Source organism: Asticcacaulis sp. AC402 (assembly GCF_000495835.1).
GTDB lineage: Bacteria > Pseudomonadota > Alphaproteobacteria > Caulobacterales > Caulobacteraceae > Asticcacaulis.
In genome coordinates, this window is record NZ_AWGC01000015.1 from 115,151 (window position 1) to 172,045 (window position 56,895).

The 56,895-nt window shown below is 58.8% G+C and carries 55 protein-coding genes and 1 tRNA gene (1 of these 56 running past the window's edge); 46 read left to right on the forward strand and 10 right to left on the reverse strand.

Annotated features, from left to right (window positions below; all coding sequences use genetic code 11):
• The 9 genes from ABAC402_RS39235 to ABAC402_RS0120110 all read left to right on the forward strand — a co-directional run.
• Window positions 1-217: the 3' portion of a hypothetical protein gene (locus ABAC402_RS39235; protein WP_023449486.1), read on the forward strand. It extends 296 nt beyond the left edge of the window; 217 of the gene's 513 nt are visible here — the last part of the coding sequence; the start codon falls outside the window, past its left edge; the stop codon is at window positions 215-217.
• Window positions 218-577: 360 nt separating this feature from the next.
• Entirely contained in the window at window positions 578-1,000 is a 423-nt protein-coding gene (locus ABAC402_RS30170; protein WP_155847367.1) for a hypothetical protein, read from the forward strand.
• Window positions 1,001-1,420: 420 nt separating this feature from the next.
• Window positions 1,421-3,568, forward strand: a complete 2,148-nt coding sequence (locus ABAC402_RS30175; protein WP_031235560.1) for a sodium-translocating pyrophosphatase — start codon at window positions 1,421-1,423, stop codon at window positions 3,566-3,568.
• Between the two features lie 703 nt (window positions 3,569-4,271).
• Complete coding sequence (gene kaiC / locus ABAC402_RS30180; protein ID WP_023449490.1) at window positions 4,272-6,017, forward strand: circadian clock protein KaiC; 1,746 nt, start codon at window positions 4,272-4,274, stop codon at window positions 6,015-6,017.
• Window positions 6,014-6,451 carry a circadian clock KaiB family protein gene (locus ABAC402_RS0120100; protein WP_023449491.1) on the forward strand — a complete coding sequence of 146 codons (438 nt, stop codon included), beginning with the start codon at window positions 6,014-6,016 and terminating at the stop codon, window positions 6,449-6,451. Before kaiC ends, ABAC402_RS0120100 begins: the two co-directional genes overlap by 4 nt.
• Window positions 6,448-6,792: a circadian clock KaiB family protein gene (locus tag ABAC402_RS30185; RefSeq protein WP_023449492.1), complete on the forward strand. Its 345-nt coding sequence runs from the start codon at window positions 6,448-6,450 to the stop codon at window positions 6,790-6,792. The genes ABAC402_RS0120100 and ABAC402_RS30185 overlap by 4 nt, the downstream gene beginning before the upstream one ends.
• Entirely contained in the window at window positions 6,789-8,369 is a 1,581-nt protein-coding gene (locus ABAC402_RS39240; RefSeq protein ID WP_023449493.1) for a PAS domain S-box protein, read from the forward strand. The genes ABAC402_RS30185 and ABAC402_RS39240 overlap by 4 nt, the downstream gene beginning before the upstream one ends.
• Window positions 8,369-8,758: a response regulator gene (locus ABAC402_RS30195; RefSeq protein ID WP_023449494.1), complete on the forward strand. Its 390-nt coding sequence runs from the start codon at window positions 8,369-8,371 to the stop codon at window positions 8,756-8,758. Before ABAC402_RS39240 ends, ABAC402_RS30195 begins: the two co-directional genes overlap by 1 nt.
• Window positions 8,759-8,925: 167 nt before the next feature.
• Window positions 8,926-9,393: a nucleoside 2-deoxyribosyltransferase domain-containing protein gene (locus ABAC402_RS0120110; RefSeq protein ID WP_052025303.1), complete on the forward strand. Its 468-nt coding sequence runs from the start codon at window positions 8,926-8,928 to the stop codon at window positions 9,391-9,393.
• Window positions 9,394-9,450: 57 nt separating this feature from the next.
• Here ABAC402_RS0120110 and bamE read toward each other — a convergent pair whose 3' ends face one another.
• Window positions 9,451-9,945: an outer membrane protein assembly factor BamE gene (bamE, locus tag ABAC402_RS30200; RefSeq protein ID WP_023449496.1), complete on the reverse strand. Its 495-nt coding sequence runs from the start codon at window positions 9,943-9,945 to the stop codon at window positions 9,451-9,453.
• Window positions 9,946-10,109: 164 nt separating this feature from the next.
• On the opposite strand from bamE, the gene ABAC402_RS30205 reads away from it, so the two are divergent.
• The 11 genes from ABAC402_RS30205 to ABAC402_RS40205 all read left to right on the forward strand — a co-directional run bounded on the left by ABAC402_RS30205 (window position 10,110) and on the right by ABAC402_RS40205 (window position 18,859).
• Window positions 10,110-10,697 carry a ubiquinol-cytochrome C chaperone family protein gene (locus ABAC402_RS30205; protein WP_023449497.1) on the forward strand — a complete coding sequence of 196 codons (588 nt, stop codon included), beginning with the start codon at window positions 10,110-10,112 and terminating at the stop codon, window positions 10,695-10,697.
• Window positions 10,698-10,709: 12 nt separating this feature from the next.
• Window positions 10,710-11,249 carry a DUF177 domain-containing protein gene (locus tag ABAC402_RS30210; RefSeq protein WP_023449498.1) on the forward strand — a complete coding sequence of 180 codons (540 nt, stop codon included), beginning with the start codon at window positions 10,710-10,712 and terminating at the stop codon, window positions 11,247-11,249.
• 380 nt (window positions 11,250-11,629) lie between these two features.
• The gene (gene plsX, locus ABAC402_RS30215) at window positions 11,630-12,703 is read left to right on the forward strand and encodes a phosphate acyltransferase PlsX (protein WP_255346310.1); all 1,074 of its coding nucleotides are present in this window, start codon (window positions 11,630-11,632) and stop codon (window positions 12,701-12,703) included.
• 15 nt (window positions 12,704-12,718) lie between these two features.
• A complete protein-coding gene (locus tag ABAC402_RS30220) occupies window positions 12,719-13,699 on the forward strand; it encodes a beta-ketoacyl-ACP synthase III (protein ID WP_023449500.1) in 981 nt (326 codons plus the stop codon).
• A 188-nt stretch (window positions 13,700-13,887) separates the two neighbouring features.
• Window positions 13,888-14,190, forward strand: a complete 303-nt coding sequence (locus ABAC402_RS30225; protein ID WP_023449501.1) for an integration host factor subunit alpha — start codon at window positions 13,888-13,890, stop codon at window positions 14,188-14,190.
• A 36-nt stretch (window positions 14,191-14,226) separates the two neighbouring features.
• Window positions 14,227-14,754, forward strand: a complete 528-nt coding sequence (locus ABAC402_RS39245) for a MerR family transcriptional regulator (protein WP_023449502.1) — start codon at window positions 14,227-14,229, stop codon at window positions 14,752-14,754.
• Window positions 14,755-15,066: 312 nt separating this feature from the next.
• Window positions 15,067-15,143: transfer RNA gene (locus ABAC402_RS30235), tRNA-Pro, on the forward strand.
• 1,532 nt (window positions 15,144-16,675) lie between these two features.
• Window positions 16,676-17,287, forward strand: coding sequence for a hypothetical protein (locus ABAC402_RS30250; RefSeq protein WP_155847369.1), 612 nt, complete (start codon window positions 16,676-16,678; stop codon window positions 17,285-17,287).
• Between the two features lie 69 nt (window positions 17,288-17,356).
• Window positions 17,357-18,217, forward strand: a complete 861-nt coding sequence (locus ABAC402_RS30255; RefSeq protein WP_023449507.1) for a hypothetical protein — start codon at window positions 17,357-17,359, stop codon at window positions 18,215-18,217.
• A gap of 126 nt (window positions 18,218-18,343) precedes the next feature.
• Window positions 18,344-18,619, forward strand: coding sequence for a hypothetical protein (locus tag ABAC402_RS0120120; RefSeq protein ID WP_023449508.1), 276 nt, complete (start codon window positions 18,344-18,346; stop codon window positions 18,617-18,619).
• A 69-nt stretch (window positions 18,620-18,688) separates the two neighbouring features.
• Window positions 18,689-18,859 carry a hypothetical protein gene (locus ABAC402_RS40205; RefSeq protein ID WP_023449509.1) on the forward strand — a complete coding sequence of 57 codons (171 nt, stop codon included), beginning with the start codon at window positions 18,689-18,691 and terminating at the stop codon, window positions 18,857-18,859.
• A 22-nt stretch (window positions 18,860-18,881) separates the two neighbouring features.
• On the opposite strand, the gene ABAC402_RS30260 is transcribed toward ABAC402_RS40205, so the two are convergent.
• Both ABAC402_RS30260 and ABAC402_RS30265 read right to left on the reverse strand, forming a co-directional pair.
• A complete protein-coding gene (locus ABAC402_RS30260) occupies window positions 18,882-19,118 on the reverse strand; it encodes a DUF2842 domain-containing protein (protein ID WP_023449510.1) in 237 nt (78 codons plus the stop codon).
• Window positions 19,119-19,122: 4 nt separating this feature from the next.
• Window positions 19,123-19,380: a GlsB/YeaQ/YmgE family stress response membrane protein gene (locus ABAC402_RS30265; protein WP_023449511.1), complete on the reverse strand. Its 258-nt coding sequence runs from the start codon at window positions 19,378-19,380 to the stop codon at window positions 19,123-19,125.
• Window positions 19,381-19,533: 153 nt separating this feature from the next.
• Between ABAC402_RS30265 and ABAC402_RS30270 the strand changes: the two genes are divergently transcribed.
• Window positions 19,534-20,586 carry a COX15/CtaA family protein gene (locus tag ABAC402_RS30270; protein ID WP_031235566.1) on the forward strand — a complete coding sequence of 351 codons (1,053 nt, stop codon included), beginning with the start codon at window positions 19,534-19,536 and terminating at the stop codon, window positions 20,584-20,586.
• A gap of 252 nt (window positions 20,587-20,838) precedes the next feature.
• On the opposite strand, the gene ABAC402_RS30275 is transcribed toward ABAC402_RS30270, so the two are convergent.
• A complete protein-coding gene (locus ABAC402_RS30275) occupies window positions 20,839-22,266 on the reverse strand; it encodes an alkaline phosphatase PhoX (protein ID WP_023449513.1) in 1,428 nt (475 codons plus the stop codon).
• Window positions 22,267-22,517: 251 nt separating this feature from the next.
• Between ABAC402_RS30275 and rplM the strand changes: the two genes are divergently transcribed.
• The 7 genes from rplM (at window position 22,518) to ABAC402_RS30310 (ending at window position 28,490) form a co-directional block, all read left to right on the forward strand.
• Complete coding sequence (rplM, locus tag ABAC402_RS30280; protein ID WP_023449514.1) at window positions 22,518-22,991, forward strand: 50S ribosomal protein L13; 474 nt, start codon at window positions 22,518-22,520, stop codon at window positions 22,989-22,991.
• A gap of 2 nt (window positions 22,992-22,993) precedes the next feature.
• Window positions 22,994-23,470 (forward strand): 30S ribosomal protein S9, encoded by a 477-nt coding sequence (gene rpsI / locus ABAC402_RS30285; protein ID WP_031235567.1) that lies wholly within the window; start codon window positions 22,994-22,996, stop codon window positions 23,468-23,470.
• Window positions 23,471-23,614: 144 nt separating this feature from the next.
• Entirely contained in the window at window positions 23,615-24,553 is a 939-nt protein-coding gene (gene argC / locus ABAC402_RS30290; RefSeq protein WP_023449516.1) for an N-acetyl-gamma-glutamyl-phosphate reductase, read from the forward strand.
• A gap of 10 nt (window positions 24,554-24,563) precedes the next feature.
• Window positions 24,564-24,827: a DUF1467 family protein gene (locus ABAC402_RS30295; protein ID WP_023449517.1), complete on the forward strand. Its 264-nt coding sequence runs from the start codon at window positions 24,564-24,566 to the stop codon at window positions 24,825-24,827.
• A 324-nt stretch (window positions 24,828-25,151) separates the two neighbouring features.
• Complete coding sequence (gene proS / locus ABAC402_RS30300; protein ID WP_023449518.1) at window positions 25,152-26,471, forward strand: proline--tRNA ligase; 1,320 nt, start codon at window positions 25,152-25,154, stop codon at window positions 26,469-26,471.
• Complete coding sequence (locus tag ABAC402_RS30305) at window positions 26,468-27,751, forward strand: lipoprotein-releasing ABC transporter permease subunit (RefSeq protein WP_023449519.1); 1,284 nt, start codon at window positions 26,468-26,470, stop codon at window positions 27,749-27,751. The genes proS and ABAC402_RS30305 overlap by 4 nt, the downstream gene beginning before the upstream one ends.
• Window positions 27,744-28,490 carry an ABC transporter ATP-binding protein gene (locus tag ABAC402_RS30310; protein ID WP_023449520.1) on the forward strand — a complete coding sequence of 249 codons (747 nt, stop codon included), beginning with the start codon at window positions 27,744-27,746 and terminating at the stop codon, window positions 28,488-28,490. Before ABAC402_RS30305 ends, ABAC402_RS30310 begins: the two co-directional genes overlap by 8 nt.
• Window positions 28,491-28,644: 154 nt before the next feature.
• On the opposite strand, the gene ABAC402_RS30315 is transcribed toward ABAC402_RS30310, so the two are convergent.
• Window positions 28,645-29,097: a GNAT family N-acetyltransferase gene (locus ABAC402_RS30315; RefSeq protein ID WP_023449521.1), complete on the reverse strand. Its 453-nt coding sequence runs from the start codon at window positions 29,095-29,097 to the stop codon at window positions 28,645-28,647.
• 511 nt (window positions 29,098-29,608) lie between these two features.
• Between ABAC402_RS30315 and dnaE the strand changes: the two genes are divergently transcribed.
• The 16 genes from dnaE to lpxB all read left to right on the forward strand — a co-directional run bounded on the left by dnaE (window position 29,609) and on the right by lpxB (window position 49,021).
• Entirely contained in the window at window positions 29,609-33,031 is a 3,423-nt protein-coding gene (gene dnaE / locus ABAC402_RS30320) for a DNA polymerase III subunit alpha (protein WP_023449523.1), read from the forward strand.
• A gap of 575 nt (window positions 33,032-33,606) precedes the next feature.
• Window positions 33,607-34,413: a 30S ribosomal protein S2 gene (gene rpsB, locus ABAC402_RS30325; protein WP_040409913.1), complete on the forward strand. Its 807-nt coding sequence runs from the start codon at window positions 33,607-33,609 to the stop codon at window positions 34,411-34,413.
• Window positions 34,414-34,694: 281 nt separating this feature from the next.
• Complete coding sequence (gene tsf, locus ABAC402_RS30330; RefSeq protein WP_023449525.1) at window positions 34,695-35,600, forward strand: translation elongation factor Ts; 906 nt, start codon at window positions 34,695-34,697, stop codon at window positions 35,598-35,600.
• Between the two features lie 141 nt (window positions 35,601-35,741).
• Window positions 35,742-36,467: a UMP kinase gene (pyrH, locus tag ABAC402_RS30335; RefSeq protein ID WP_023449526.1), complete on the forward strand. Its 726-nt coding sequence runs from the start codon at window positions 35,742-35,744 to the stop codon at window positions 36,465-36,467.
• Window positions 36,468-36,483: 16 nt separating this feature from the next.
• Window positions 36,484-37,041: a ribosome recycling factor gene (gene frr, locus ABAC402_RS30340; RefSeq protein WP_023449527.1), complete on the forward strand. Its 558-nt coding sequence runs from the start codon at window positions 36,484-36,486 to the stop codon at window positions 37,039-37,041.
• Window positions 37,042-37,174: 133 nt separating this feature from the next.
• Complete coding sequence (gene uppS / locus ABAC402_RS30345) at window positions 37,175-37,948, forward strand: polyprenyl diphosphate synthase (protein WP_235079948.1); 774 nt, start codon at window positions 37,175-37,177, stop codon at window positions 37,946-37,948.
• Complete coding sequence (locus tag ABAC402_RS30350) at window positions 37,929-38,777, forward strand: CDP-archaeol synthase (RefSeq protein WP_023449529.1); 849 nt, start codon at window positions 37,929-37,931, stop codon at window positions 38,775-38,777. The genes uppS and ABAC402_RS30350 overlap by 20 nt, the downstream gene beginning before the upstream one ends.
• Window positions 38,777-39,979 carry a 1-deoxy-D-xylulose-5-phosphate reductoisomerase gene (dxr, locus tag ABAC402_RS30355; protein WP_023449530.1) on the forward strand — a complete coding sequence of 401 codons (1,203 nt, stop codon included), beginning with the start codon at window positions 38,777-38,779 and terminating at the stop codon, window positions 39,977-39,979. The genes ABAC402_RS30350 and dxr overlap by 1 nt, the downstream gene beginning before the upstream one ends.
• A gap of 81 nt (window positions 39,980-40,060) precedes the next feature.
• The gene (locus tag ABAC402_RS30360; RefSeq protein ID WP_235079949.1) at window positions 40,061-41,209 is read left to right on the forward strand and encodes an RIP metalloprotease; all 1,149 of its coding nucleotides are present in this window, start codon (window positions 40,061-40,063) and stop codon (window positions 41,207-41,209) included.
• Between the two features lie 59 nt (window positions 41,210-41,268).
• Complete coding sequence (gene bamA / locus ABAC402_RS30365; RefSeq protein ID WP_023449532.1) at window positions 41,269-43,647, forward strand: outer membrane protein assembly factor BamA; 2,379 nt, start codon at window positions 41,269-41,271, stop codon at window positions 43,645-43,647.
• A gap of 18 nt (window positions 43,648-43,665) precedes the next feature.
• Window positions 43,666-44,367 carry an OmpH family outer membrane protein gene (locus ABAC402_RS39250; RefSeq protein ID WP_023449533.1) on the forward strand — a complete coding sequence of 234 codons (702 nt, stop codon included), beginning with the start codon at window positions 43,666-43,668 and terminating at the stop codon, window positions 44,365-44,367.
• A gap of 17 nt (window positions 44,368-44,384) precedes the next feature.
• Entirely contained in the window at window positions 44,385-45,461 is a 1,077-nt protein-coding gene (gene lpxD, locus ABAC402_RS30370; protein WP_023449534.1) for a UDP-3-O-(3-hydroxymyristoyl)glucosamine N-acyltransferase, read from the forward strand.
• A gap of 8 nt (window positions 45,462-45,469) precedes the next feature.
• On the forward strand, window positions 45,470-45,976 hold the full coding sequence (gene fabZ / locus ABAC402_RS30375; RefSeq protein ID WP_155847370.1) for a 3-hydroxyacyl-ACP dehydratase FabZ: 507 nt from the start codon (window positions 45,470-45,472) through the stop codon (window positions 45,974-45,976).
• Window positions 45,973-46,764, forward strand: coding sequence for an acyl-ACP--UDP-N-acetylglucosamine O-acyltransferase (gene lpxA / locus ABAC402_RS30380; protein ID WP_031235574.1), 792 nt, complete (start codon window positions 45,973-45,975; stop codon window positions 46,762-46,764). Before fabZ ends, lpxA begins: the two co-directional genes overlap by 4 nt.
• 258 nt (window positions 46,765-47,022) lie before the next feature.
• Window positions 47,023-47,859: an LpxI family protein gene (locus tag ABAC402_RS30385; RefSeq protein ID WP_023449537.1), complete on the forward strand. Its 837-nt coding sequence runs from the start codon at window positions 47,023-47,025 to the stop codon at window positions 47,857-47,859.
• Window positions 47,852-49,021 (forward strand): lipid-A-disaccharide synthase, encoded by a 1,170-nt coding sequence (gene lpxB / locus ABAC402_RS30390; protein ID WP_031235575.1) that lies wholly within the window; start codon window positions 47,852-47,854, stop codon window positions 49,019-49,021. Before ABAC402_RS30385 ends, lpxB begins: the two co-directional genes overlap by 8 nt.
• Window positions 49,022-49,119: 98 nt before the next feature.
• Here lpxB and gltA read toward each other — a convergent pair whose 3' ends face one another.
• Window positions 49,120-50,409: a citrate synthase gene (gene gltA / locus ABAC402_RS30395; protein WP_023449539.1), complete on the reverse strand. Its 1,290-nt coding sequence runs from the start codon at window positions 50,407-50,409 to the stop codon at window positions 49,120-49,122.
• Between the two features lie 450 nt (window positions 50,410-50,859).
• Between gltA and ABAC402_RS30400 the strand changes: the two genes are divergently transcribed.
• Window positions 50,860-52,968 (forward strand): ComEC/Rec2 family competence protein, encoded by a 2,109-nt coding sequence (locus ABAC402_RS30400; protein WP_155847371.1) that lies wholly within the window; start codon window positions 50,860-50,862, stop codon window positions 52,966-52,968.
• Window positions 52,969-53,171: 203 nt separating this feature from the next.
• On the opposite strand, the gene lexA is transcribed toward ABAC402_RS30400, so the two are convergent.
• The 4 genes from lexA to ABAC402_RS30420 form a co-directional block, all read right to left on the reverse strand.
• The gene (gene lexA, locus ABAC402_RS30405; RefSeq protein WP_023449541.1) at window positions 53,172-53,873 is read right to left on the reverse strand and encodes a transcriptional repressor LexA; all 702 of its coding nucleotides are present in this window, start codon (window positions 53,871-53,873) and stop codon (window positions 53,172-53,174) included.
• Between the two features lie 87 nt (window positions 53,874-53,960).
• A complete protein-coding gene (trpC, locus tag ABAC402_RS30410) occupies window positions 53,961-54,755 on the reverse strand; it encodes an indole-3-glycerol phosphate synthase TrpC (RefSeq protein ID WP_023449542.1) in 795 nt (264 codons plus the stop codon).
• 75 nt (window positions 54,756-54,830) lie between these two features.
• Window positions 54,831-55,850, reverse strand: a complete 1,020-nt coding sequence (trpD, locus tag ABAC402_RS30415) for an anthranilate phosphoribosyltransferase (protein ID WP_023449543.1) — start codon at window positions 55,848-55,850, stop codon at window positions 54,831-54,833.
• Window positions 55,843-56,436 (reverse strand): aminodeoxychorismate/anthranilate synthase component II, encoded by a 594-nt coding sequence (locus tag ABAC402_RS30420; protein ID WP_023449544.1) that lies wholly within the window; start codon window positions 56,434-56,436, stop codon window positions 55,843-55,845. The genes trpD and ABAC402_RS30420 overlap by 8 nt, the downstream gene beginning before the upstream one ends.
• 134 nt (window positions 56,437-56,570) lie before the next feature.
• Here ABAC402_RS30420 and ABAC402_RS30425 point away from each other — a divergent pair, with 134 nt between their 5' ends.
• Window positions 56,571-56,813 carry a hypothetical protein gene (locus ABAC402_RS30425; protein ID WP_023449545.1) on the forward strand — a complete coding sequence of 81 codons (243 nt, stop codon included), beginning with the start codon at window positions 56,571-56,573 and terminating at the stop codon, window positions 56,811-56,813.
• Window positions 56,814-56,895: the final 82 nt, after the last annotated feature.

Here is a 56,895-nt window from a genome sequence, read left to right on the forward strand (position 1 = left end):
TGGCCCTTACACCGAAGGCACGGTTGACCGCGACGGTTATCGTCAGGGCTACACCGACCGCTCTGGTAATGATCACCGTCTGAATGGCTTGGATCGCGGTTATCACGTCGATAGCTACACCTATCGCCGATCGACCTACCGCGAAGGCAATTACGACCGCTACGGCGTCTGGCATGCCGATCGCGCCTCCAGGGGCCGCGGCTTTCGCCCGAACTAGAGCGGGCTTTTGATGGAACCCAAACCCCGCTCTTCGTTTTTGTTTTGTCGCGCAATTCTTCCGAAAACGGGGACGCCCGTGCAATGGCTTCGACTTTATCGGATCGCGTTCAAAAGTCGATACGACTCACTGAACGGGAACGCAGACTTCGATCGACGCGCATGCCGTAAAACTGACCTGAGCCGGCCCTGCCGCGGTTATTGCTGTCGTTTCCAGCGCCGTGAAACGTACTGCAACGGCTATGAAGACGGTTATCGCGAAGGCCGCTGCGTGGGCGACTGTTGAAAAACACGTCGAGAACATCGCATGTTAACGGAGGGCTTTTCTCGTTTCTTAAGCCTTTGTACCTATAATGGCGACATGACCCGCTTACCCGATCGCCGTCTGTTTCTCCTTGGTCTGCCGCTCGCCTGTGTCGCGACTGGCGCCCACGCCGGCGGCGGTGGGGCGAAGCAGGCTTCCGAACCCGCGGTGCGTCTGGCATCGATCGGCATTCCGGTTGTTCGCAACCGGCAGGTCGTCAACTATCTTTTTGTCAGCGTGCGCATAAACCTGACCATGACGGCGCCTGAGGCCAAGCTGCGCGAACTGGAGCCGGTCTTCCGAGATACGGTCGTTCGGGTCTCTCATCGAATCTCGTTTGGTAAGGCCGATCGCCACGACCAACTCGACGAAGCGCGCTTCAAGTCAGCGATGATGCCCGAATTTACCAGGATCGCGGGTCCAGGCAATATCAAGTCGATCGATATCGTGTCGCAGAGCCCCAAGAAGCATCTGGGGTAGTGCCAAGGCCCGAAAAGTGGTCGGGCATCATGGGGGAGGCCTTAGGTGTCAGAAAACGACTTGGACCTGTACTGCGCTTGCGTTTAGAGTTTTCTCTCTAAGTATTTGTATTTTCATAATATAGACTTTTGTTGCGTCGCAACAATATTTGCACCTGCCGCAGGGCCCTTAACTATAATGGCTGACAGCGCTTTCTTGCCTTGAAACTCAATTCGACTTTTGGCACTCTCCGCGCCAATCAAAAGGCAAGGGGCTGATTTTGTTTTCGTTTCCCATGAGTTCTGGTCCCATGAGTTCTGGTCCCAGTAAGTCTGGTCCCAGTAAGTCTGGGCGAAGCAATTCTGGCGCTTTTTGATCCCGATAAACCCGGGGGCTGGCCACGGCCGTGACCTCCCAATAAGGATACAGGGGTAAATTATTATGAATAATGCTTTGATGCTGGCCATTGGGGCCGGCATAGTCGGGTTGCTGTACGGTGTCGTACAGGCCATGACCCTGATGAAGGCCAGTGCCGGCAATGCGCGGATGCAGGAAATTGCCGCCGCCATCCAGGAAGGTGCGGCTGCCTATCTGAAGCGTCAGTACATCACCATCGGTATTGTCGGTGTGGTTATTTTTCTCCTCGCCTGGGTGGTCCTTGGGCAATGGTCGGCTATCGGCTTTGCCATCGGCGCCATCCTGTCGGGCGCGGCCGGTTATGCCGGCATGCTGATCTCAGTTCGTGCCAATGTGCGTACGGCGCAGGCGGCTTCGGAAAGCCTTGCCAAGGGCCTGAACATGGCCTTCTCGGCCGGTGCAGTAACCGGTATGTTCGTAGCCGGCGGCGCGCTGCTGGGCGTGGCGGGCTATTATGCGCTGCTGACCGTCGGCCTGGGACTGGCGCCTACGGATCGTGACGTCATCAACGCCCTGGTTGCCCTGGGCTTCGGCGCTTCCCTTATCTCAATCTTCGCCCGTCTCGGCGGCGGCATCTTCACCAAGGGCGCCGACGTCGGCGGCGATATGGTTGGCAAGGTCGAGGCCGGTATCCCGGAGGATGACCCGCGCAACCCGGCCACCATAGCTGACAACGTCGGTGACAATGTCGGCGACTGCGCCGGCATGGCGGCCGACCTGTTCGAAACCTATGCCGTTACCATCGTAGCGACTATGGTGTTGGCCACCATCTTCTTCGGTGACCAGCCCGCCCTGCTGAATGCTATGCTGATGCTGCCCCTGGTTATCGGCGGCGTCTGTATCTTCACCTCGATCATCGGCACCTTCTTTGTGTCGCTGGGTAAGGATAAGGATATCATGGGCGCCCTGTACAAGGGCCTGATTGCCACCGGCGTCCTGTCGGTCGCCGCCGTCGCCGGCGTTATTCACCTGTTTGTCGGCTTCGACACCCCCATCACCTATGACGGCGGCCCTGCCGGCGTAACCGGTATGACGCTGTTCTGGTGCGGCATGGTCGGCCTGGCGGTTACCGCCGCCTTTATTGTCGTGACAGAATACTACACCGGCACGGGCAAGCGGCCCGTTGTCTCGATTGCCCAGGCATCGGTCACCGGACACGGTACCAATGTCATCCAGGGTCTGGCCATATCGATGGAATCCACCGCCGTTCCGGCGCTGGTCATCTGCGCCGGTATCATCGCCTGCCACTTGCTGGCCGGCCTGTTCGGCATCGCCATCGCTACCACCACAATGCTGGCCCTCGCCGGGATGATCGTGGCGCTTGATGCCTTTGGCCCGGTCACTGATAACGCCGGGGGCATCGCTGAAATGGCGGGCCTGCCCAGCGATGTCCGTCACACCACTGACGCCCTGGACGCCGTCGGCAACACCACCAAGGCCGTCACCAAGGGCTATGCCATTGGTTCGGCCGGTCTCGGCGCCCTGGTGCTGTTCGCCGCCTACACCTCGGACCTGCAGCACTTTGCCGAAACCGCCACCAGCGGCATTTTCGTCGGCATGGAGAACCTGACCTTCTCGCTGTCGTCACCGTGGGTGGTCGTCGGCCTTCTGATCGGCGGCCTGCTGCCGTACCTGTTCGGCGGCATGGGCATGACCGCCGTCGGCACGGCGGCTCAGGCCGTGGTCGAGGAAGTCCGCCGTCAGTTCCGTGAAGATCCAGGCATCATGGCCGGCACCTCCAAGCCGAACTATGGCCGCGCGGTCGACATGCTGACCAAGGCCGCGATCCGGGAAATGATCATCCCGTCGCTGCTGCCGGTTCTGTCGCCAATCGTTCTGTTCGCTGCGGTGTTTTACCTTGGCGGTCCGGTTCCGGCATTCGAAGCGGTCGGCGCGATGCTGTTGGGCGTGATCGTCACGGGCATCTTCGTCGCCATCTCGATGACCTCGGGCGGCGGCGCCTGGGACAATGCCAAGAAGTCGTTCGAAGACGGTTTCGTCGACAAGGACGGCGTCAAGCACCTCAAAGGCTCTGATGCACACAAGGCTTCGGTGACAGGCGACACGGTCGGCGATCCGTACAAGGACACGGCTGGCCCGGCGGTCAATCCGATGATCAAGATCACCAACATCGTCGCTCTGCTGATGCTGGCGGTCCTGGCCGGACACTGAGTGCTTTGCCTTCGAGCTATGGGCCCCTGCCGGAAACGGCGGGGGCTCTTTCTTTGCTCGTGACGGTTTGGAGGGGCGGTTCCTTGGCAAGGTTCGAGTTTGAGTTTTCAACGTGCGAAAACGAAGCCTCCAGTAGTGCCAGGTGCTATCAAATCCCAAAGGCGGATCAGATCTCTTGTCGGCATCGGCCCGGGTTGGTGTTCGACTTATTGTAAATGCGCTGCTGACCGACTGAACCCGGGACCTGCTCCAGCATCGTCATCTAGAGAGGGGTTTGCTTTGATGGAATCAAAGCCCGGCGTTAACTTCTTGTTTTGTCGCGCAATTTTTCCGAAAACGGGGACGCCCGTGCGGTGGCTTCCACTTTATTGGAGTTCGCTCTATCAGCCGCGGATCAGGAATTTTTCGAGTCATATTGGCCTTTAGCAAGTCGAAAGAATGCATTTTCGTGCAATATTTTAAATGTATATGACCAACCATTGCGTGAGTAGGTTGAATATCTCAGGTGGAAATTAAATAAAGGTATGGGAAATTTACAATAATTATTGGAATGTACTAGGCTGGCAATGTTGAAAAACATTGGAATATTTTATCGTCTTTGGCGTGACCAATGACAACAATCTCAATCCAACTTTCATATCTTCGATCAGGACAAGTGGTCGCGACACATACGCCCAGCCTCAAAGTCCAAGAACGGCGATCCATGAAAAAGAAACTCAGTGAAGGCCTCTCGGCGCTCGTCAAGGCGCGCACAGGCATTGATGGCCTTGACGAGATAACCGGTGGTGGATTGCCGGCCGGCCGGCCAACCCTGGTGTGCGGCAGCGCCGGATGCGGCAAGACCATGCTGGCGATGGAATTCCTTGTGCGCGGCGCCACGCAGTTCGACGAGCCCGGCGTTTTCATGATGTTTGAGGAAAATGCCGCGGAACTCACCGCCAATGTCCGTTCTCTCGGCTTCGATCTCGAAAAGCTGATCGCCGAAAAGAAGATCGTGCTCGACTACGTCCATATCGAACGCAGCGAAATTGAGGAAACCGGCGAATACGATCTCGAAGGCCTGTTTATCCGGCTTGGCCATGCCATCGACACCATAGGCGCCAAGCGCGTCGTCCTCGACACGATCGAGGCCTTGTTCGCCGGCCTGCCCAATCAGGCTGTGCTGCGCGCCGAGCTGCGCCGGCTTTTCCGCTGGCTGAAGGATCGCGGAATGACGGCGGTCATTACCGGCGAGAAGGGCGACGGAAACGCCATCACACGCTACGGTCTGGAGGAATACGTCGCAGATTGCGTCATTATTCTCGACCAGCGCATCCGTGAACAGGTGTCCACCCGGCGCCTGCGTGTCCTGAAATACCGCGGTACGGCCCATGGTATGAATGAATACCCCTTCCTGATCAGCCCGCACGGGTTTTCGGTTTTGCCGATTACGTCTTTGTTGCTCGAGCACGCGGTGTCGACACAACGGGTGCCGACCGGCATCGACCGGCTGGACGAGATGCTGGGCGGTCAAGGTGTCTTTCAGGGCAGCAGCGTTCTGGTTTCCGGCTCTTCCGGAACCGGTAAAAGCAGTATTGCGGCAAAGTTTATCGAGACGGCGTGTGAGCGGGGCGAGCGCGCCCTGTTCTTTGCCTACGAAGAATCAGCCGCTCAGATCGTGCGCAATATGCGCTCGGTCGATATCGACCTTCAACCGTGGATCGATCGGGGTTTGCTGCAAATCCAGTCTTCGCGTCCAACCCTGCAAGGCCTGGAGCAGCACCTGGTCCTGATGCATGGCGCCGTGCAAACTTTCCGGCCTACGGTCGTCGTTGTCGATCCGATCAGCAACCTGACCCTCGCGGATGACGACTCTGAGGTGAAGCCGACCTTGATGCGGCTCATAGACTTCCTGAAGAAGGAACAGATCACAGCCGTTTTTACCAGCCTGATAACCGGCGGGGATTCGGTTTCGGCGCCCGAGGACACCCTGCTTGGCGTGTCGTCACTGATGGATACCTGGCTGCTTCTGCGCAATGTCGAATTTACCGGCGAACGCAACCGCACCATCTTCGTGCGCAAATCGCGCGGCATGGCGCATTCGAATCAGGTGCGTGAATTCATCCTCAGTGACCGTGGTATAGACCTGGTCGATGTTTATCTGGGCGGAGACCGCGTCCTGACGGGTAGCGCGCGCGTCGCTCAGGAAGCCCAGGAACGCGATGCAGCGACGCTGCGCGGTGAGGATCACGAGCGAAAGCTGCGTCAACTTGGCAGCAAGCGCAAGGCCATCGAAGCCCAGATCGCTGCCTTGCAGGCCGAAGCCGAGGCCGACAGCGAGGAAGTCCACTTTGCCATCGCTCAGGAGCTTTTGCAGCAGAAGGCGACCCATCGTAACGCAGATGCGATGAAGCACCAGCGCAGCGGTTCAACCGAGCAACTGGAAGACCTGGTGAAAGAAATCGTATGACCGCCCCTGCAGTACCTGTGTCTGACAATGACGATAATCCGCGGCTGACTTTCCAGTTACGACTGTACATTGCCGGGCAAACCGAGAAGTCGGTCGCGGCCATCTCCAACCTCGGGCGCATTTGCGAAACCTATCTTGCCGGGCGGTATTCCCTCGAGGTCATCGACCTGAGGGAAGCGCCGCACCTGGCCATTCGCGATCAGATTCTGGCCATACCGACGCTTGTGCGTCGGCTGCCGTCGCCGATCAAGAAGATCATCGGTGATCTTTCGAATGAAGAGCGTGTATTGGTCGGCCTCGACATCCAGTCGCGAGAGCGGGATGTGTTTTTGATGGACCCGAAAACCTGCTCTAAGTTTCTGTTTTGTCACGCAATTGTTCCGAAAAGTGCTGCAGGCTCCCTCGGATTGTACTTTACGAGCATGACGTCATGACAAATGCGCACCTCGAAGCCGTCGAGCCGGCGGGTGAAACAACCCACTACGTTCTGCATCTTTACGTCACCGGCAGCACGCCGCGCTCGATCCAGGCCATCGCTAATATCCGCAAGATCTGCGAAGCGCACCTGGTAGGCCGCTATGACCTGGACGTTGTCGACATATCTGAGGACCCGATGCGGGCCCAAAGCGAACAGATCATTGCGGCCCCGACACTGATCAAGACCTTGCCTCTGCCGCTGCGGCGCTTCATCGGCGACATGTCGCAGACCGATCGCATCATGGTTGGGCTGGATCTGCGCGCCGGGGGGGCGGCGATCCCGACTGAGCGATCATGACCCATAAAGTCGGCATCGATGCACCTGACCACCTGGCCACCTCGGCCTTGATCGCAGAAAATGCGCGGTTGCAGATACGCCTGGCAGAAGCTGAAGAGACGCTTCGTGCCATCCGTACAGATGAGGTCGATGCCCTGGTCGTGCAGAGCGCTGTCGGGCCAAAGCTCTATACGTTGCAAGGCCTGGACGCTGAAATCATGCGGTTTCGCGGTGACATGCTGGCACAGGTCAGCGACGCCGTCATTGCGATCGATAAGGATGAGCGTATTACCTACATCAATGCCGCCGCTGAAGATCTCTACGGCGTGTCGGCATCTCAGGCGCTTGGAAGCACCCTGCCGCGGGTTTACGACCTTAGATGGTTCCATCCTGCGGATGAAGTTGCTGCTCATACTGACCTGGATGACTTGGGTGAATGGCGCGGCGAAAACATCCATATCCGGTCCGACGGAAGAGAGCTGAACGTCGAATCTAGCGTCACGGTCTTGCGTAATATCGGTGGTGAAGCGACGGGCCGGCTGGCCGTCGTTCGCGATATCACCGAACGCAAACAGCACGAAAACAAGCTGCAGGTCTCGGAAGTGCGCTATCGGCGCCTGTTCGAAGCCGCGCATGACGGGATACTTGTCATCGACCCGGGGACATCAAAGATTATCGATGCCAATCCTTTCATGACGCAGTTGCTGGGTTACCCGTACAGCGATCTCATCGGGAAAGAGCTTTTTGAGATCGGTCTGTGGAAGGACGGGCGTGCCAGCCAGGATATGTTTGCCAAACTGAAACTCTCGGGGCAGGTCCGCTATGAAAACCTGCCGCTTGAGCGCGTGAGCGGCGAACATCAGGATGTCGAGGTCGTCGCCAATCTTTATGAGGAAAACGGCCGTTCCGTCATCCAGTGCAACATCCGCGATATCAGCGAGCGCCGACGTTCCGAAGCCCATGTCGAGATGCTGATGGCGGAAGTCAATCATCGCGCCAAAAACCTGCTGGCTGTGGTTCAGGCGGTTGCCTATCAAACTGCCAGGCAAGGCGATCCGGCGACTCTGATGACACGCCTGTCCGAGCGCATCAACGGCCTTGCCATCGGCCAGGACCTGTTGGTCAAAAATCAGTGGCACGGCGTTGATGTCGCAGACCTGGTCAGGGGACAACTGGCGCATTTCGCGGACCTGATCGGCACACGCGTGAGCCTTTCCGGTCCCACCCTGCGGTTGACGTCCGAAGCGGCGCAAGCGATCGGCATGGCTTTGCATGAACTGGCCACCAATGCGGTCAAATATGGCGCTCTGTCAAATCTGGAGGGTTGCGTGCACATTGCCTGGAAAACCCTGCCCGGAAACCAACCGACTTTTGACATGTCGTGGGTGGAAAGTGGTGGTCCCGCCGTCACGGTGCCCACCCATAAAGGATTTGGTCATACAATAATCGGGCGCCTGGTCGAAGCGTCGGTTCAGGGCGTCACGCAGATTGCATTTGAGCCTGGCGGACTCATGTGGCGTCTAACGGCGCCGATGGACAATGCCATCGCTCCCGCCAATCCTGCCAAATCTGCCAGTCCAGCCAGTGCGGTCCTCTGATGCTCAATCATGCCCTTCAGGCGGTATCCGTTTCAAGCGCGCGTATTCTTATCGTCGAAGACGAGGCCATGCTGGCCTATGTCCTTGAAGAACTTTTAATTCACGACGGTTTCACCATCGCCGGCGTTGCCGGACGGCTGGAGGCCGCACTCGATATCATCGCAACGGGTAACTGTGACGCCGCCATTCTTGACGCCAACCTGGCCGGCACCAGTTCGGCGCCTGCGGCAACAGCGCTTGCGGCGCGGGGCGTGCCGTTTATCGTCGTTTCAGGGTATTCGCCAGACCAACTGCAGGAAGTCGCCTTCGAAGGGGCGATTCATCTCCAAAAGCCCTGTGATATCAATGCGCTCACGCGGGCCCTGCGCGGACTGCTCAAACCGCGGTAACAAGCGCTTTTTATGCGCAAGCGTCGCGCAGCTTATGTCGCCAAACACAAGAGCTTGTGCAGCGCCTTTCATGACGCACCACATCATAATCTTGCGATTATCGAACTCTTGCAGAACCAAGGGGCAAGGCTTAGCTGAAGCCTTGCCCCAAAAAAAGGAGAGTAGGTGTGGTGCGACTCTTGTATGTCCATGAAGCGAACCCAGGAGAAGACAGGCGTTCCCTGTTCCTCGCGGGACCAAGCCCCCGCGGACAGGGTGAGCCTGACTGGAGGAAGCAGGCCTGCGCTCACCTCAATCAGATCGGCTTTGACGGGGCTGTCTATAACCCGCTGCCGCGAGACGGCCTGTACAATCCGAACTACGACCATGGCGCCCAAATTGACTGGGAGCTCGAACATCTTGCAAAAGCCGGCACCATCGTCTTCTGGATACCCCGGGATCTCGTGATGCTCCCGGGTTTCACGACCAATGTTGAATTTGGCCGCTTCAGCCGGCGAGGAAATGTGGTGCTCGGGTATCCCGACGCTGCTCCCAAGATGCGCTATCTGCATCACCTTGCCAATCTAGACGGCGTGCCGGTATTCCATTCGATGGAGCAGACGCTTGATGCAGCGGTCACTATGTTGCCGTCATAACAAAAAAGCCTCCGACGGATACCGGAGGCTCTCAAATCCAAATTCCTGACAGGACGACTATTCGCGGCGGCGGCGGCCGCCAGGATTGGTGTCCGAGCTATTGTCGATGCGCTGTTGGCCCACGGTGCCCAGGATCTGTTCCAGCGCCGTCAGCGAACGGCCGCGAGTTGGTGTCTTGTTCTGGTTCGGCGTCAGTTCACGGCCATCGGCCAGGCTCAGAGCCTTGACTTCGGTCACTGTTTGGCCTGTCGGGTCGAAATTGATGACGGTCACGTTGCGCGCCGTCACCTTGGCCTGCTTGTAGGTCATCTTCTGTGACGTCTGGTCGATATAGTACCATTCTGTCGGCTTGTAGATCGAGGTCTGTGACGGATCGCCCAGCTTGTCGAGTACGGTCGCCTTGGTGTCGCCGACCTTGATGTCCTTCGACGGCAGTGCGTCATAGGCGAGGTAGCCGCTGTGGCTCACGGTCGGCGCACAGGCCGAGGCCAGAACCGCTGCGCTGGCAAGAGCACCGAACAGGGCTACGGTCTTGAGAGAAGGCAGGCGCATGGATATCCTGTGACACAACTTGGCGAAACGTACCGGGCTAAAACGGTATTTGACCTATCGGAAAATACGGCTTACGGCAAGCATAAGGCCTAATAAGGGCGAAAGACCAGCAATTTTTTTACCACGAACCTTGCCGGCTGGCGAGGTTCGCGGAGGGTATTACGGTGAGCTTCCTCGACAGTCTCAGCAATTTTTTCAAACCGCGTCCTGTCAAGGCGATCGGAAATCAACTCTATGCCGCCTGCGTTGCCCAGGCACGCCTTCCGCGCTTCTATCTTGACTATGGCGTGGCCGACGAAATCGGCACCCGGTTCGAACTCCTGACCCTTCATGTGGTCATGGTTGTGACGCGGCTGAAATCGGAGAAAACGGAACAGGCGGACGACACGGCCCAGACCCTGTTCGACGCCTTCCTCCTGGCGCTCGATTCGACCCTGCGCGAGCAGGGGACCGGCGATCTGACCGTGCCCAAGAAGATGAAGAAGATCGGCCAGGTGGTCTATACCCGTCTTGCCAAATGGGATGGATTATGGCGCGATGGCGCCGGCCGGGACGTCCAGGCCGGCTACATTGCGCGGACGGTTTATGCCGGCGACGAGGACGGTGACGAGGTCGCATCGGACATCGCGGGCCGCAAAGCTGCCGCCTTGGGTTTGTATGTTGACGAGGCACGCGCGGCGCTGAAAATAGATGAGCTGGTCGCCGGCCGCATCAGCTGGCCGGTGCCGATTGCGCTGGACGAAGCTGCGTAAGGAGTGGTGAGCATGGATACGCACGAGGATAAAGGTCTGTGGGAGCACAAGGTGCGTTTCGACACGGCGCTTCGCGGCCTCAAGCTGGAGCTGACAGCCGATACGGAGCGACGCGCGGTGATCGCTGCTGGTTTCGGCATGGTTTCGCTCGACGCCCTGACGGCGCACATCGAAACGCGCCCGGGAGCAGGGACAGTGCCGATCGTACGTATCCGGCTGAGGCTGGAGGGCGCGGTCACCCAGGAATGTGGCATCAGCCTGGAACCGTTCAGTCACCCGCTGTTCGGCGACCTGGAAATTGACTGCATTGAAAAGGCCCGTGTCACGGACCAGGTCGCTGAGATCGGCGAACACGAATTGACGCTTAACGATCTCGACGAGCCCGATGTCATTGCCAACGGCCAGATTGACCTCGGCCAATATGTTATAGAGGCCCTGGGCGATGCCTATGACCCTTTCGCGCGCAAACCTGGCGTCGTCTTCGACGAGCCCGCGGCGGAACGCGAGCCGTCGCCCTTTGCCGTGCTGGCCAATCTGAAACGGGACGAGTAACGTCGGGCGCAGCGTCACAAGGGCGACACGTCTTTTGTTGCCTGCCCGGACTTATGCGGGGTGCCAGGGGGGGGGGGGCTAATACCAAACCTCATAAAGAATGACGCTCGGTATTCGCTTTTTTTTCAGCTCAAACGCCGCCTGGCTCCTCGCAAAAGCTCGGGCGACCAGTCGGCCTTGCCAACCCGCAATGAGTCAAGAATTTCGCGGGTTGGTATAATGCGGCGCCTGAGCGGAAAAAATGCAATATCGCTTGCATAGTTGCGAACTCGCGCTATCGTCCGCCGCTCGATTTCGCGTAACCATTCTACGGGTATTTCAACTCCGTGCCGACTGACCCATACCCTGCCCAGGCCGCCAAATATCCCGATGGCGCCCTTGTGATTGCCATCGACGCCATGGGCGGCGATCACGGACCGGCGGTAACGGTGGCGGGAGCAGCCCTGGCGCTGAATGACCGGCCGGAGCTGTTTTTCCAGCTTCATGGCGATTCGGCGAAGATTGAGGTGGAACTGGCGCGTCACGCGGCTCTTAAGACGCGCAGCGCCATCATCCATACCGACCAGTGTGTCGCCATGGATGAAAAGCCGGCCCAGGCCATCCGTCGGCGCAACACCTCGCTGTCCAATGCCATTCATGCCGTCAAGGCCGGAAACGCACGTGCGGTTATCTCTGCCGGCAATACGGGCGCCCTGATGGCCCTGTCCAAGATGATCCTGAAGATGATGACCGACGATCTGGAACGGCCAGCGATAGGGTGTTCCTGGCCTAACCGACGCGGTTTCGGCACGGTGCTTGATGTCGGCGCAAACGTCACCTCGGACGCCCATCAACTGATCGAATTCGCCTTGATGGGGGCGGCGTTTCACCGCGCTCTGCGCGGCACGGAAAGCCCCAGCATCGGCCTGCTTAATGTTGGGTCGGAAGACGTCAAGGGCCATGATGAGGTGCGCGAAGCCCATCAGTTGCTGCGTGACAACACTTTGGGCTTGAACTATTATGGATTTGTCGAGGGCACCGACCTGTGCGATGGCACGGTCGATGTTATCGTCACCGACGGCTTTACCGGCAATGTCGCACTAAAAACGGCCGAAGGCGCGGCGCGTTTCATCAAGGATTTGATGAAAGGTGCCTTCAAATCCTCGCCTCTCGCCATGCTGGGTGCTCTTCTGGCGGGGCCTGCGCTTAAGGCCATGGCGCGACGGATTGATCCCGGCGCCGGGAATGGCGGTCCGCTATTGGGTCTGAGGGGCATTGTCATCAAGTCACATGGCGGTGCCGACGCCCGGGCCTTTGCCAACGCCATCAAGGTCGGCGTCTCTCTGGCCGCCAGCACCTACGAGAAAGACATAGCCGTGGCCCTGTCGCGTTTTTCACAAAGCGTTGCAGATCACAAGGCAACCCTTGCCGCAGCCGCGGCGGATGCAAATATAACCGCCGTGGCGGGACAGTAAGGTTATTCGAAAAGCATGCGCGCGCTGAGATCGGCGGTCACGGGGGTGGGTGGTTACCTGCCGGAACAGATCGTCACCAATGAAGACTTCACCAAGATGGTCGATACGTCCGACGCATGGATCGTCGAACGCACGGGTATCCGTCAGCGCCACAAAGTTGCGCCGGGCCAGAAGACTTCGGACCTGGCGGTCGAAGCAGCCAAGGTAGCCCTGGCCGCGGCCGGGCGCTCGCCGGCGGACGTCGACATGGTGATTGTTGCCACGACGACGCCCGACATGCCGTTTCCGTCGACAGCCTCGATCGTGCAGCAGAAACTGGGGACGCCTTCATGCGCCGCCTTCGATGTCCAGGCCGTGTGCTCGGGCTTCGTCTATGCGCTCACCGTTGCCGATGGCTTCGTGGCGCGCGGCCTGGCCAAATGCGTCCTCGTCATCGGCGCTGAGGCCATGAGCCAACTTCTCGACTATACCGACCGCGGCACATGCATACTGTTCGGCGACGGCGCCGGCGCGGTTCTGCTGGAGCCGGTGGAAGGCTCGGGCACCAACGCCGACCGTGGTATCCTGGGTTTTGACCTGCAATGCGATGGATCCAAGTTGGACCTGCTGTATGTCGACGGTGGCTTGTTCGAAGACTCGAACCGTATCGGCAAGATCCGCATGCAAGGCAACCAGGTCTTCAAGCACGCTGTCCACAAGATTTCGGAAGCTGCGGAAAATGCCGTCGTGAAGTCCGGTCTCAACATTGCCGATGTCGATTGGTTCATTCCGCATCAGGCCAATCAACGTATCCTCAACGGCGTTGCCGACAAGCTGGGTCTGGATCGCAACAAGGTGATTTCGACTGTCGCGATGCACGCCAACACCTCGGCGGCTTCGATTCCGCTCGCCTGGTATTGTGGCGTCCAGGACGGCAGGGTCAAGCCGGGCGATCTGGTACTGATCGAGGCTCTGGGCGGGGGGCTGACCTGGGGCGCCGCTGCAATCCGGCTCTGATTCGCCGGAAACGGGCAAAATGTCAGGCCTTTCGCCCGAGTCATGTTTTTTGTTATCAGATGGCCATAAGCCTTTGACGGCAACGGGAATTTGCGGCATTGTTAATCTGTCGGGACTTGACAGCTGAGTCTGTAGCTCAAGTCTGGGCCTCGACGTGCGGTGACCATCAATCCCCGGGGCAACTGAGCATGAAATCGCAAACGCTGACGCGTGCCGAACTTTTTGAAGATGTCCATAACGAGTTGGGCCTTCCGCGCCAGGAATGCGCGGCCATTGTCGAACGAACGCTCGACCTGGTGGTAGACGCGCTTGAACGTGGTGAGATGGTCAAGCTGTCCGGCTTTGGTGTCTTTCAGGTGCGCGAGAAGAATGCGCGCGTCGGCCGCAATCCCAAGACGGGCAAGCCGGCCCCCATAGATCCCCGCAAGGTCATAAGCTTCCGCGCTTCACAGATCATGAAGGCGCGGGTCGATGCCGGCGTAGACGCCTAAGCAGACCGCAACACCCAAAACTGAGCAGGACGCGCAGTGACCAAAGGGCCTTTAGCCTTACGCACGATTTCCGAGACCGCCGACCAACTCGGCGTGCAGCAGCATGTGCTACGGTTTTGGGAAACCAAGTTTCCGTTCATTCGCCCGACCAAGCGGGCAGGTGGCCGCCGCTTCTATCGCCCCCAGGACATCGAACTGCTGCTGGGGGTGAAAACCCTGTTGTACGATCGCGGTTACACCATCCGCGGTGTCCAGAAGCTGTTCAAGGATGAAGGCCAGAAGGCCATCCTGTCGCCCGGCAGTGAAGGCGCCAAGGCCTATGTTACCGAGGCGGGCTCAGTGCCGGAAGAACGGATGCCAGCGGATGCGGGAGCCCCACCAGCCCGCGTCTCTATGTTCGATTTCGCTCAGGATCTTGACGGCTTGCAAGCCAGGATGCTGTCGGCGGAAACGCGTGACCGCTTCCTTAACATCGCCAAGGCGCTGGAAGAGGCGCAGGAGCATCTGGGCCGGCATATCGGCCGCACCGGCGGCCGCGGCCAGCCGCGCGGCAAGTTTTCCTGAAAGCCGCACACATTGTAGAACCGATCGACCTTTTGAGTGGCTGCGTTATTGTACTTTCGGGTCTATCCTGAACGACTTGGATGAAAAACAATATGTTTCGCGCGACGCGGCGAAGGCGCGAAAGTCACGCCATTGTTGTGTTTATGCAGTGTTCGGGCGATGATGCTGGCGCGGTGTTTTCGGACTTTTTTGACAGCGATTGCGGAGCGAGCGTTTTCTCGAACTTTATCTGAATAATTCTGACACGGGGATTGCCGCCAAGAATTTTCGTCTCTATAAGCCGCGTCTCTTCACATTGAATGTGAAGTTTGACGGAGCGTGGCGCAGCCTGGTAGCGCACTTGACTGGGGGTCAAGGGGTCGCAGGTTCGAATCCTGTCGCTCCGACCAAATAAGCAAAAAGACCGGAGAGTCTGTCTCCGGTCTTTTCTTTGGTATTTTTTCCATGCCGCTTTTCGTGCTTCCGCCTGCGTGCCAGCGATGTCCTGACTCTATAGCAGGATGTGTTCTGATGGAATCAAAGGCGCTGCTCTGGCTATTTGTTCTGCCGCAAAGTTTGATCAAACACGGGGCCGGTCCTGCGGCGCTGCGCACTGCATCGGGTCGCATGCTCGATTTTGGCTAACCCGCGAAATCCTTGACACACCGCGCGTTGGCAAGCGCGCCAGCGTACGTTTTTGGGCGCCCGACCTTGTGCGAGGAGCTATGGGGGGCTAGAGCGCAATCCGATAAAGTGTTAAGCACTTTTCGGATAAATTGCGCGACAAAACAAAAACTTAGAGCAGCGTTTTGATTCCATAAAAACGCATACCGTTCTGGCGCAACGACACTGCGTGGGAGCCCCGTTTTAAAGCCATTTGGCCGAAGCCATTATTGATTCACGGATTTTGCCCGGCTAAAACATCACACCGCGATGAGCCAGGAAGGGCTTTAGCCTCCAATGACCCCGGAATTCACGCCCGTCACTCCCCCCCGTTGTTTGGAGTCTTTTGCATACCAGCAGGTTTTCGCCGGTGTAGTGGACGACGTATTCATTCTCGCTTACGCCTTATCGTGCCCGTGCGGGCGTTCGTTTTTTTCCGGTGGCATTTTATGTCGGGGTGACGCTGAGACGGGTGTTGTTCTCGTGTGTCGCGTTTGTCGCGCAGCCCACCGACTGTTCGATGTGACTGTCGATGGATGCGATGGCGAATGGGGCAGCCGTACTTTCCTTCGGGACCTGCCCGTTGAGGTGCGACCGCTGGGGGACAAGACGGGAGAGATAAGGTTTTCTCGCGTCGTCGCCGTCTTCACCTTCAGCGTACCTTGGCGGGAACTGAGTGAAATTGCCCGGTCATACAACAAACCTTGGGCCCAATTCTTCGATTGGTTTACTGTGTTCGATGGCGACTTCGCCGCCTTTCGCGACACCGATGGTTTGTGGGCTTGTGAATGCGCATGACTCAAACCACGCTTCTTCAGTCACACTATTCCATCGGCTACAGGCCCTAGACCGGGATGAGTTTTGATGGAATCAAAATCTCGCTCTAAGTTTTTTTTGTCGCGCAATTTTCCGAAAACGGGAGCGCCCGTGCGGGTGCCACCCACTTTATCGGATTGCGCTATAAGCTCGGGTCTATGTTCGCATGCAAAGTTAGCGTTTTGGCAGCCGTGTCTGCATTTTCAGCCTCACTGTCGTCAGGGTGCGGTGCTTCAGGGCGGTGAGACAGCAACATAACGCTGTCGCCATCACGCGTTCGGGGAATTCGGTTTCAAGATGATCCAGGTCAATCTTGCCGTAGCTATCAATATCCGCTCAATCTGTGTCTGCCCTGGCCACGGTTTCGAGATTGTCGGCGCGTTGCCAAGGGCAAATCACTATAAATGCGAGCACTATGTCGAAGCCTGTGCTATGTTTTGACTCTGTGACGGGGAGAGGAAAGATGCGGACGATTCTGGCGAAACTGTGCACTGCGCTGCTCGTGGCAGCCGCATCTCCCGGAGCGGTCTTGGCCGCGGACTTGCCGGTTGCACCGCCGTCACCCATGATGCGCTCGGGCGCGGACGCGCCTAACATCGTTCCCTTCGCCCAGACATTCTCGCTTGGCACCTTGAGCCTCGGGTTTGAGAGCGTGACCCTGAAGGACATGCGCGCCAAGTTGGGCAGCGGCATAATCGACAGTCTGGGCGATGGCGGTGAGCGCATCGAATGGCTGTGCTACGACCTGCCGGGTGCCCGTCTGTGGCTCACCGAAGAACTGTCGGAAATCAGCGAAGTGACAATGATGAAGCGCTCGAAGGCGGCGCCGGTGTCATCTCACTGTCCGGCACTGCCTGCCAAATTTCACTCGGTCAAGGTCGATGGATATCTGACCCTTGGGACCAGCCGGGCCGACCTGATCCAGCGACTGGGCCAGCCGGCCAGGCAAGCCGGAGACTGGTTAACGTTCCATCGCACGTCCTCGACCAAGGGGGATGAATACAACGAACTGGTCATCCGTCTCGACAACGGAAAGGTCGCAGCGCTCTGGGCAAAGAGGCTGACCACCTATTGAACGTCACGAAACCATCACGCAACTGTCGTATAATGCGACCTGGGAGAGCCATAAGCAAAAGGAGACTGAATGAAGACTGACGTGGCCCTGTGGCAGGCCCTAAATGCGTACAATATCGACGCCGCCAACACGGTGTTGCCCTTCAGCCGCCGATTGGCCCGGGACCAAGGTTGGTCCTACGGCTACGCCCAGGCAACGGTTGAGGAATACAAGAGGTATATCTACCTCGTCTGCATTTCCGGCACGGTGCTGACGCCCTCGGAAGATGTCGACCAAGCGTGGCACCTGCACCTGATCTATACGCGAGACTACTGGGACCGCTTCTGCGATCGCACCCTGGGGCGAAGGATCCACCATAGCCCGACCGAAGGTGGCGTTACTGAGGATAGCAGGTATCTCGATGCCTACCGGCGAACCCTCGAACTCTACGAAAGCGAGTTTGGCACGCCGCCACCCATCAGTATCTGGCCCAGTCCGGCGCTACGGTTCCAATCCAATCCTGGCACATTAAATGTCATCCGCCTGCCGAAACGGCAGGTTTTTTTATGCCTGGCGTCTGGATCGGCACTGATGCTGGCGGGTTGCGCCGCCAAGCTGGCGGCGGCGGCTGATACGGTTCTGGCCTGGACCGGGTTCGTTGCCATGGCCGCGATACTGGTCATGTTGAACCTCAAACGCCTGATTGCCAAAGGGCTGGCCGGGTTCCTGCTGATGGCCTTGCCGATCGTCGGCGTCATGACTTGGCTGCTGGGCGACTTTGCCCACGACCAGACAAGGGGGCAATTGCCTATAGATTACAGCCGCGCCCTGATGGCCACCGTCTTTCTGGGCCTGTGGATATTGCTTTACCTGGCACCCCCAGGTAACGGCGGAAGTTCAGGCTGCGGCAGCGAGAGTTCCGGTTGCGGTGGCGGCTGTGGCGGAGATTGAAACACGAGCGCGCAATCCGATAAAGTGTGCAGCACTTTTCGGAAAAATTGCGCGACAAAACAAAGACGTAGAGCGGGGTTTTGATTCCATCAAAACACATCCCCAACAATCAAAGGAGAGAGTTCCATGTCCATCATTACCATTGTAGTTTTGATCCTTGCCGCCCTTGTGGCCATTGTTCTGGCGGTTGTGATGATCGCCGGCTCTGCTGGCCGGCGCAGACCCGGTGCAAAGACCGATGACGGTTCTGCTGGTCTTATGCCCTTGTGGTTCGTCGGCACACAGACGGGCGAAGACAATAGCGGCGGCGGCGGCAGCTCCGGCGACAGCAGCAGTTCCAGCGACAGCAGCAGTTCCGGCGGAGATGGCGGCGGCGGCGGCGGTGGTGGTGGCGGGGATTAGTTTCGTATTGAGATCAGATTTTTTGATCCCTAAACCCGAAGCGGTTTCATAGTCGTAAGGAGCGGATCGATGATCAACGTATTGCAACAAATCTGGTTTCCCATCACCGCCATGCTGACGGTACTGGTGTTGGTGCTTTTCGCCTTGAACCACCGTTCGCGCCAGCGCCGGCGGGCTGCTGTGCACAGCCAGCCCATCGTCGTGGCGCCTGTGGAAACCCGGCGCGATGAAGACCGGTAGGGCAGCGTAGCGCGCGCAAGACCTACTTCTTGTTGTTGCGTTTGTAGTTTTCGGACCAGGCTATCAACGGAATCAGCGGCACACCCCACAAGGTTCCGGCCAGCGCATAGAAGACCAATGCTGTCATCGGTCCACCGCGGATAAGCTGGCCCAAGGATGCCACCAGCCACACGTAGACGAACAGGAAGATAATGATGGCGCCACAGGTAATGGCTCGCCGCTGTGGCAAGGTGAGGCGTGGCTTCTGATCGTCGGACATGGGTTTAGTGCTTTTCGGTCAGCCGGGTCAGGTGGAAGAGGGCCAGCAGCACGGTGCTGCCGACCAGCGAGACCAGCAGAATCGACATGAAGCGGTCATCCAGCATGTTCGCCGTCTGGACGAAGAAGTTCAACAGCACGGCTCCGAAAATACCGACGAACAGGTTTATCGGAAAGCTGAAGCGCGACTTGCTCATCGCATTGGCGATCCAGCCGACGACAAAGCCGGCTAATGTTGCCAGGACGTAGTTCTCTGCTGTCATGGAGCCTATTTCTTTTCGTGCGCCGCTTGAAATCGATGTGCCGGTGTGGGCAAATTGGGTCTGCCGTTCCCAGCCTTGTTACCGCCTTATGGCGCCCGCGGCAAGGCGTGGCGCGGCGCTGACGTAAAAAGTAAGAGTGAGAGACAAGGTGATATGGCGCGACTTCCTTTAAGGTCTCCCCTGGTGGCGGCATGGCTGTTCGCGGCGGCCTTCCTAATCGTTGTCCTGATCGGGGTCGGTGGCGCGACGCGCCTGACCGAGTCGGGCCTGTCGATTACGGAATGGGAACCGATCCACGGCATCATTCCACCGACCAATGCCGGCGAGTGGGAGCAGGAATTCGCCGAATACAAACAGATTCCGCAGTTCAAACAGCTCAACCCGAAGATGACCCTGGCGGAGTTCAAAGGCATTTATTGGTGGGAGTGGAGCCACCGCGTCCTGGCTCGCGTCCTGGGCCTGGTATATACCTTGGGCTTCGCTGCCCTTCTCTTGCTCAAAGAGGTGCCGTCGCGACTGATCTGGCGTTGCGCCGCCTTGGTGGCCTTGGTGTGGCTCCAGGGCCTGATCGGCTGGCTGATGGTGCGAAGTGGGCTCGAATTCCGCGTTTCGGTGGCGCCGGAAATGTTGATGGTACACTTGGGCATGGCCTTGCTGATTCTGATGGGAACGGTTTGGACGGGCCTTGAAGCCGGGGAGGGCCAGATGCGTGGCCGCGGCGCCCCCTTGAATTGGCGCGGCCGGGCCGGCGGGCTTCTCGGTCTGGTCCTGCTGCAATGCCTGCTGGGCGCTCTGGTGGCGGGCAATCGTGCGGGTCTGGTCTATACCGACTTTCCGCTGATGAACGGTGAAATCCTGCCGCCGGTCGCATGGGCCAAGGGGATCGGCTACAGCTTCTTCCACGACCAGGGCCTGGTACAGTTCATGCATCGTTTGACGGGCATGATACTGGGCATTTATGCGGTCTACTTTGTCGTTCGGCTGCATATGAAGGCGAATGATGACGCCTTGAAGTCGTTTGGCACGGTGACAACGGTCCTGATATGGTCTCAGGCGGCTTTGGGCGTGGCCACGCTATGGACTGTGGTCAATGTCTGGCTGGCTCTGTCACACCAACTCCTGGCGGTCATCGTCGTGATCGTGACGACCGTCCTGACCTGGCGGGTTTTCCGCGCTGATCGGGTGTTCCGGAGCACCGGGTTCTAACACCAATCCACGATGACCTTGACTCATCGTGGATTGGCAAGGGCGCCAAAGAACGCTTCTTGGCCGCCCGAGCTTACGCGAGGAGCCATGGGGGGCGCCTAGTCCGGCGCTTGAGCTGAAAAAATGCGAATACCAAGCGTCATTCTTTATGAGGCTTGGTATAGAGCACATTCCGATAAAGTGGCGTCCACCCTATCGGATTACGCTCCAGTCACGCAGTCTCGCAGGCCGGTGAAAAGGTAAAGTATCAGGCTATGCCAGGACGGGCTGGTCGCTGAATTGCCCCCACGGGCCGGTGATGGCGACCGTGAAGCCCGGGTTCTGGATATTGGCGAACAGGGTCGATCCGTCCGGCGAGAAGGTTACGCCGGCCCATTCCGAGTCATTGCTGACATTGGCCGCAAACGTCGCCAGCCTGCCCTGCGGTGTCACGATACGCAGGTGGTTGACGAGGATGTCCGAGTAACGGTCCTCGCAGAGATAGAGGTGGCCCCAAGGGGCCGTCGTCAGGTTGTCGGCATAGTCGAGCTTTCGCAGATCGCCGGATTCGATAAACAGTTCCAGCCGGCCGGGCTGGGCTTTTTCATCGGTCGCGCCTTCATAGGGGCTCGGCACATAGCGCATGATCTGGCCGTATTCTTTACGTCCGCCAGAGGTGCAGGCAAAGAACAGTTCGCCATTGCCCCAGTGAATGCCTTCGCCGCGCGCGAAGATGGCGGCGCCTTTCTTGCGGGCTTGCAGGCGCAGGGAATCGTCGGGGCTTTCCGGATCGGTAAGATCGACCCAGCCGACCTTGAAACTGTCGCCTACATTCCACAGCGCTGTCTTGAAGTTGCTGGTGTCAGCACCCGGTGCGTCAAGGATCATCAGGGCCTGGAGCTTGCCGCCGGAGTGCAGATAACGCGTGTCGTTCGGGAGAAAACGGTACAGCACGCCGTCGCCCGTGTCTTCGGTCATATAGACCACGCCGGTGCGAGGATCGATTGCGGCGGCTTCCCGCTTGAACCGGCCCATGGCCTTGATCGGGATTGGCGCAGCCAGGCCTTTATAGCCGGACGGGATTTCGAAGATATAACCGTGCTCTTTGCGCACGCCCATACCCGGCCTGGCGGTGCTTTCTTCGCAGGTCAGCCACGAACCCCACGGTGTCAGGCCGCCGGCGCAGTTGGTGGTCGTCCCGGTCAGCGACAGAAAGTGCTGCTCCAGCTGCTGAGTGCGGAGATTGTAGATCAGGGTCGTCGTCCCGCCGCACAGCGGGAAACCGTCATCGGCAAAGTCGTAGACGCGGGCCTTGTCCAGCTTCTTGATGCGTTCCGCCTTGGGCCCCAGCGGCCCGGAGTCGCGGTCCTTGAACCCGATTTCATGGTTACGCACCAAAACAACCTTGTCCGGGCTGGTGTGGGGGAAGGCCGCCATGCCGTCGTGACTGCCAGGCACGACGAAGCCATCGTCCATGTCATCGCCGGTGCGCGAGACGATCTTGTAGGAAAAGCCCTTGGGCAGGTTGATCAGGCGGGCCGGATCGTCGATAAGCGGGCCATAGGCTTCCACTTCGTTAAGGTAGCCCGGGTCCGCTGCCGGGACCACGCGTTCTGCTCTGGCCCGTGTGCCAAGTCCGGCAAAGGCCAGGGATGTAGCAGCGGCGGCGCTGCCGATCAGGGTGCGGCGGGACAGGGACATGTGGACAACTCCGGGAACGCGATGGACCTGAAACGGTTCAATGCCTTAGTTCCGCCAGGTGTAAAAGCGAAATATTTGCGACAGAATAGAGCGGTAATAAAATACCATTGACAAAATTCTCAATAAAAACAAATAGATTTGGCGGAATTTCCGAAAAATAGCGCATTGACAGAACCGGGGGCCTCCTGTAAACGCAGCCCACCTTAAATCGTGCCGGCCTTATCTGGCGCGCAATCACAGGACTACACCTTATGTTGACTTCGACCACCGCGGCGCTGAAGCCCGCCGATGTCGAGAAGAAGTGGATCGTGATCGATGCCGAGGACGCCGTTGTCGGCCGTCTGGCCGCGTTCATTGCCATGCGTCTTCGCGGCAAGCACCTGCCGACCTATACCCCGAACGTTGATTCCGGCGACAATATCATCGTCATAAATGCCGAGAAGGTCCACCTCACCGGCAAGAAGCATAACGAGATTTTTTACTGGCACACTGGCCACCCGGGCGGCGTAAAGCAACGTACCTTGGGTCAGCTGCTGTCGGGCAAGTACCCGGAGCGCGTCCTGACCAAGGCCGTTGAGCGCATGTTGCCCAAGGAAAGCCCTTTGGCACGCAAGCAAATGACCCAGCTGCGCATCTATGCCGGCAACACCCATCCCCATGAAGCCCAGAGCCCGGAAGTCGTCGACTTCAAGGCCCTGAGTCGCAAGAACGTCCGGAGCGCTTAAGAATGGCTGAGAACCAAGGTATGGAAGCGCTTGCCGCTTTGTCGCCGACCGCCGCTGATGCGCCTGTTGAACGCACGCAACAGCTCGACAAATATGGCCGCGCATATGCCACCGGCAAGCGTAAGAACGCCATTGCTCGGGTCTGGATCAAGCCGGGTTCCGGCAAATGGATCATCAACGATCGCGAGCAGGAAGTCTATTTCGCCCGTCCGGTGCTGCGCATGATGATCGCCCAGCCGCTGAACCTGACCGAACGTGCGACCCAGTTCGACGTTATGGTTTCGGTTCAGGGTTCGGGCCTGTCCGGCCAGGCCGGCGCTATCCGTCACGGCCTGTCCAAGGCCCTGACCTACTTCGAACCGGGCCTTCGCCCGGCTCTCAAGGCCGCCGGCTTCCTGACGCGCGACTCGCGCGTCGTCGAACGCAAGAAGTACGGTCGGGCCAAGGCTCGCCGTTCCTTCCAGTTCTCGAAGCGTTAATCGCACGGGTTCACACCTCATGCAGAAAGCGCTTCGGGCAACCGAAGCGCTTTTTTCTTGTCCGTATGGACCGTGTGGTCAGTGGTGATAAAATTTTGTCACGGACCACGCGGACACACGGAATTTCGATCAGGAGTTGCCATAATGTCCAAGACAGTCTTCATCGACGGCGAAGCCGGGACCACCGGATTGCAGATACGAGAGCGGTTGGAAGGCCGTACGGATATCGAGCTGATCCGCCTGGCCGACGATCAACGCAAGGACCTGGACGCGCGCCGCGATGCGCTGAACAACGCCGACATTGTTATCCTCTGCCTGCCTGACGACGCGGCCAAGGAAGCCGTCGCCCTGATCGACAACCCCGATACGGCCGTGATAGATGCCTCGACCGCCCACCGCGTTGCCGACGGCTGGACCTATGGCTTTGCCGAAATGGCCGAGGAACAACGCGAAGCCATCCGACACGCCAAGCGTATCAGCAATCCGGGCTGCTACGCTACGGGCTTTATTGCTCTGGTACGGCCACTCACCGATGTCGGCATCATCCCGCCGTTCTGGCCAGCCTACTGCAACGCGGTGTCCGGCTATTCCGGTGGCGGCAAGTCGATGATCGCGGAGTTCGAACAGGGCGGCACGAAGGACAGCTATCGCATCTACAAGACCGATCTGAGCCATAAGCACCTGCCGGAAATGACCCTGTTCGGTGGGCTGGAATCGCCGCCACTGTTTACCCCAGGGGTCGGCCGCTACGCCCAGGGCATGATCGTCGAGGTCCCGCTTCAGTTGTGGGCCTTGCCGGACGAACCGAGCGTCGAGCAGCTTCACGAGGTGCTGAGCGCCGCCTACGAGGACGAACGCTTTGTCACCGTGGTACCGTTGGAGGACTCCCAGGCGATCCGGCATCTCCAGCCGGAAATGCTGAACGGCACCAACCAACTTCGCATTCACGTCTTTGGTGATGAGGCCGGCCAGCAGGCGCGCCTGGTCGCCGTGCTCGACAATCTTGGCAAGGGAGCGTCGGGTGCTGCTGTACAAAACCTCAATCTGGTATTAGGCATGGATGAGGACTTGGGCCTCAATTGAAGGACTTTGAATGTTCACCGCGATCCTGACCTGGCTGGCCTTTTACATCATGATCTGGTGGATCACCTTGTTCGTGGTCCTGCCGATCGGCGGTAACCCCAGCCAGCACGAAGCAGGTGTCGAGGTTATCAAGGGCAATGATCCGGGCGCTCCGGTCAATCCGCGCCTTTGGCAGAAGGTCAAGTTGAACTCCATTGTGGCTGCCGTCGTCTGGGTGGTCGTTCTGCTCGGCAGCCTGCTCTTCCGCGTTCAGTTGCCGGCCATAGTCAATTAGAGCGCAGCCCGAGAAAGGGTGCAGCACTTTTCGGAAAAACTGCGCGACAAAACAAAAACTTAGAGCGGAGTTTTGATTCCACCGAAACACATCCCGCTAACGCTGTTTCTCATAAAGCCTTACGCGTGGCATGGTCATTTGCGATTAGCAAATGAGACGGTTGGGGATTTGGCCCGTCGAAGCTTCCAACGACCCGTACTGAGAAATTCCCCTTCCGATCTCATACCGCCGTCATGACACGCTGCCGCCGCAATTTTGTCTTTGCTAAGCCGGACGCATCTCTCTAGGTTGCGGCCACTTCAAACAGCTACGGATTCCCTGACCATGCGCCTGTCGCGCTTCTTTCTGCCGCTCCTCAAGGAAAACCCCGCCGAGGCACAGATCGTCTCGCACCGCCTGATGCTGCGCACCGGCATGATCCGACAGCAGGCCGCCGGCATTTATGCCTGGCTGCCGCTGGGCTTGAAGGTCCTGCGCAAGGTGGAACGCATCGTTGAGGAAGAAATGGCGCGCGCCGGCTCGATCCAGCTTCTGATGCCGACCCTGCAACTGGCCGACCTGTGGCGTGAATCCGGCCGTTACGAGGACTACGGCCAGGAGATGTTGCGTATCAAGGACCGTCACGACCGCGACCTGCTGTACGGCCCCACGGCCGAAGAAGCCGTAACCGAGGTCTTCCGGGCCAGCGTTAAGTCGTACAAGGACCTGCCCCTCAACCTGTACCAGATCTCATGGAAGTTCCGCGACGAGCAGCGTCCACGCTTTGGCGTCATGCGCGGCCGGGAATTCCTGATGAAGGACGCCTATTCCTTCGATGTCGACGAAGCGTCGGCGCGCAAGGCCTATAACCGGATGTTTGTCGCCTATCTCAACACCTTCTCGCGCATGGGCCTTAAGGCCGTGCCAATGCGCGCCGATACTGGCCCGATCGGCGGTGACCTCAGCCACGAATTCATTATCCTGGCTGATACCGGCGAAAGCGCCGTCTTCTGCCACAAGGATCTGGTCGATATGCCGCCCCCCGGTAACGATGTCGACTGGAACGACCTGCAAGGTGTGGTCGACCAACGGACCGCGCTTTATGCCGCCACCGAGGAAATGCACGACGAAGCCGCCTTCGGTGAAGTCCCCGAGGACAAGAAGCTGTCCGCGCGCGGTATCGAGGTCGGCCATATCTTCTATTTCGGCGAGAAATACTCCAAGCCGATGAAAGCCACGGTCAATGGCCCCGACGGCGAAGTCACCGTCCACATGGGCTCGTACGGCGTTGGCGTCTCGCGCCTGTTGGGTGCCATCATCGAAGCGTCGCACGACGAAGCCGGCATCATCTGGCCGGAGAGTGTCGCGCCCTTTGATGTTGCCCTGATCAACCTGCGGTCCGGCGATGCCGATTGCGACGCTGCCTGCGACCAGGCCTATGCGGCGCTGACGGCGGCCGGCCGTGACGTGCTGTATCACGACACCGACGAGCGCCCCGGCGCCAAGTTCGCCTCCATGGACCTGATCGGTATCCCCTGGCAGCTCATCATAGGGCCCAAGGGCCTGGCTGAAGGTAACGCCGAACTCAAGAACCGCGCGACCGGCGAGCGCCAGACAGCGCCGTTCGACGATGTCCTGGCACAATTGACCAAGAGTAAAGCATGAACCTGCTGTCGCTGTTGCGCTTTCGGGCGTGGGAATTCGACCTGTCGTTGAAGTACCTGCGCACCAAGCGCAAGGACGGTGGCATTGCTGTCATCGCGATCATTTCCTTTGTTGGGATCGCTCTGGCAGTGACGGCGTTAATCAGCGTTTTGTCGATCATGAACGGCTTCCGCGAAGAGCTGATGAGTCGCGTCCTGGCTTTCGGTGGACACGGCTATGTCTATGGTCGCGCCATCGACGATTTCGCCCATCGCGACGATATGGTGGCGCGGCTGAAAAATGTGCCGGGTGTGATCAGTGCCTCTCCGTTTATCGATTCCCCTGGCCTGATTCAGACGGGCGCCGGCCGCACCGGCGGCGGCATCATGCGCGGCGTGGTGCCGGAAGATCTGAAAAAAACTCCCATTATTGCTGATACAATTGCCCCCGGCGGCTCGATGGAGCAGTTCGGAATCGGCGATTACGGAGGCGATGTCGTGCTCATGGGCGACGGCCTGGCGCGGCAGATCAATGCCATTCCGGGCGACGAGGTAACCCTGATCTCGCCGGGACGCTCGACCTCTTTCGGAGCTGCGCCACTGCGCAAGACCTATATCGTCGGCGGCCTGTTCCATAGCGGAGTCAGCCAGATTGACCAGTCTTTTGTCTATATGCCAATTCAGCAGGCCCAGTTGTTCTTCGATCGTGAGGACGAATGGGATGCGCTCGAAATCAGGGTCGACAAACCCTACGAGGTCCAGGAATACCGCGACGCCATCGTAAAGGCGGTCGGCGAGGGTGGTTTGTTCGAAGACTGGACGATCCAAAACGCCGCAACCTGGAGCGCGCTGAAGATTGAACGCGCCGCCATGCGCTTTATCCTGTTCTTTATCGTCATCATCGCAACCATGAATATCATTTCCGGCGTTGTCATGCTGGTGAAGAACAAGGCGCGCGACGTCGCTATCCTTCGCACTATGGGAGCAGGGAGGGCGTCTATCACCCGGGTCTTCTTCCTGACCGGTGTGATGATCGGCGCTGCCGGCACGGCAACCGGTCTGCTGCTGGGCGTGCTGTTCTGCACATTTATCCGCCAAATCCAATTGGCTCTCGAAGCGGTTTTCAACGTCAAGGTTTTCGATTCCAGCGTCTATTACCTCGACTATGTTCCGGCCAAGATGGAACTGTCGGAAGTGATCTTCGTTGCGGTGGCCTCGCTGCTGGCGTCCTGTCTGTCGACTTTGTTCCCGGCCCTGTGGGCGTCCAAGCTCGAACCGGTGGAGGCTTTGCGCTATGAGTAAGCCTGTTCTCAACCTGAAAGGCCTGCACCGCGACTACGACATCGGCGACGGTCGCAAACTGGCGGTTCTGAAGGGGGTTGACCTGGAGGTTATGCCCGGCGAACTGGTAGGCCTGATCGGGCCGTCGGGCTCGGGCAAGTCGTCCCTGCTGCACGCCATCGGCCTGCTTGAAGCCATTTCGGACGAATCGAAAAAAGACAAAAAGACCGCAAAGTCTGCGCAAACGACTGCTGCAGAACTGCTGATTGACGGCGGTGATTTCACCCGGGCCGACGATGACGCCCGCACCCGGACACGTCTGCACAAGATCGGCTTCGTGTATCAGTTCCACCACCTGCTCCCGGAATATACAGCGCTGGGCAATGTCGCGGTGCCGCAACGCATCCTGGGGCGACCGGCCAAGGAGGCGGAAGCGCGGGCTCGGGAGTTGCTGACGGCGCTTGGCCTGGCCGAACGGCTGGACCATCTGCCGTCGCAGCTGTCGGGTGGAGAACAGCAGCGTGTGGCCGTGGCGCGTGCCCTAGCCAACCGGCCTTGCCTGCTGCTGGCGGACGAACCGACGGGCAATCTCGACCCGGCGACATCGCAGCAGGTGTTCGAAGCGCTGAAAACGATCATCAAGGCCCAGGGGGTGGGGGCAGTGATTGCGACTCATAACTTGCATTTGGCAACCCATATGGACCGTGTCGTCCGCCTCGAAGACGGCAAGCTGGTCGAAGTCGCCCCGGAAGCCGTCTGATGCACCTGACTTATCCTCCACCGCACGCGGGGGAGGTGTCGAGCAAGGGAGCCTTCTTAGGCGACCGCGTCGAGACGGAGGGGGAGCCGGGAGCTCCTAACTTTCCTAGAGAGACGCTGCCTATCTTTGGAGATATACGGTAGGAACGATCGCTCTATCCAGCCCGTGGAGGCAGCCTTCGAATTTGAAAGCCGGTCTTGTTCTGTTCAAAACCGGCGTCCTGATAAAACTTCAGGACCTCCGGCCGCTTCGAACCTGTCAGCAGCATGACCTTATAGCAGCCGGCATGCCATGCCGCCTCCGTCGCGTGCTTGAGGACAGCCTTGCCATATCCCCTGCTGCGAAACCTCGCGTCGGTCACGACGTTTTCGATCAGGGCATAGGGTGCCGCACCGCGCGTGAGATTTGGGATCACGACAAGCGTACAACTCGCGACGATTGCCTCACCCAAACATCCAACGAGAATAGTACTGCCTGGATAAAGCTTCAGCAGCTCCAGATTTCTCAAGCCGTCCTCAACCGTCGTTTCCTTATCGGCGGGATCAAGATGGCGGTACAGGTTCAGCAGGTCTGCTATATCTTCGCGGTCGGCAGATCGAATTTTCATGTCGTACCCCGCCGCGCAGCAGCATTCAATAGTAAGATCTTTGAAACCGCGAATGAACGCGAATAAGCGCGAATAGAGAGCGCAAAGGCGCTAAGGCATGGATTGACAGGCCGCGGCCGGGCAGGCACGTCCTGAAATTCGCTTTTATTCGCGTTCATTCCCGGTTTCAACCTCTTTGGGGAGGGAAGGCCGCTGCGCGGCGTCAGAAAGACCGCAAACCCCGGCAGCTTGTTCCCCTAGGCACACGCCACCCTGTGAATAAAAATCTCCATAAATTCAAATATGTATATGATTTGTTCCCATTGTGAACAGATTCCTGTTGCAGTGAGAACAAATGGAGAATATAGAACAAAACAGGAATAAAGCTGTTGAGGATGTGGACAAATGGTTAGTGCGGTTCATAACGTGTTGTCTTTCGCCGCCGTTGCGGGTTTTGTTGTGGTCATGTGTCATCTGATGTCGCTGGCCGCCTGAGTCGTAGCCAGCCTGGACACAGGCAGGAGCGTTAGCCGTGAGCGAAGACTTCATTCATTTGCGCGTGCGCTCGGCCTATTCGCTCCTGGAAGGGGCGGTCAAGGCCTACGATATGGGCAAGCTGGCCCATAAGAACGGTATGCCGGCGGTTGCCATCACCGACCGGTGCAATCTTTACGGCGCGCTCGAATTTTCCCAGGCCTGCAAGGATGCCGGCGTCCAGCCGCTTGTCGGCTGCGCCCTCCCGGTCAAGGGCATTGGCGGTACGCCGACGGAAAAGTGGGCCCGCATCCCGACCCTCGTTATCCTGTGCCAGAACGAGCAGGGCTGGCTCAACCTCACCAAGCTGTCGTCCATCGCCTACGTCGAGTCCGACAATATGGACGAACCGCATGTTACCTGGGAGCAAGTTACCGCACATTGTGAGGGCCTGCTGCTGCTGTCGGGCGGTTATGACGGCCCGGTCGACGTCCTGTTCCGCCAGAACCGGCCGGACGAAGGCAAGGTGGCTCTGCAAGCCATGCTGCAAGCCTTCGGCGACCGGTTCTACATCGAGCTTCAGCGTCACGACGGCCGGCCGAAAGGCAGCGCCACCGAGGCAGGCCTGGTCGAGTTCGCCTATGGCAACGACGTTCCCCTGGTCGCCACCAACGATGCATATTTCGCCGCGGCGGAGCTTTATCGTGCCCACGAAGCCCTGCTGTGTATCTCCGACAGCACCTTCATGGGCATCGACGATCGCCGCAAGGTCACTAAGGACCACTGGTTCAAGCCGGCTGCTGCCATGCGTGAACTGTTCGCCGACCTGCCCGAAGCCTGCGACAACACCATCGAAATCGCCCGCCGTTGCGCCTTCCTGGTCAACAAGCGCGATCCTATCCTGCCGCGCTTCGACACGGGCGCGGGCCGTAACGAAAACGAAGAACTGGCCTGGCAGGCGCGCGAAGGCCTGAAGATGCGCCTGAAACAGGTCAAGCTGGCCTGTCCCGAGGAAGATTACTGGGCGCGGCTGGAACGCGAGATTGGCGTCATCCAGAATATGGGATTTCCCGGCTACTTCCTGATCGTTTCGGACTTTATCAAGTGGGCCAAGTCGCATGGCGTGCCGGTCGGGCCGGGGCGGGGGTCCGGCGCCGGCTCGCTGGTCGCCTGGGCGCTGACCATTACCGACCTGGATCCGTTGCGGTTTGGTCTGCTGTTCGAACGCTTCCTCAATCCTGAACGGGTCTCTATGCCCGACTTCGACATCGACTTCTGCCAGGAACGCCGCGAAGAGGTCATCTCCTACGTCCAGCACAAATACGGCCGCGACCGCGTGGCCCAGATCATCACCTTTGGTACGCTTCAGGCGCGCGCCGTGCTGCGAGACGTCGGCCGGGTGATGCAACTGCCGTTGGGTCAGGTCGACCGCCTGTGTAAAATGGTGCCGAACAACCCGGCTAACCCGACCACCCTCGCGCAGGCCATCGAACTCGAACCGCGCCTGCGCGAGGCCAGGGACGACGACGAGCAGGTCAAGAACCTTCTCGACACGGCGCTGAAGCTCGAAGGTCTTTACCGCAACGCCTCGACCCACGCCGCCGGCATCGTTATCGGCGACCGCCCGTTGACCGAACTGGTGCCGCTCTACCGTGATCCGCGTTCCGACATTCCGGCGACCCAGTTCAACATGAAGTGGGTGGAAAGCGCCGGCCTGGTCAAGTTCGATTTCCTGGGGCTGAAGACTCTGACCGTGCTGGACCGCGCCGTGCGTTATCTCAAGAAGCGCGGCGTTGATATCAACTTCACCACCTTGCCGCTGGACGATACGGCGACCTATGAGCTTCTCGCCTCAGGCCAGTCGATCGGCGTGTTCCAGCTTGAAAGTCAGGGCATGCGCGATACCCTGCGCAAGATGCGCTGTTCGTCGCTGGAAGAGATCACCGCCCTGATCTCGCTCTACCGTCCGGGCCCGATGGACAATATCGACACCTATGTCGACCGCAAGTTCGGCCGGATGGAGATCGACATGCTCCACGCCAGCCTGGAGCCGGTGCTGAAGGAAACCTACGGCGTCATCATCTACCAGGAGCAGGTGATGCAGATTGCCCAGGTCCTGTCGGGCTACAGCCTGGGCGAAGCCGACCTGCTGCGCCGCGCCATGGGTAAGAAGAAGAAGGAAGAAATGGACCTGCAGAAGGTCCGTTTCATCACCGGCGCCAAGGAGAAGGGGGTTGCGGAATCGCAATCCGACTTCATCTTCGAACTGGTCAACAAGTTCGCCGGCTACGGGTTCAACAAGTCGCACGCCGCCGCCTACGCCTTTATTTCCTACCAGACCGGCTACCTCAAGGCCAACCACCCGGTCGAGTTCTTCGCCGCCTCGTTCAGCCTCGATATCGCCAATACCGATAAACTGGCCGTCTTCTACCAGGATGCCCGCCGCTTCGGCGTAACCATCCGCCCGCCCGATATCAACCGGTCCATGGCCGATTTCGACGTCGAGAACGGCGAACTGCTCTACGCCTTGGGCGCCATCCGTAACGTCGGCTTCGAAGCCATGCTGAGCGTAGTCCAGGCGCGCGAAGAGGGCGGCAAGTTCACCGACCTGTTCGATTTCCTGGAGCGGATCGACCCGAAATCCGTCAACAAGCGCGCCATTGAAAACCTGGCCAAGGCGGGCGCCTTCGATTCCCTCCACCCCAATCGGGCGCAGATCGTGGCCGCCGCCGACATGCTGGTCGCCTATGCCCAGAGCGTGGCGGCGGAACGCGCTTCGGCCCAGGTCAGCCTTTTCGGTTCGACCGAAGCCTCGCGCCCACGCCTGCCCAAGGTGTTGGCGTCGGCAGGACCGGAACGGCTGGACGAGGAACTGGCGGCTATCGGCTTTTATCTGTCCGGCCATCCGCTCGAGGACATGCTGGATGTCTTTAAGCGCCGCAAGATCACCCTCTATGCCGAGGCCGTGGGGCTGGCCCTGGAGGGCCATGACGCCTTCCGCATGGCCGGGATTGTCCGTCGCCGGCAAGAACGTGCTGCGGCCGGCTCAGGTGAGAAGTTCGCCTTCGTCACCCTGTCCGACCCGAGTGGCGAGTACGAAGTCCTGTTCCCACCGGAATCGCTGCGCCGTTGCCGCGATCAACTGGAGCCGGGCGCCTCGATCGTTCTCAAGGTCCGTTGCAAGGGCAAAGAGGGCGAGGTCCGTTTCTTCGGCGACGAGGCTGGTCCGATGGCGACCAGCCTCAAGACTGATGATCTGGGTTTGAAATTGCACGTCTCGGCCCAGGTCATCAACCTGGCTGACCTGCGCGCCCAACTTGAGGCGTCGAAACTGCCGAACGGTGGCAAGATCAGCCTGTTGAGCGACCTGGCGGGCCAGGGTCAGATCGAGTTCGACCTGCCGCACCGCTATAGCCTCGACGCCCACCTGCGCGGCCGCCTGAAAGCCATGCCGGGCGTCCTGTATTGCGAAGACGTGTAATTCCAACCCGCGAAAATCTTGACTCTTCGTGGGTTGGCAAGCGCGCCAGAGAACGTACTTCGGGCGCCCGAGCTTTTGCGAGGAGCCATGGGGGACGCCTAATCCGGCGCTTGAGCTAAAAAAAAGCGAATACCAAGCGTCATTCTTTATGAGGCTTGGTATAAGTCTTGTTTGGCCATCCCTGTAGACGGTCGAAATTGAGTGAGCTTTTCTTTCTTGTACGTCCCCAACAGGCGGGGAGGTACATGACAAAAATTTACCTCCCAACAGCTCACAGCTCCTCATCTGATTCCCGTGTCCTTTTAGCGACGGACAGGCTCCTCCGACGCGCTGACGAAGTTGAGCGAAATCCTTCACAACCACTTTGTCAAATCAGGCCACACCTCGTTTCAACCGAACCCATTTTCTTTACCGCAAGGCTTGATTTTTTCCGAAATTGTGAATAGGTGCACGCCATCTCACACGCAGGCGCGCGCCTTCTCCAAATGGCGATAGCGTTCCGAGGTCTTCATCCGGCATGGGCTGGACGGACTTTTCTGTCTGCGGCGGATTATCGGAAGAAGGATACCCTATCTATGGCTATGCCAGAAATCTCCATGCGTCTGCTCCTCGAAGCCGGCGCCCACTTCGGCCACCAGACCCACCGCTGGAACCCGAAGATGGAACGTTACCTGTTCGGTGCCCGCTCGAACATCCATATCATTGACCTGTCGCAGACCCTGCCGCTGTTCCATCAGGCGCTCCTGAAAGTGCGCGAAGTGGCCGCCGCTGGTGGCCGCGTACTGTTCGTCGGCACCAAGCGTCAAGCCCAGGGCCCGGTCGCCGTGGCCGCCAAGCGTTCGGCACAGTACTATGTCAACCACCGCTGGCTGGGCGGCACGCTCACCAACTGGCGCACCATCTCGGGCTCCATCGCGCGCCTGCGTGAGCTGGAAAACGTTCTGGACAGCAATCCGGCTGGTCGTTCCAAGAAGGAACTGCTGACCCTGACCCGCGAGCGCGAAAAGCTGGAGCTTTCACTGGGCGGCATCAAGGACATGGGCGGCATCCCCGACCTGATGTTCGTGATCGATACCAACAAGGAAGCGATTGCCATCCAGGAAGCGCGCAAGCTGAATATACCGGTCATCGGCATCCTCGACTCGAACTCGGATCCGGATGGCATTACCTATCCGGTCCCGGGGAACGATGACGCCGCCCGCGCATTGCAGCTGTACTGCGATCTGATCGCTGACGCGGTCCTCGATGGCCTGGCCGCCGGCCAGGTCGCCTCGGGTGTCGACCTGGGCGCCGCGATTGCCCCGATGGAGCCGGCTCTGGCTGAGCCCGCACTCGCACCCGCGGCTGAAGAAGCCCCGGCGGACACTACCGCCGAGGTCTAATACCAACCCGCGAAAATCTTGACTCATCGTGGGTTGGCAAGCGCGACTGCGCGCCCGAGCTTTTGCGAGGAGCCATGCGGCGCTTGAGCTGAAAAAAGCGAATACCAAGCGTCATTCTTTATGAGGCTTGGTATAAGGCTTCTTGTGTAACCGGCCGACGGAAGTTCGGCCGAGTGTTTTCGCGGCAGCCTGGGCCGGAGAGGTCCCGGCTGTCGCTAATATGACATCTATCGCCGCTAAGGCTGCGGCGATTTTAATCTTACTGATTCTGGAGGATTTCCATGGCCGAGATCACTGCTGCCCTGGTGAAGGAACTGCGCGAAAAGTCCGGCGTAGGCATGATGGACTGCAAGAAGGCGCTGTCGGAAAACGACGGCGACATCGAAGCATCCCTGGACTGGCTGCGCGCCAAAGGCCTGTCCAAGGCGGCCAAGAAGGCCGACCGTATCGCCGCCGAAGGTCTGGTCGTTATCGCCACCAGCGGCACGACCGCCGCAGCCGTCGAAGTCAACGCTGAAACCGACTTCGTAGCCCGCAACGACCTGTTCCAGGCCCTGGCTCGCGCCGCCGGCCAATCGGGGCTGACAGCCAATTCGGCCGAGGAGGTTCACGCTTCGGTCGAAGACCAGATCACCCATCTGATTGCCACCATTGGCGAAAACATGATGGTTCGCCGCTTCGCCAAGCTGAGTGTTTCGCAAGGCGTCGTCGCGACCTACATCCACAACGCCGTCGCACCGGACCTCGGCCGTATCGGCGTGCTGGTAGCGCTCGAATCTGCGGGTGACCCGGCTGTGCTGAACGAAGTCGGTCGCAAGATTGCCATGCATGTCGCTGCCACCCAGCCGCAGTCGTTGACGACCGACGACCTCGACCCGGCCGCCGTCGAACGCGAAAAGGCGATCTTCACTGAGCAGGCCCTAGAATCGGGCAAGCCGGCTCAGGTCGTTGAGAAGATGGTTGAAGGCCGCATCCGCAAGTTCTTCGAAGAAGTCGTGCTGACCAAGCAGGCCTTCGTCATGAATCCGGATCAAACCATTGAGCAATTGGTCGCCGACACAGCCAAGCAACTGGGCACGCCCGTCACCCTGACTGGCTTTACCCGCCTGGCCCTGGGCGAAGGCGTCGAAAAGAAGCAGGACGACTTCGCTGCCGAAGTCGCCGCCATGACCGGCGGCGTCGCTTAAGCGGGATTGGCCATAAAAAGAACAGGGCGCGGACGTTCGCAACGTTCGCGCCCTTTTCTTTGCAGGCACAAAGCGCTAAACCCGGCGCGGGGCGCGGCATCCAGGCCGATTCATTGGCCACTTGATTCACCGGAGAGCACTATGACCGCGACGGCGGCGCTGAAATACAAACGCATACTGCTCAAGGTCTCCGGCGAAGTTCTGATGGGCGAGCAGGGCTTCGGTATCGACATGAAGACCGTGCAGGCAGTGGCCGAGGAAGTCGCAGAAGTCGCGCGCCTGGGCGTTGAGTTGTGCCTGGTCATTGGCGGTGGCAACATCTTCCGTGGCCTGTCCAAGGCCGCCGTCGGCATGGAAAGGTCCAGTGCCGACTATATGGGCATGCTGGCCACGGTCATGAACGCCCTGGCCATGCAGAATGCGCTTGAAAAGCAAGGCATCGACACCCGCGTCCAGTCGGCCATCCAGATGAACGCCGTATGCGAACCGTTCGTCAGACGGCGCGCTATCCGCCATCTCGAAAAGGGGCGAGTCGTGATCTTCGCTGCCGGCACCGGCGCACCTTATTTTACCACGGATACCGCGGCCGCTCTGCGCGCGGCGGAAATGACGTGTGATGCCCTGTTCAAAGGGACTTCGGTGGACGGCGTCTATACTGCTGACCCGAAGAAGGATCCGTCCGCCGAACGCTACGAGAAACTCACCTATCTTGAAGTCCTGTCGCGCGACCTGAAGGTAATGGACGCCTCCGCCGTGTCGCTCATGCGCGAGAACACCATCCCCATCGTTGTTTTTTCCATCCGTACGCCCGGCGCGCTGAACGAAGTGATCCACGGACGAGGAACCCACACCGTCATAACCAACTAAAAGAAGGGTGCAATTCATGGCAAAGCCCGATCTCAACCGCTACAAGGAACGCATGGACAAGGCCGTCCTTGCGCTCAAGGAAGACTATTCCGGCCTGCGCACCGGCCGGGCCTCGGCCTCGCTATTGGATCAGGTGGTCGTCGACGCCTATGGTTCTACCATGCCCCTGAACGCTTGCGCTGCCGTTAGCGTCCCCGAACCGCGCATGATCAATGTCAGCGTCTGGGACCGCGGCCTGACGATTTCGGTGGAAAAGGCCATTCGCAATTCAGGTCTCGGCCTGAACCCGATCACGGATGGCCAAACCCTGCGCATCCCGATCCCGCCCCTGACCGAGGAACGCCGCAAGGATCTGGTCAAGATCGCCGGCAAGTATGCCGAAACTCAGCGAGTCGCCGTGCGCAATGTTCGCCGCGAAGCCATGGACGACTTGAAAAAGGCGGAAAAAGCATCGGAGATCAGCGAGGATGAAGAAAAGAAGGGCAGCACGGAGGTGCAAAGCTTTACCGACGCCGCCATCAAACGCATCGACGAGGTTCTGAAGACCAAAGAAGCCGAAATTATGCAGGTCTAAAGCGCAATCCGATAAAGTGGACGCCACTTTTCGGATAGACTGCGCGATAGAATAGAAGTTTAGAGCGGCGTTTTTGATTCCCTTCAAAACGCATCCTGCTCGCGTGTTGGGCGGTAACCTGGGAAGTCGCATCATGCCGTTAGGCTCCATGGATGATCGTGAAGCGTTCCGACTGGCCGAAGGCCTGGAGAGTCTTCACGTCGCTATCATCATGGATGGCAATGGCCGCTGGGCCAAGGAGCGCGGCCAGATACGCACTGTCGGGCACAAGGCCGGAGTCGACGCGCTGAAACGTACCATAACTGCGGCCGCCGAACTCGGCGTGACCCATATGACGGTTTTCGCTTTTTCGACGGAGAATTGGCGTCGGCCCGAAGCCGAGGTCAGCGACCTGATGGGACTTTTGCGTGCTTTCATTAAGGCTGATCTCGCACGGTTGCGCCGTGAAGGCGTTTGCGTCCGCATCATCGGTCAGGAAGCCGGCCTGCCGCCTGACATCGTCGGCATGGTTGCCGACGCACACGAACAAACCAGGGATAATTCACGCTTTTTCCTTCAGGTTGCACTAAACTACGGCGCGCAAGCCGATATCGTTGAGGCCGCCCGCGTGTTGGCGCAACAAGCCCGGGACGGCCTAATCGATCCTGAGGCCATCACGCCGGAAAGCTTCGGCGCCAGCCTGTCGACCCACGGCCTGCCGCCGCTGGACCTGCTGATCCGCACCTCGGGCGAGCACCGTTTATCCAACTTCCTGTTATGGGAGGCGGCCTATGCCGAGTTCGTTTTCCAGGACATTCTGTGGCCGGACTATGGGCGTGAGTCCCTGAAACAGGCTCTCGATATATTCGCCCGGCGCAATCGCCGCTTTGGGGCGGTGGATCCGGGACATGCCGCCCAATCCGCCTGAAACGCCAGCACGCAAAACCGTCGTCGGTAAACGGACCCGCGAAGTGCTGGTCCGCGTGGCCTCTGCGTTCGTCCTGATACCCCTTGTCATCAGCATACTCTGGCTGGGTGGCGTCTGGTTCCTTACGCTGATAAGCGTTGGTGTCGCGCTTTTGTGCATCGAGTGGGGTCTCATGGCCTCGCCGCGCGCCGGCGCCCGTCTTGCCGCTGCCCTGACGATGTCGGCCTTGGCCGCCGTGTTTACCGGCTATCTCGGCCATCCCTTGCTGTCCTTCCTGATCCTGCTGTTCGGCGCGCTGTGCACGGGGCTGTATGGTTATCGACTCGGGGCCGGCTGGATGGATGCAGCTTATGGCGTTCTCTATGTCGGCGTTCCCGCGATTATTCTGATGTGGCTGCGCGAATCGAACCACGGCTTCGACTGGGTGATGTTTGCGTTCCTTATCGCCTGGGCGTCAGACAGTGCGGCCTATGTTACCGGCAAGATAGTTGGCGGGCCCAAGCTGTGGCGGCGGTACAGTCCGAACAAGACCTGGTCTGGCTTCGCTGGCGGCATGATCGCCGGCATGCTGACGGCCGGCGCGCTCAACGACCTGACCCACCTGTTCAAACACAACATCTCGCCGCTGATCGTCGGCGTTCTGGTCTCCCTTGCGACCATGGCGGGCGATCTTTGGGAATCGGCGTTGAAACGGCGTTTCGGCGTCAAGGATGCCGGCAGCCTTATCCCTGGCCACGGTGGTCTGATGGACCGTGTTGACGGGCTGATGTTTGCCATTGTCGCACTTGGGGCTATAAGGCTACTCGTTCTTCTGGGTACCGAAATCTGATGACACGGCGCATTTCCATCCTGGGCTCGACGGGGTCCATCGGGGTTTCCACTCTGCGCCTCCTCGATGAAGTTGGTGGCGACTTCGCCATTGAAGCCCTGATTGGCGGGCGCAATGTCGATCTGCTGGCGCAACAGGCTCTCAAATATCGTCCCGCCATCACCGTACTGGCTGATCCGTCGCAATGGTCAGCCTTGCGCGACCGCCTGGCCGGCAGCGGGCTGGAGATCGCCTGTGGCGAAGACGCTGTCTGCGCCGCGGCGGGCCGCAAGAGCGATCTGGTCATGGCGGCCATTGTTGGGATCGCCGGCCTGAAACCGACCTGGGCTGCAGCTGGGACCGGCGCCATACTCGCATTGGCCAACAAGGAAAGCCTGGTCTGCTGCGGCCGCGCCCTGATCGAGCGGGTGGAAGCCCATGGCGGCCGGGTGCTGCCGGTCGATTCCGAGCACAATGCCATCTTCCAGGTGCTGGATGTCAACCAAAAGGACAAGGTCGCACGGCTTGTCCTGACGGCTTCCGGCGGGCCTTTTTGGGGTCGCAGCCGAGCCGAACTGGGCCAGGTGACGGTTGAACAGGCGCTGAAGCATCCCAACTGGTCGATGGGTGCCAAGATCACCATTGATTCGGCGACCCTGGCCAACAAGGGCCTGGAACTGATCGAGGCGGCCTATCTGTTCGACATGCCGGGCGAAAAGATTGATGTCGTCATCCATCCGCAATCGGTTGTCCATAGTCTGGTCGAATACCGCGACGGTTCGAGCCTGGCGCAGCTTGGCCCGCCCGACATGCGCGTGCCGATCAGCTATTGTCTGGGATGGCCCGAGCGTGTCGCCTGGCAGGCACCGAAGCTCGATTTGGTCGGGATGAAGACCCTGACCTTCGCCGCACCTGACGAAAGCGCTTTTCCGATGTTGCGGCTGGCGCGTGAAGCCCTGGCGGCGGGGGAGGGCATGACGACCGTATTCAACGCTGCCAATGAGGTCTGTGTCCAAGCGTTTCTGGACCGCCGCATCGGATTTTTACAAATCGCCGAATATGTCGAAACTGCCATGATGCGGGCTCAATTGCCCTCTATCTCTTCCAAAGATCACACAAGTCGTGATATGTCGGTGCAGGGTATAGCTTTTGCCTTGGATATTGATGCCCAGGTGCGACGGTTGGTGGCGGATTTGTTCTTCTCCGCAAGACAGCATGTTTAAGGGCACGACACGTATGGAGGACGGCGCTTGCTAAATTTCATTATCGGCATAGTTCCGTTCCTGATCATCATTTCTCTGATCGTGACCTTCCATGAACTCGGGCACTATTGGCTGGCACGTCTGTTTGGCACCCGAATTGAACGCTTTTCGGTCGGTTTCGGCAAGATTCTCCTGCGCCGCAAGGACAAGCGCGGTACAGAATGGTGCATCAGCGCGTTGCCGCTGGGCGGTTATGTCAAGTTCGCCGGCGACGAAAATGTTACATCGATGATGCCGTCTATTGCCGAGTTGGAGGCGTCACGAGAGTCAATTACGCGCAAAGAAGGCGCCGACGCTGTTAAGGAATATTTCCATTTCAAGCCGTTGTGGCAGCGTTTTTTGATTGTCCTGGCCGGTCCTGTCGCCAATTTCGTTTTGGCCATTTTGGTTTTCGCACTCCTCTTCGCTACGTTCGGGGATCGCACGACCCCGGCGACCATTGCCAAGCTGGAACCAGGCGGCGCAGCAGAAGCCGCGGGCTTTCTTGTTGGAGACACTATTCTGTCGATTGATGGAAAAAAGGTCCATGACTTCGCTGACATGGCCGTCCTGGTATCGCTGCGACCGGACACGCCAACGCGCTTTGTCGTCGATCGTCAGGGCAGTCGGGTGGATTTGGTGGCGACCCCCAGGCGCGTACCCATGGACGATAAAGGTCCTAATCCAAATTTGACAAAAGGTCAGTTGGGAGTTGAGACGGAGCGTCGTGACGTCTTTGTTCGTTACAACCCGATTGAAGCCCTTATCAAAGGCAATGACGAAACCTGGAAGGCCCTTGACACCAATCTGACCTATGTCGGTCGAATTTTTTCAGGCAAGGAGAATGGGAATCAGATCGGCGGAATCGTCGGCATGACCAAGGCGACGGGTGACATCACGGCGGCGGCAACCCAGGTTCAGGCGCCATGGTGGTTCACTGCCTTGAGCCTGCTATACACCTACCTGACCCTGATGGCCTATATCTCTATTGCCGTCGGGTTTCTGAATTTGCTGCCCATTCCCATGCTGGACGGGGGACACCTCGCGTTTTATGCCTGGCAGGGTGTGACCAGAAAACCCGTTTCGCCGGAAATCCAGAATGCGGCCTTTCGCATTGCCGTAGTGCTGGTATTAGGCTTAATGACATTCGCCTTATGGAACGATTTGAATAATACGGGGTTCGTCAAGTTCCTCGGGGGGTTGTTTTCATGAGGCAGTTGATACGTCGCGTTGCTAATATATCTTCCCGGACCACTCAGACCAGAGGCCCTATGACCCTTTCCCGCTCACTCACACTTGGCGTCAGCGCCCTGGCACTGGCCGGCTTGGCTGTCGCCGCGACAGGGGTCGAAGCGCGCACCTACATGCAGGAAGAGCCCGCCGGCGCCCAGCAACCGCGCGCGGCCACGGCCTATGTCAGCGCCATCCGGGTCGAAGGCAATGAGCGCATCGACAACCAGACCGTTGTTTCCTACCTGCCGTTCCAGGCCGGCGCGACGGTCGATGCCGAGCTGATCGACCTGGCCGTCAAGACCCTGTACCGCACCGACCTGTTTTCTGACGTCCAGATCCAGATGCAGGGCAGTGAGATGGTGGTGACCGTGGTCGAGAGCCCCATCATCAACCAGGTTGTCTTCGAGGGCAACAAGGCCATGACCAAGGACAAGCTGCGCGAAGAAGTGCAGATTCGTCCGCGCGGCGTATTCACCAAGGCCAAGGTTCAGGAAGACGTTCAGCGCATCGTCGAACTGTATCGCAAGGGGGGCCGTATCTCGGCTACGGTAACCCCGAAGATCGTCGAACTGCCGCAAAAGCGCGTCGACCTTATTTTCGAAATCGATGAAGGCGCCAAGACCGGTGTGTCCCAGGTCAACTTCATCGGTAACCGCGCCTTCTCGGACAACGACCTCAAAGGTGTTGTCATTACCCAAAAGTCGTTGTGGTGGAAGTTCTTCTCGTCGAATGACAACTACGACCCGGACCGTATGGACTACGACCGGGAGCAGTTGCGCAAACACTACACCAATCGTGGTTACTACGACTTCCGCATCCTGTCGGCGGTTGCCGAGTTGACGCCGGACCGCAAGGACTTCGTTATCTCCTACACTCTGGACGAAGGTGAAAAGTACAATTTCGGCCGCGTCACCATTAAGACCGACAATGACAAGCTGAAGGCTGAAAACCTTCAACGCGCTATCGCCATCCGTCCAGGCCAGCTGTATGAAAGTGACCGTGTCGAAAAGGCTGTCGACGACCTGACCTTCGCCGCAGGGTCTTCGGGCTTCGCTTTTGTCGACATCCGTCCGCAGGAAGAGGCCGATCCCAATACCAAGAAGGTCGATCTGATCTTCAACGTTCACGAAGGCGCGCGTGTCTATATCGACAAGGTCAACATCGTCGGCAATACCCAGACGCTCGACCGCGTCATTCGCCGCCAGATGCTGGTGTCAGAAGGCGACGCCTATAACAAGGCGTTGCTGGAACGTTCGCGCATCTATGTCGCCGGTTTGGGGTTCTTCAAAGAGGGCGAAGACGGCGTCAAGATAACCGAAAAGCCGTCACCAGCAGCCGGCAAGACCAATATCGAGGTCGCTGTGATCGAACAGCCGACCGGCGAACTTTCGTTTGGCGCCGGGTTCTCGTCGATCCAGAAGTTCATTCTCGACATCGGCATTTCGCAGCGCAACTTCCGCGGCACTGGCCAGGATATCCGCGCCCGCATCCAGACGGGTTCAATTCAGAAGGATATCGACTTGTCCTTCACCGAGCCGCGCTTCATGGGCCGAAACGTCTCCGCGGGCTTCGATATCTTCTCCAGTTCCTATCGCTATCGCGGTGTCGACTTCCGCACCGAGTCGAGCGGCGCGGGCTTGCGGCTGGGCTATAATCTCAATGGCTATTCGGTCCTGCGTCTGCGCTATAATATCCGCAAGGACTTTATTTCGACGACCGCCAACAACTGCGACAGCCTGCTGTACAGTTGCGGTAACGGTCTGACCTCGTCGGTCGGTTACTCGCTGTCCTATGACCGCCGCAACGACTTCATTCAGCCGACGCGCGGTTGGATGGCTATTCTGCGCCAGGACATTGCCGGCCTGGGCGGCGACGTCAAATATGTCTCGACCGAAGGCGAGGTTCACTGGTATCACGGGTTCCGCAAAGACATGATCTTGCACGTCTCGGGCTCGGCCGGGTCCAAGGTGCCGTGGGGCGGCGACTCCATCCGTATCAATGACCGCTTCTTTAAGGGCGGCGATACCATGCGCGGCTTTGAATACGCCGGTATGGGCCCGCGCGATACGAGTTCCACCTACGCCCTGGGCGGCCAGACCTATGCCATCGGTACGGCGGAACTGGGACTTCCCAATGGCCTGCCGGAACAATATGGCCTTAAAACAGCTTTATTTCTCGATATAGGTACACTTGGAGGTATCGACAAGTCGCTGAAGGTCTTCGGTCCAGGCACCACCAATGCCGGACAGATAAATGACAGCATCAAGGATGATTTTGCGGCTCGCGTTTCGGCGGGTATAACTATCCGTTGGAAGTCGCCCATGGGCCCAGTCCAGTTCGATCTAAGCCAGGTCCTGTCCCAGGCCGAATACGACAAGGTCGAAACTTTCCGCTTCTCGCAATCCACTCAATTCTAAAAAAAAAGCAGCCTCACCATGAAAAAGACATCGCTCGTCGCTCTCGTCGGCATCCTGGGCTTGACCGCCGCAGGCCAAAGCTTCGCCCAGGCTACGCCGACGCAACCTACCTTCGGTGCCGCCATTCCGGGCCAATGCGTCCTGGACACGGGCCGGGCTCTGGCCACTTCCAAGATGGGGCTGGCTGCCACGGCGCGCCTCACCCAGTTGAACGCTCAGGTACAGGCCGAACTGACCGGCGAAAACGACGTTTTGGAAGCCGAAGGAAAGCAGCTTCAGGACACCCAGAAGACGTCGTCGGCAACCGATGCCGGCAAGAAGACCTGGGAAGGCAAGGCTCAGGCCTGGGCTCAAAAGGGAGAAGCGTTGCAGCGCAAGGCGCAGATTCGCGAATCCGAAATGCGCGCCACGCAGCAGATCGCCATGCAAACCGTCATGGAAAAAATGATCCCTCAGATCAATTCCGTCGTCACGCAGAACAAGTGTTCGATGGTCGTTCAGGCCGATGGTCTGTTACAATACCAGGCGACGGGCCCAAACAATCAGCCCATAAGCTTCACCTATGTGAATCCGTCGATGGACATCACCAGCGCGGTCGTGCAAAAGATGGATGCTTCGGGTGAGCAGTTGCCGCAAATTAACCGCTATAACCTCGAACAACAACAGCAAGCCCAAGCCGCGCGTTCTGCTTCCGCTCAAGGGGCTGCGCCTAAGAAATAGTATGAGTCGACCGCCTTATGCCTGATTTGCGCTTTTTTGATATCGGTTCAAAAATAGACCTCGATCAGGTGGCGGTTTTGACATCGACGCGCCTGGGTATTCCGGGCAGGAAGGGGAGCGGGTTCGTAACGGCCTGCGCCCCTTTGTCGTTGGGCGGGCCGGGTAAGGCGGCATTCTTTTCGGATCGCCGCTACTTGACCAACCTTCACAGAACCGAAGCTGAGTTCGTCTTCGTCCATTCCGACTATATCGACCACGTTCCGAAAAAAAGTGTGCCGATTATCAGCCAGGCACCGCAGGCATCGTGGGCCCGTCTGGCTGCCAGGCTGTACCGGCCAAGGATGCACGACGGCCCTTCGCCAATCCATTCCAGCGTCCGGAGTGAAGACGGTGTCACCTTAGGGGTAGGCGTTGTGATTGGCCAGGATGTTGAGATCGGGGCAGGAACGCGTATTGAAGCCTATGCGGTAATCGGTCCGGGCGTCCGTATTGGCCGCGACTGTCATATCGGCGCCCACAGCACCATTTACTGCGCCTTGCTGGGCGATCGTGTGCATCTGGCATCGGGCGTGCGAATCGGCGAGGCCGGTTTTGGCGTGTCTGGCGATGCCCGCGGCCTGGTTGACGTGCCGCAATTGGGGCGGGTTATCCTTCAGGACGATGTCAGTATCGGCGCAGGGACCTGCGTTGACCGCGGCGCCTTTGAGGACACGATCATCGGTGAAGCGACAAAGATCGACAATATGGTCCAGATTGCACACAATGTGCGTATAGGACGCAACTGTATCGTGGCGGCACATTCCGGCCTCTCGGGTTCGGTCAAGGTCGGTGACGGCGCCATGTTCGGCGGGCGTGCCGGAATTATCGACCATATTGAAATTGGGGTTGGTGCCAAGGTTGCCGCTGGGGCAATTGTGTTCAAGGATGTTCCACCCGGTGCAATGGTATCGGGCTTCCCGGCCAAGCCGTCGCGTCAGTTTCTGCGAGAAGTGGTGTGGCTGGAAAAAAATGCGGCGGCGAAAGAGTCAGGGAAGGATTCTGTTAGGGATTCTGGCAAGGACTCGAATAAGGACTCCGGCAAGGACAAAGGATGATGGATACGATGACCACGACTGACCAAGATGTGCCGGGTGCGAAGCTGGAGGCGGGGACTCCGGCGGCAGGTGTGTCGGTGGACTATGCCGAAATCCTGAAGCGTATTCCGCATCGCTATCCGTTCCTGTTGGTCGACCGCGGCGAGAATTGGGTCAAGAACAAGTCGATGACGGGTATCAAGAACGTCACCTTCAATGAGCCGTTCTTCGCTGGGCACTTCCCGGAAAATCCGGTCATGCCCGGTGTGTTGCTGATCGAGGCCATGGGCCAGACTGGTGCCGTGCTGATGTCGAAATCTTTGGACGTAGAAGTTGAAGGCAAGACCATCTTCTTTATGTCGGTGGATGGTGTACGGTTCCGCAGTCCGGTGCGACCGGGCGACGTGGTGCGCATGCCGGTAGAGGTGGTACGGCATCGCGGCGATGTCTTTAAGTTCCGCGGCGAGGCCTATGTCGGCGACAAGATCGTCTGCGAGGCGGAGTTTGCGGCCATGGTGGTCGAGAGTCCCAAATGACAGTTACCATTCACCCGACGGCGATTGTGCACGAAGGGGCCAAGTTGGGGGAGGGAGTTCACGTCGGTCCCTACAGCATCGTCGGTCCCCACGTGACACTTAAAGACCGGGTGAACCTGAAATCCCACGTGGTGATCGACGGGATCACCGAAATCGGGTCTGAGTCAGTTATCCACCCGTTTGCCTGTTTGGGTGGTCCGCCGCAACATCTGGCGCACAAGGGCGAACCGACACGACTGGTCGTCGGTGAGCGCAACCTGGTCCGCGAGCACGTCATCATGCATACCGGAACCGAAAAGGGCGGTGGGGTCACGCAGGTCGGCAACGACTGCATGTTCATGTCGGGGTCTGGCATCGCCCATGACTGTATTTTGGGCAACAATGTCATTCTGGCCAACCTGGCCAGCGTCGGCGGCCATGTAAAGATCGGTGATTTTGTGTTTCTCGGCGGGTCGTGCGCTGTGCATCAGTTCGCGCGACTGGGCCGGTATTGCTTTATCGGCGGTGGCGCCGTCGTGACCAAGGACGTCATTCCGTATGGGTCGGTGTGGGGCAACCACGCACGGCTGGAAGGCCTGAACCTGGTCGGGCTGAAGCGGCGCGGGTTCTCCCGTGAGTTGATCCTGGCTCTGCGGACAGCCTATCGCATGATGTTTGCTGAGGAAGGCACCTTTCAGGAACGGCTGGACGATGTGCTGGAGAATTTTTCGGATATCGACCAGGTCGTGGAGATCGTGCAGTTTATCCGAGAAGATTCGACGCGGCCGATCTGTTTGCCATCGGATTGACGCTGTCGTGGTGCGGGGTGCGGGGCCGTGACCCCACATTTCCTGAAATGTCTTTTTGCTGCACGGCCCTTTAGAGCGCAATCCGATAAAGTGTGACGCACTTTTCGGATAAATTGCGCGACAAAACAAAAACTTAGAGCGGGGTTTTGATTCCATCAAAACTCATCCCGCTCTAGTGCCGGACAACAGAAAGAATTTAAAGACGTGGGGCACCAATAAGCGTTCTTTGGCCCCACACCCCATTACAGGACAGAGCTAATGTCGACTTCCAACAAACTCGCCCTGATCTCTGGCGGCGGCGGCTTGCCCGTAGACGTCGCCAACTACCTCAACAAAATTCAACGGCAGTACACGGTCGTCCGCATCGAAGGTCTTTCTGACCCTCAGCTTGATGACCATCCGGGCCATACCCTGGGTCTTGGTGACTTCGCCAAACTGTTCGAAATCCTGGCTGCCGAACAATGCAAGGCTGTCACCATGTGCGGTTACGTACAGCGCCCTGACTTTGACGACATGAAGAAGGAACACGGTACCGACCACCTGAGCAGCATTCAGTCGGCCGGTCGTGGCGGCGACGATTCTCTCCTGCGCCAGGTCGCCAAGGTCATTGCCTCCCAAGGCTACCACATTGAAGGCGCCCACGAAGCTAACCCCGAACTCCTCATCGGGCGAGGTCTGCAGGCCGGCCCCGACCCGTCGCCCGAAGCCATGGCAGACGCTCAGGAAGCCATGCGTATCGCCACCGCCATCGGTGCGCTCGACATTGGCCAGGCTGTCGTCGTTGCCGACCACATCACCCTGGCCGTCGAAGCCCAGGAGGGCACTCAGAACATGTTACGCAGGATCGCTTCGCTTTCACCAGTCTTGCGGGGTTCAATTGCAAATCGCAAGGGGGTTGTCGCCAAGGTGGCCAAGCCTATTCAGGACCTCCGCCTCGACATGCCGACTATCGGAGTCTCGACTATTGAAGATGCTGCCGCCGCCGGCCTTAGCGGCATAGTCGCCCGCGCCGGCCACCTCCTGGTTGTCGATAAGGCCACAACCCACGCGCGCGCCGCAGAACTGGGCGTCTTCCTCTACGGTCACCATGACTAAGCCGCTCAAAATCATGCTGATCGCCGCCGAAGCCTCCGGCGACATGCTGGGCGCGGGCCTGATGGTCGAACTGCGCAAGCAGGCCCCCGAGATCGACTTTACGTTTGTCGGCGTTGGTGGCGCCCGCATGGCTGAACAAGGCGTCCAAAGCCCCTTCGATATCGCCCAATTGTCCATCCTGGGCATGTTGGAAGGCCTCAAGGCCTTGCCGCGCGTCAACGCCCGGGTCCTTGACACGGCTGCACTGGCTAGAGCCGAGAAGCCTGATGCGGTCGTGCTGATCGACTCGTGGGGTTTCACTCTGCGCGCGGCCAATGCCATCCGAAAGATCATGCCCGAGGTGCCGCTGATCAAATATGTCGGCCCTCAGGTTTGGGCGACCCGACCGGGCCGAGCTAAGACACTGGCCAAGGCCGTCGACATGCTGTTGGCGCTACACCCGATGGACGCGCCTTATTTCGAACGCGAAGGTCTCAAAACCGTCGTTGTCGGCAATCCGGCCCTCAATGTCGACTTTTCCCGGGCCGATCCCGCTGCCTTCCGCCGCAAAATCGGCATAACGCCTGACGCGCCCATGCTGATGGTGTTGCCGGGTTCGCGGCCGGGCGAGATCAAGCGGTTGATGCCGACCTTTATTGACACCTTGCTGGCGCTTGGCAAGGCGCGTACCGATCTGACCATGGTCATGCCGGTGGCGGAAACCGTCCGCAACCTGGTGGTTCCTGCCGTCTCCGGCCTGCCGTTGCGTCTTCACCTGATAGAAAACGAAGACGACAAATATTCCGCGATGCAGGCGGCAACCCTGGCCCTGGCCTGTTCCGGCACCGTCTCGACCGAACTGGCCCTGGCCGGCTGTCCCATGATCATTGCCTATAAGGTCGAGCCGCTGACCTGGTGGATTTTCAAGACCATTGCGACGATCAAATACGTGACCCTGTTCAATATTACAGCCGGCAAGGAGATCGCGCCGGAATTCATCCAGCCCACTTGCACACCGGAAAACCTGCTGGACGCCGTCAACGAACGGCTCGACGATGCGGTTTTACGGGGCAACCAGATCGACGAACAGTTCAAGGCCCTGGATCTGATGGGCCGTGGTCAAAGACCGCCGGCCGAAAAAGCGGCAAGGGCGGTGATAGATTTCCTCGGCGTCTCAGCCTAGAGCGGAATGGCTTTAGGTAGAATCGCCATCTCGCTCTAGCTTTTTGTTTTTTCGCGCAATTTTCCCGAAAAGTGCGTCACACTTTATCTGATTACGCTCTAGCCTCGCGACGAAATTGGTGTGTAATTGCGCTCTGTTGCACCGGTATAGAGTTGCCGCGGGCGGCCGATCTTCTGCGACGGATCCTCTATCATTTCCTTCCATTGGGCAATCCAGCCGACCGTGCGCGCCAGGGCGAACAGCACAGTGAACATTGTGGTCGGGAAGCCCATGGCCGACAGGGTAATGCCGGAATAGAAATCGACGTTCGGATACAGCTTGCGTTCGATGAAGAAGTCGTCGTTCAGCGCCACCTGCTCCAGTTCCTTGGCAACCTGCAGGAGTGGATCGTTAGGATCGCCAACCGCTGCCAGGACTTCGTCGGCCGACTGCTTCATCACCGTAGCACGCGGATCATAGTTCTTGTACACCCGGTGGCCAAAGCCCATCAGGCGGTATTTGCGGTCCTTGACACCGGCGACAAACTCCTTAACCCGTTCAGGCGTGCCGATTTCCTTAAGCATGTTTAGCGCTTCTTCGTTGGCGCCACCATGGCTGGGGCCCCACAGGCAGGCAATACCGGCTGCGATACAGGCGAAGGGATTGGCACCCGAAGATCCTGCCAGGCGGACAGTCGAGGTCGAAGCGTTCTGTTCGTGGTCGGCATGCAGGATGAAGATGCGGTCCATCGCCTTGGCCACGACCGGATTGACGACATACTCCTCTGCCGGAACGGCAAAACACATGCGCAGGAAGTTTTCCGGATAGCTCAGCTTGTTGAGCGGATGCACGAACGGCTGGCCGATGCTGTATTTGAAAGCCCGTGCCGCGATGGTCGGCATCTTGGCGATCAGACGGTGCGCCGAAATTTCGCGTTGGCGCAGATCATGAATGTCCAGACTGTCGTGGTAGAAGGCCGACAGGGCGCCAACAGCGCCGGTCATAACGGCCATAGGGTGGGCGTCGCGGCGGAAGCCTGAGAAGAAGCGGTCGAACTGTTCGTGCAGCATGGTGTGACGGGTGATCGTCGTTTCGAACTCTTCGTACTCGGACGCCTTGGGCAACTCGCCGTGGAGCAGCAGGTAGCAAACTTCAAGGAAACTGGATTTTTCGGCAAGCTGACCGATCGGATAGCCACGGTGCAGCAGGACGCCGGCGTCGCCATCGATAAAAGTGATCTTGCTCTCGCACGACGCTGTCGAGGTAAAGCCCGGGTCGTAGGTAAAGGCATCGGTTTCAGCGTACAGCTTCCGGATGTCGAGAACGTCCGGACCAAGCGTGCCTTTCGAAATGGGGAGACTGATCGTTTTGTCGCCAAGGGTCAGTTGAGCAGGAGAAGTCTGGGTCATGTACGCTTGCCCCTAAAAATTTTGTGTTTGTGCGGCGCAATGAGATTTGCGTTGCGCCTGCTATATAAACTGTGATCCCAAATGAAAAGAGGGTGGTTAAGGATTGTACCGATCCAACGCCCCAAAGCAGGCAAAAAATCTGCGCAAATGAGCGTTCACGCAACTTGAAGTATCAGCCCGTTCGCCCGGGCAGACCAGATACGTGTTGATAACCCATTCAATCCTATTGATGTTTCCAAAAAACTCTTAGAGCGGGTCCGCTTGCGACGTACACGTTTTTGTGAAAACGCTCATGGTCGTAAAGGTGCTGAACCTGCCGCATTTTTATTGGACTTGCCGCGGGGGAGCGGTCGTGGTCAAGTGTTTTGGCATTTTCGGCAATCGGGGGTAGTTTTGCGACGCCTGTCGTGGCCTAACAGGGAAGACCTCAAGGCAGGTTTGTCAACGATTGTGTCTGCCCAGAGCGGCCGCATCGTTTTGTGGCTGCCTGTTGCCCTGGCGTTTGGCGCAGCCTTCTATCTTGAGCTACGGCATGAGCCGGACTGGCCATGGCTTATCGTTCCCGGCGGGCTGATGCTGGCCGCCCTACCCCTGATACTTCGCTTTAGCAGTTCCAGCTATCTCTATAATCTAATTTTGCTTTTGGTGATGTTCTCAGCTGGAACATTGATTGCGAAACTGCGCACGGAACAGGTCCGTGCTCCGGTTCTGAGCCCCTATGAAACCCAATACAATGTGACGGCCTTCATCGTCGACAACATTTCGCCCTCGGCCGACAAGCCGCGATTGTTGCTGGCGCCGATTGCCGTGCGTGGTTTGAGGTCACACGAAACCCCGGTGCGACTGCGCGTGACATTTCGGCCCGGCACCATCGAGGCGGCCGATATCAAACCGGGCGATGCGATCTCTGTCTTCGCCCTGCTCAATCCACCGCCGTCACCATCCATGCCGGGCGGCTACGACTTCGCCCGCCATGCCTGGTTTCAGGGTGTCGGAGGCGTGGGCTTCGTCCCCGGAAAGATCGAGCGGATAGATGTTGCGCCGCAGAGTCTGCGCTTGGCACTCATGCTTCAGCTTAACCGCGCCCGATGGGAGTTGACGCAAACCCTGGTACGCCAGATTACACCGGGGTTTCAGGATGGTGAAGCCTTAGGCGGGTTTGCCGCAGCGCTCGTGACCGGCCATGAGGCCTTCCTGCCGGAACAGCTGATCAGCCATATGAGAGACTCAGGTCTGGCGCACATATTGTCGATTTCTGGCGTTCACATGGCGGTTGTCGGCGGCTTCATCTTCTTCCTTCTGCGCGGTGCAATGGCTGCAATACCAGCACTCGCCTTGCGTATACCGGTCAAAAAATTCGCCGCCGCCGTCAGCATTGTCTGCGTCCTGGCATATCTGGCGATATCAGGCGCACCGGCGCCGGCCGTGCGGGCAGCCGTAGTCGCCAGCGTCGCCTTCGCCGCAATCCTGTTCGACCGCCGGGCGCTAAGTCTGCGTGCGCTGGCCATTGCGGCCTTGTTCGTCATCATATTGACCCCGGAAGCCGTGATTCAACCGGGTTTCCAGATGTCATTCTGCGCTACCGCCGCACTGCTGGCCTTGGCAGAAACCATAAGACCCGAGATCCGCGAAATCAGCGTGCCGCTTTGGGTCCGTGCGGTCCAGGCATCGTTAAACGGCACCAAACTATCTCTGGTCGCTTCGCTTGTCGCAACCCTGGCCACGACACCCTTCGCCATTGCCTATTTCAATCGGTTCTCAGTTTACAGCTTGCTGTCCAACCTCCTGGAGGCGCCGATCACAGCCTTTGTCGTCATGCCGGCCCTGGCATTGGGGACGGTCCTCTCGGCGACGCCCATTGGCTGGATATGTCTGCGTGTAGCCGCGGGCGGATTGTGGCTGATCGCTCAAATCGCCGCCTGGACCTCCGGCCTGCCGCACGCTGTCATTACCTGGCCATCCGCGCCAGGCTTTGTGCTGGTCCTGGCCTGTCTCGGCTTGATGTGGGTCTGCCTGATCCGCGGTAGGGTGCGTTGGGCAGGGGTATTGCTGGCTTCGACTATTGTATGGTGGCCGCGACTGGAAGCGACCGACATCTGGATTGACCCGCAAGGCGGCAATGCCGCGATACGTGTCGACACTAGCGCCTATGTTCTGCGGCCCAAGGTGCGTCAGTACGGTTTCGAGCAATGGACGCAGCACTATGGTCTGAGCAAGCTGGACCAGGCCTCGCGCGACCGTGACTATGTCTGCCAGGGTTACGGGTGCGTGCCCAAAGCTTCCAATCCAGTAAAGGTCGGCTTCTGGTTCAGCAACAAACCGCCCAACGCCAAACGTCTGGCCGAACTCTGTGGCGCCAGTACCCTGATTGTCATGCGAAATCCGGTCGGGGACTGGCCGCAGGTCTGTGCAGGCGTCAACCGCATCAGCGCTGGTGACTTCCGTCGTCTCGGTGCGCTGGAACTGACGCGCCAGGATAAGGGCTGGGCTATCAAGGCTGCTCAGCCCTTTCGCGGCCATCGCTATTGGTCTTCAGTGTCCGAAGCTGATGTATTTTAGAGCGCCGGTCAAACTTCATCAGAAGCGCACTCTTTTATTCGCGCAATTTATCCGAAAAGGGGAGCGCCCGTGCGGTGGCATCCACTTTATCGGATTGCGCTCTAGAGCGGGATGGCTTTAGGTAGAATCGCCATCTCGCTCTAAGTTTTTGTTTTGTCGCGCAATTTATCCAAAAAGTGCTGCACACTTTGTCGGATTGCGCTCTAGTGATAGCGGCGCATCAATCCAACTAACCGGCCCTGAATCTTGACCTGGCCGTCGTTGTATATCTGCGTCTTGTAGGCTGGGTTAGCGGCTTCCAGGGCGATCGAAGCCCCTTTCTTGCGCAGGCGCTTCAAGGTGGCCGTCTCGTCATCAACCAAGGCAACGATGATCTCGCCGGAGTGGGCAGTGTCGGTCTTCTTGATGACGACGTAGTCGCCATTGAGGATTCCGGCATGAATCATCGAATCGCCTTCGATCTCCAATATGTAGTGCTCACCCGCTCCAAGCATAGATTCCGGTACGCGTAACCTGTCGCGCTCCAGCCCCATGGCTTCGATCGGAACACCGGCGGCGATCTTGCCCAGCAAAGGAAGTTCGCGGGTATCGTCGTTGCTGGCTTTTGCCGTATCGGCAAACTGGCGCGTACTTTCGACCACTTGCGGCACAAAAGTCTGCCGGCCGCGCGGTGGGGCCGAGGTGGTCGCCTGATCTGGAAGTTTGATTACCTCCAGCGCCCGTGCCCGATGCGCCAGGCGGCGAATGAAGCCGCGCTCTTCCAGCGCCGTGATCAAGCGGTGAATCCCGGACTTGGAGGCGAGGTCAAGCGCCTCCTTCATTTCGTCAAAGGAGGGGGAGACACCGCCTTCCTTTATCCGCTCGTGAATGAACATCAGCAGTTCGCGTTGTTTGGTCGTCAGCATATCAGAACACCCGCGGCTCAGCTGTCCCGGTCGTCGGGAACAAGTCATGAACTCATGGTCGATGTTCTATATGTGTTCCGGTTAATGTCAAGTTAGCGCCAACAGATTTTTGGTGGCTTCCGTCACATCGCCTTGCCGCATAAGGCTTTCGCCGACTAACATTGCCGTTGCCCCGGTCGCCGTCAGTCTTTGTACGTCGAAAGGTGTGAAGATACCACTTTCCGAGACCAGGACATGGTCAGGAGAGACCCTGTTGGCCAGGATTTCCGTCGTCTGTAGGTCAACGTTAAAATCTCTGAGATTACGATTATTTATACCGATTAGCTTCGATTTCAAGTGAAGGGCCCGATCCATCTCATCAGCGTCGTGGACCTCAACAAGGGCGTCCATACCGTAGTCATGGGCGGCATCGATCAAGTCCGCCGCCAAAGCATCGTCGATCATGGCCATGATAACCAGAATCGCATCGGCACCCAACGCACGCGATTCGGTAACCTGCCAGGTATCGACCAGGAACTCCTTGCGGATGCAGGGCAGGGTGACGGCCGATCGTGCGGACTGGAAGTGCGATTCGTGACCCAGGAAACTGGGGTTGTCGGTGAGAATCGACAGGCACGAGGCTCCACCGGTCTGATAGCATTGGGCAAGGAAGGCCGGGTCGAAATCCCCCCGAATCAGTCCCTTGGATGGGCTTGCCTTTTTGATCTCAGCGATCAAAGACAGGCTTTGCGGAGGCTTGCCCTCGATCAGGGCGCGCATAAAGCCGCGCGTGGGACCTGCTGCCTCGACCTGCGAGTCGAGTTCAGTGAGCGTCGTCTTTGAACGCCGCTGGGCGACGTCTTCGCGTTTATAGGCAGCGATGCGGTCCAGAATATCGACCATGCCAACTCCATTTACTAATTTGCAGGCTTATCACGCTCCGCCGGACGATGGGAACTGAAGTCTTGCGTTAGGGATTTATGAGCCTGCCTGTGTAATGGCGGCCAGTTTGGCCAGGGCTTGCCGGGCCTTGCCGCTGTCGATCGTGTCGGCAGCCAGCGCGATGCCATCTTCAAGGGTTTCCACCGCGTCGCCAACCATGAAGGCGGCGGCAGCATTAAGCAGGACGATATCGCGATAAGCGCCTTGTTCACCGTCAAGCAAGGCGCGCATGGCAGCGGCATTGTGTTCCGGTGCGCCGCCGACCAGATCGGCGAGGGCCGCGCGGGGCAGGCCGACGGCTTCGGGCGTAATCCGAAACAGGCGGAGACTGCCCTTATGCCATTCCGCGACCTCGGTTTCACCGGTCGTTGTCAATTCATCAAGGCCGGAGCCGTGCACAGACCAGGCGCGAGTTGCGCCCAGTGCACCGAGCGCTTGGGCAATCGGCTCGACAAAGCGGACATGGGGCACGCCAACGACTTGGCGCTTCGCACCTGCTGGATTAGATAATGGTCCCAAGAGATTGAAAATAGTGCGAAATCCGAGTTGTTGCCGGATCGGGGAGACATGGCGCATGGCGCCGTGATGGGTCTGCGCGAACAGGAAACAGATGCCGGCTTCGTCCAGCGCCAGACGCTGTTGCTCCAGGGTGGCTTCGAGGTTTACGCCCAGCGCAGCCAGGACATCCGCCGTACCGGACTTGGATGTTATGGCGCGGTTGCCGTGCTTTGCGACCTTCAAGCCGCCACCGGCCGCGACGAACCCGACGGCGGTCGAGATATTGAGTGTATGCAGACCATCGCCGCCGGTGCCACAGACGTCGACCACATCGTATGGATGGTCGAGTTTGATGGCGGCCTGGCGCATGGCGCGGGCGCAGGCGGCGATTTCACCAACGGTTTCACCACGCACGCGTATGGCTGTGACAGCGGCAGCGACCTGAGCCGGCGTGGGCTCGCCGCGCAGGCAGGCGGCAAAGAAGGTTTCGGCGTCGTCCCCGTCCAGGGTAGCCCCATCCGCCAATCGGGCCAGCAGCGGCTTAAATGCGTCAGACATGGAGGTTGTGGCTTTCGATGCCGGCCAGTTCCAGGAAGTTGGCCAGGAGCTGGTGGCCGCCTTCAGTGGCGATCGATTCGGGGTGGAACTGGACGCCATGAATTGGACGCGTCTTGTGCTGTACGCCCATGATTTCACCGTCCTCAGTCCAGGCAGTGACGATCAAGTCCTCAGGCAGAGTTTCCCTTTTTACGGCAAGAGAATGATAACGTGTTGCCGTAAAAGGATTGGGCAAGCCTTTGAATATGCCCGTATTGTTGTGGTGGATCTGTGAGGTTTTCCCATGCATCAGCGTCTTTGCACGAATGACGTCTCCGCCGTAGGCCTGGCCGATTGATTGATGGCCCAGGCAAACACCCAGGACCGGCATGTCTTCGGGGGCGGCACGCAACAGCGGCAGACAGATGCCGGCCTGGTCGGGAGCACATGGGCCTGGGGACAGGAGGATAGCCTTGGGCGCCAGGGCGAGGGCGTCCTGAACGCTGAGCGCGTCGTTACGATAGACCTTGGTATCGGCACCCAACTCGGCCAGGTAGTGGACGAGGTTATAGGTAAAGCTGTCGTAGTTATCGATGACCAGGATCATGGCGCGCCTCCACGTCTCTGTATGTAGGGAAAAGCGGCGACGTTTAAAAGCCTTAAGATTACGACTTATGGTTAAGATTGATTAACTGTTTCGCGGTTTACTGCCGGGTGTGATTTTAACTGTCCAGGTTTGCAATGTCCAACCGCGATCTTCGTCTCGACCACGCTCTCGACCTCCTTGCAGCGCGTTCCAAGCCTCGTAACGGTATGATCGCCATTGTGGCGGTGGCGGGGATTGCTTTATCCGGAGCCTTGCTGGCATCGGTCGCCGGCAGTGAACCGGCCAAACGGGCGCAAGCTGTAACGGAAGCCCCGGCTCAGGCAAAGCCTCAGGCGGACTTCGAGCTGTCGGCCAAGACCGCCGTAGTGGAACACTAGAGCGGGGTTTTGATGGAATCAAAACCCCGCTCTAAGTTTTTGTTTTGTCGCGCAATTTTTCCGTAAACGGGAGCGCCCGTGC

Bases quoted from the DNA above. Each gene is read 5' to 3' on its own strand.
- ABAC402_RS30170 (WP_155847367.1), top strand. From the start codon at position 578: ATGACCCGCTTACCCGATCGCCGTCTGTTTCTCCTTGGTCTGCCGCTC.
- ABAC402_RS30175 (WP_031235560.1), top strand. From the start codon at position 1,421: ATGAATAATGCTTTGATGCTGGCCATTGGGGCCGGCATAGTCGGGTTG.
- kaiC (WP_023449490.1), top strand. From the start codon at position 4,272: ATGAAAAAGAAACTCAGTGAAGGCCTCTCGGCGCTCGTCAAGGCGCGC.
- ABAC402_RS0120100 (WP_023449491.1), top strand. From the start codon at position 6,014: ATGACCGCCCCTGCAGTACCTGTGTCTGACAATGACGATAATCCGCGG.
- ABAC402_RS30185 (WP_023449492.1), top strand. From the start codon at position 6,448: ATGACAAATGCGCACCTCGAAGCCGTCGAGCCGGCGGGTGAAACAACC.
- ABAC402_RS39240 (WP_023449493.1), top strand. From the start codon at position 6,789: ATGACCCATAAAGTCGGCATCGATGCACCTGACCACCTGGCCACCTCG.
- ABAC402_RS30195 (WP_023449494.1), top strand. From the start codon at position 8,369: ATGCTCAATCATGCCCTTCAGGCGGTATCCGTTTCAAGCGCGCGTATT.
- bamE (WP_023449496.1), bottom strand. From the start codon at position 9,945: ATGCGCCTGCCTTCTCTCAAGACCGTAGCCCTGTTCGGTGCTCTTGCC.
- ABAC402_RS30210 (WP_023449498.1), top strand. From the start codon at position 10,710: ATGGATACGCACGAGGATAAAGGTCTGTGGGAGCACAAGGTGCGTTTC.
- ABAC402_RS30220 (WP_023449500.1), top strand. From the start codon at position 12,719: ATGCGCGCGCTGAGATCGGCGGTCACGGGGGTGGGTGGTTACCTGCCG.
- ABAC402_RS30225 (WP_023449501.1), top strand. From the start codon at position 13,888: ATGAAATCGCAAACGCTGACGCGTGCCGAACTTTTTGAAGATGTCCAT.
- ABAC402_RS30250 (WP_155847369.1), top strand. From the start codon at position 16,676: ATGCGGACGATTCTGGCGAAACTGTGCACTGCGCTGCTCGTGGCAGCC.
- ABAC402_RS30255 (WP_023449507.1), top strand. From the start codon at position 17,357: ATGAAGACTGACGTGGCCCTGTGGCAGGCCCTAAATGCGTACAATATC.
- ABAC402_RS0120120 (WP_023449508.1), top strand. From the start codon at position 18,344: ATGTCCATCATTACCATTGTAGTTTTGATCCTTGCCGCCCTTGTGGCC.
- ABAC402_RS40205 (WP_023449509.1), top strand. From the start codon at position 18,689: ATGATCAACGTATTGCAACAAATCTGGTTTCCCATCACCGCCATGCTG.
- ABAC402_RS30260 (WP_023449510.1), bottom strand. From the start codon at position 19,118: ATGTCCGACGATCAGAAGCCACGCCTCACCTTGCCACAGCGGCGAGCC.
- ABAC402_RS30265 (WP_023449511.1), bottom strand. From the start codon at position 19,380: ATGACAGCAGAGAACTACGTCCTGGCAACATTAGCCGGCTTTGTCGTC.
- ABAC402_RS30270 (WP_031235566.1), top strand. From the start codon at position 19,534: ATGGCGCGACTTCCTTTAAGGTCTCCCCTGGTGGCGGCATGGCTGTTC.
- ABAC402_RS30275 (WP_023449513.1), bottom strand. From the start codon at position 22,266: ATGTCCCTGTCCCGCCGCACCCTGATCGGCAGCGCCGCCGCTGCTACA.
- rplM (WP_023449514.1), top strand. From the start codon at position 22,518: ATGTTGACTTCGACCACCGCGGCGCTGAAGCCCGCCGATGTCGAGAAG.
- rpsI (WP_031235567.1), top strand. From the start codon at position 22,994: ATGGCTGAGAACCAAGGTATGGAAGCGCTTGCCGCTTTGTCGCCGACC.
- argC (WP_023449516.1), top strand. From the start codon at position 23,615: ATGTCCAAGACAGTCTTCATCGACGGCGAAGCCGGGACCACCGGATTG.
- ABAC402_RS30295 (WP_023449517.1), top strand. From the start codon at position 24,564: ATGTTCACCGCGATCCTGACCTGGCTGGCCTTTTACATCATGATCTGG.
- proS (WP_023449518.1), top strand. From the start codon at position 25,152: ATGCGCCTGTCGCGCTTCTTTCTGCCGCTCCTCAAGGAAAACCCCGCC.
- ABAC402_RS30305 (WP_023449519.1), top strand. From the start codon at position 26,468: ATGAACCTGCTGTCGCTGTTGCGCTTTCGGGCGTGGGAATTCGACCTG.
- ABAC402_RS30310 (WP_023449520.1), top strand. From the start codon at position 27,744: ATGAGTAAGCCTGTTCTCAACCTGAAAGGCCTGCACCGCGACTACGAC.
- ABAC402_RS30315 (WP_023449521.1), bottom strand. From the start codon at position 29,097: ATGAAAATTCGATCTGCCGACCGCGAAGATATAGCAGACCTGCTGAAC.
- rpsB (WP_040409913.1), top strand. From the start codon at position 33,607: ATGGCTATGCCAGAAATCTCCATGCGTCTGCTCCTCGAAGCCGGCGCC.
- tsf (WP_023449525.1), top strand. From the start codon at position 34,695: ATGGCCGAGATCACTGCTGCCCTGGTGAAGGAACTGCGCGAAAAGTCC.
- pyrH (WP_023449526.1), top strand. From the start codon at position 35,742: ATGACCGCGACGGCGGCGCTGAAATACAAACGCATACTGCTCAAGGTC.
- frr (WP_023449527.1), top strand. From the start codon at position 36,484: ATGGCAAAGCCCGATCTCAACCGCTACAAGGAACGCATGGACAAGGCC.
- uppS (WP_235079948.1), top strand. From the start codon at position 37,175: ATGCCGTTAGGCTCCATGGATGATCGTGAAGCGTTCCGACTGGCCGAA.
- ABAC402_RS30350 (WP_023449529.1), top strand. From the start codon at position 37,929: ATGCCGCCCAATCCGCCTGAAACGCCAGCACGCAAAACCGTCGTCGGT.
- dxr (WP_023449530.1), top strand. From the start codon at position 38,777: ATGACACGGCGCATTTCCATCCTGGGCTCGACGGGGTCCATCGGGGTT.
- bamA (WP_023449532.1), top strand. From the start codon at position 41,269: ATGACCCTTTCCCGCTCACTCACACTTGGCGTCAGCGCCCTGGCACTG.
- ABAC402_RS39250 (WP_023449533.1), top strand. From the start codon at position 43,666: ATGAAAAAGACATCGCTCGTCGCTCTCGTCGGCATCCTGGGCTTGACC.
- lpxD (WP_023449534.1), top strand. From the start codon at position 44,385: ATGCCTGATTTGCGCTTTTTTGATATCGGTTCAAAAATAGACCTCGAT.
- fabZ (WP_155847370.1), top strand. From the start codon at position 45,470: ATGACCACGACTGACCAAGATGTGCCGGGTGCGAAGCTGGAGGCGGGG.
- lpxA (WP_031235574.1), top strand. From the start codon at position 45,973: ATGACAGTTACCATTCACCCGACGGCGATTGTGCACGAAGGGGCCAAG.
- ABAC402_RS30385 (WP_023449537.1), top strand. From the start codon at position 47,023: ATGTCGACTTCCAACAAACTCGCCCTGATCTCTGGCGGCGGCGGCTTG.
- lpxB (WP_031235575.1), top strand. From the start codon at position 47,852: ATGACTAAGCCGCTCAAAATCATGCTGATCGCCGCCGAAGCCTCCGGC.
- gltA (WP_023449539.1), bottom strand. From the start codon at position 50,409: ATGACCCAGACTTCTCCTGCTCAACTGACCCTTGGCGACAAAACGATC.
- lexA (WP_023449541.1), bottom strand. From the start codon at position 53,873: ATGCTGACGACCAAACAACGCGAACTGCTGATGTTCATTCACGAGCGG.
- trpC (WP_023449542.1), bottom strand. From the start codon at position 54,755: ATGGTCGATATTCTGGACCGCATCGCTGCCTATAAACGCGAAGACGTC.
- trpD (WP_023449543.1), bottom strand. From the start codon at position 55,850: ATGTCTGACGCATTTAAGCCGCTGCTGGCCCGATTGGCGGATGGGGCT.
- ABAC402_RS30420 (WP_023449544.1), bottom strand. From the start codon at position 56,436: ATGATCCTGGTCATCGATAACTACGACAGCTTTACCTATAACCTCGTC.
- ABAC402_RS30425 (WP_023449545.1), top strand. From the start codon at position 56,571: ATGTCCAACCGCGATCTTCGTCTCGACCACGCTCTCGACCTCCTTGCA.